Source organism: Microbulbifer sp. ABF4_143 (assembly GCF_056160225.1).
Window position 1 is genome coordinate 1 of sequence record NZ_JBSWWT010000022.1, and the last position, 56,953, is coordinate 56,953.

Genomic DNA, 56,953 nt, shown 5'->3' on the forward strand with positions numbered 1-56,953 from the left:
GGGAAAAAAGATTTTGGTTTGGTGGGGGTGTCCCTGGTTTGGTTGGTTTTTGCAGGCATGGTCGGCGGGGGGGACCTGTCCGACAAGCCTCCAGGGATGGATTCACGGCGTGTCCTGCAAAAGGCCACCGATAGCAGCCCCCCCCTGGGCAGGTGTCACGGCCCGGGCGCTCCCGGGGCGAACACAAGGTTCTCTCCGACCGCTCCAGGCATTCAGGACGCCTTCGCCCCTACAGCCAATTCGTGCACCGCTGTTACAATGCGCGCCCTGTTTGCAGTTGTCCCGGGATTCCGATGAACTCCACCGAACGCCGCGCCCTCGCGGGCCTGGCTTCCCTGTATGTATTCCGCATGCTCGGCCTGTTTATGGTGCTGCCGGTGCTGTCCGTGTACGGTGCCGACTACCGCGGCAGCACGCCGGCGCTGCTGGGGCTGGCGCTCGGCGCCTACGGCCTCAGCCAGGCGCTGCTGCAGATTCCGCTGGGCATGCTGTCGGACCGCTGGGGCCGCAAGCCGGTGATCTTTGTGGGGCTCGCGGTCTTCGCCCTCGGCAGCTTGGTGGCGGCGCTGACGGATTCCGTCTACGGGCTGATCGTTGGCCGCGTGCTGCAGGGCTGCGGCGCCATCGCCGCGGCCACCATGGCGCTGGTGGCGGATCTGACCCGCAGCGAGCATCGCGGTATCGCGATGGCCGTTATCGGCGGCGCCATAGGCGCGGCCTTTATGCTGGCGGTGATACTGGGGCCGCTGCTGGCCGGTATCGGCGGCCTGGCGGCCATCTTCTGGCTGACGATGGCGCTGGCGCTGTTGGGGATGCTGCTGTTGTGGCGGCTGGTGCCGGCGCCGCGGGGGGCGCGCAGCGCCGGGGTCTATCGCGGCGGTTTCCGCGGCCTGCTGCGCAGCGGCGAGATCTGGCAGCTGGTCAGCGGCGTCTTCTTTTCCCACCTGCTGCTGACGGCGCTGTTCGTCGCGCTGCCGCTGGCGGTGGTGGACAGGTTGGGGCTGCCCGGCGCGGAACACTGGAAGCTGTACGGGCCCCTGATGCTGGGGGCATTTCTGGTCATGCTGCCGCTGATGCGCCTGGCCGAACGCAGCGGGCGGGTGCCGCTGGCGATGGGGCTGGCGATTCTCGGGCTGGCCGCCGGCAGTGTCGCGCTGTTGCCGGCCGGCGACGGCTTTGCGCTGGTGGCGTTGCTGGCGATCTTCTTCGTCGCCTTCAACCTGCTGGAGGCGCTGCTGCCGGCGCAGCTGACCCGCTCGGCGCCGGCGGAGGCCCGCGGCGCGGCCTCCGGCCTCTACGCGACGTTGCAGTTCCTCGGCGCCTTTGTCGGCGGCAGCCTCGGCGGTTACCTGTTCGGTCTCGGCGGCGCCGCTGCCGTGGCCGCACTGGGGCTTGTGGTGCTCGCGGTGTGGGCGCTGCTCTGGTGGCTGACGCGGGCGGACGGGCCGCTGGGAGCTAAAGGGTAGCGCTTACTAACCGGCGGCGTCTGTTGTATGCTGCTGGATAAAAATACACTGGTCGCCGGCGCTGCCGCGACCGTACATTGAAACAGTTAACTCATTGCCCCGGCAGGCCGGGGCGAAAGAAGGAGAGGGCCATGGCCAGGGGTATCAACAAAGTCATTCTGATCGGCAATCTGGGCGCAGACCCGGAGACCCGCTATATGCCCAGCGGCGGCGCTGTGACCAACGTGAATCTGGCGACTTCCGAGACCTGGAAGGACAAGCAGACCGGTCAGCAGCAGGAGCGCACCGAGTGGCACCGCGTGGTGTTCTTCAACCGCCTGGCGGAGATCGCCGGCGAGTACCTGCGCAAGGGCTCCAAGGTCTACATCGAGGGCTCCCTGCGCACCCGCAAGTGGCAGGACAAGAACACCGGCCAGGACCGCTACACCACCGAAATCGTCGCCAGCGAGATGCAGATGCTCGACGGCCGCGGCGACCAGGGCGGTTTCAATCAGGGGGGCGGTTACGACCAGCAGGGTGGCGGCTTCCCGCAGAATCAGGGCGGCGGCTACCCGCAGGGTGGTGGTCAGCCGGATTCCTTCGCCCAGGGCCGAAGTGCGCCCTCGCCGATGGCGCCGTCCACCAACCAGCCGAAGCCTTCCAGCCAGGCGCCCGCCGGCGGTTTCGACAACAGCTTCGACGACGACATTCCCTTCTAAGACGCGGCGTATCCTGTGCCAGAGCTTCACACCGGCTACCGGCCGGATTCCGTCGCGATCATCGCTGCCGGCAACGAAATCGACGGCGCGCTGCAGAAACGCCTGCAGCGCGTCGGCTTTCGCGTGCAGTTGCTGGCGGCGGGCGAACTGGAGCAGCTGCGCCCCCATTCGATCGTCATCAACGCCTCGGCCTGCGCCGGCCGGCAGGCCATGCCCAGGGCGCTGAAGGTGTGCGAGGCGCTGGCGCAGAAAGAGTGCAGCTACCTGATTCACCTCTCCTCCTACCAGGTGTTCCCCGGCGCGGCGCGCAAGCGCTACGACGAGGATGACACCCCGCAGCCGGCTTCGGAAACCGGGCGCCTGTGGCTGGCCTGCGAGCAGGCCCTGGCCGCGCACGACAAGCTGACCATTCTGCGCTTCGGCTGGATGGTGGATCGCAACGACGACGCCCTGCTCGGGCGCATTCTGCGCGGTCTGGTGGCGCGTCAGCACATTGCGCTGGACGAGCAGAGTCGCGGCAGCCCGGCCACGGTGATGGATATGGCCAGGGTCACGGTGGCCGTGGCCCAGCAACTGGCCAGCGGCGCGCCGCCATCCGGCGTCTATCACTATGGCGCCGCCGACAGCTGCACCGCAATGGAGTTTGCCCGCGAGGTGGTGGAGCGGGCGCAGTCCTTCTACGACGAGGAGTTTTCCCCGCAGCTGGATGCGCTGCCGTCCGAAGGGGAGGGCCACAGCGTGGTGCTTGCCTGCGGCAAGCTGCGCGACGTATTCGGTATACAGCAGCGCAGCTGGCGTCAGGGGCTGACACGGCAGGTGGAGCTGTGGCTGGAGCGGTTGGAGGCTGAAAAGGCCTGATCTCGATACCGGGTCGGATCCGTAGGGCGAACACGAGGTTCGCCCCTACATGTCGACTGTGGTCGCTTGTGGTTTAGACCTTGTCGAACACCAGGCAGGCGTTGGTGCCGCCGAAGCCGAAGCTGTTGGACATGGCGCGCTTGATTTCCTGTTCGCGCACCTCGGTCACCAGATCCATACCCTCGGCGGCCGGGTCGCGGTTCTCCACATTGGCGGAGGCGGCGATAAAGCCGTTCTGCATCATCAGCAGGCAGTAGATGGCCTCCTGTACGCCGGCGGCGCCGAGGGAGTGGCCGGTCAGGGACTTGGTGGAGGCGAAGGCCGGCACCTCGTCGCCGAATACGCTGCGCATGGCCTTCAGTTCCGCCACGTCGCCCACCGGGGTGGAGGTGCCGTGGGTGTTGATATAGTCCACCCGGCCCTCGAGCCCCCTGCCGTCCATACCCGCCAGCGCCTGCTGCATGCAGCGGGTGGCGCCCTCGCCGCTGGGGGCCACCATGTCGTAGCCGTCGGAGGTGGCGCCATAGCCCACCAGCTCCGCGTAGATGGTCGCACCGCGGGCCTTGGCGTGCTCCATTTCCTCCAGCACCAGGCAGCCGCCGCCGCCGGCGATCACGAAGCCGTCGCGGTCTGCGTCGTAGGGGCGCGAGGCGCGGCTGGGCTTGTCGTTGTACTTGGTGGACAGGGCGCCCATGGCGTCGAACAGGTGGGTCAGGCTCCAGGCCAGCTCCTCGCCGCCGCCGGCGAAGACGATGTCCTGCTTACCCATCTGGATCAGTTCGGCGCCGTTGCCGATACAGTGCGCGCTGGTGGCGCAGGCGGAGGAGATGCTGTAGTTGACGCCCTTGATCTTGAAGGGCGTGGCCAGGCAGGCGGAAACGGTGCTGCCCATCACCTGCGGCACCCGGTAGGCGCCGACGCGGCGCACACCCTTTTCCTTCAGAGTCTGCGCGGCTTCGATGATCTCGCGGGTGCTGGTGCCGCCGGAGCCCATCACTATGCCGGTGCGCGGGTTGGAGATATCGCTCTCCTCCAGGCCGGACATGGCGATAGCCTCCTTCATTGCAATGTACGCGTAGGCGGCGGAGTCGCCCATAAAGCGCAGCACCTTGCGGTCGATATGCTCCTTGAAGTCGATATCCACCGGGCAGGCCACCTGGCTGCGCAGGCCCAGCTCCCGGTATTCCTCCATGTAGCGGATACCGCTGCGGCCCGCCTTCAGAGAGGCGGTCACTTCCTCGGTGTTGGTGCCGATGCAGGATGTAATACCCATTCCGGTAATGGCAACCCGGCGCATAGTCATCTCCAGTAAAGCTTTTCGACAGTGTACTTAGTTATTTTTTTGTCTGCAGTGGTTCGCAGCGGACTTAAAAGTTGTCGGTGCGGGTGAACAGGCCCACGCGCAGATCCTTGGCGGTGTAGATCTCGCGGCCGTCCACGGAAACGCTGCCGTCGCCGATACCCATCACCAGCTTGCGCTCCACCAGGCGGCTCATCTGGATATGGTAGGTGACCTTCTTGGCAGTCGGAAGGATCTGGCCGGTGAACTTCACCTCGCCGCAACCGAGGGCGCGGCCGCGGCCGGGGTTGCCCTTCCAGGCGAGGAAGTAGCCGAGCAGCTGCCACATGGCGTCCAGGCCCAGGCAGCCGGGCATGACCGGGTCGCCGGGGAAGTGGCACTCGAAAAACCAGAGGTCCGGGTGAATATCCAGCTCGGCGATCAGCTCACCCTTGCCGTGGGCGCCGCCGTCCTTGGAAATATGGGTGATGCGGTCGAGCATCAACATATTGGGTGCCGGCAGTTGGGCATTGCCGGGGCCGAACATCTCACCGCGCGAGCAGGCCAGGAGCTCTTCTTTGCTGTAGCTGCTTTTTTGAACGAAATTACTCATTTTTTCCCCGTCGTTGGGTGTTTGCGCCATAGAGACTGGGCGCTTTTGCAAGAGCGGGCATTCTAAGGTCTGAGCATAGCTTGTCCAGTCGGTCATGGTCCTATTTGTGACCGCTGCCGGTCCAGCTGCCACGAATCTGCAATATATTCGCCGCAGCCTTTGAGGCCCGATGACGGGATTGCGCTGTAATGGCCTGTATGTGAACCCTGTCACCAAATTGTGATAAGTTGCCCTTCCTGCGCAGGGGAGCGCAATTGAAAGTATGTATTGGGGACAAGAATGCTCAAAAAATGTCTTTTCCCGGTGGCCGGTTACGGCACCCGGTTCCTGCCGGCCACCAAGGCCATGCCCAAGGAGATGCTGCCGCTGGTGAACAAACCGCTGGTGCAGTACGGTGTGGAGGAGGCTATCGAGGCCGGCCTGACCGAAATCGGCTTCGTGACCGGCCGCGGCAAGCGCGCCATCGAGGACCACTTCGATACCAACTTCGAGCTGGAGCACCAGATCGCCGGCACCAGCAAGGAAAAATACCTGGAGTGCGTGCGCAAGGTCATCGACAGCGCCAGCTTCTCCTATACCCGCCAGGGCGAGATGCGCGGCCTCGGCGACGCGATATTGCAGGGGCAGCGCCTGGTGGGCGACGAGCCCTTCGCCGTGGTGCTGGCGGACGACCTGTGCCTGAACGAGGAGCTGGGTGTGCTGGGGCAGATGGTGCAGCTGTACAAGCAGTTCCGCTGCAGCATCGTTGCGGTCGAGGAGGTGCCGAAGGACCAGATCCACAAGTTCGGCGTTATCGCCGGCAACGAGATCAAGCCGGGCCTGTACCAGGTCACCGACATGGTGGAGAAGCCGGCCGCCGAGGAGGCGCCGAGCAATATGGCCATCATCGGCCGCTATATCCTGACCCCGGATATCTTCGATCTGATCCGCGAGACGCCGCCGGGCAAGAACGGCGAAGTGCAGATCACCGACGCCCTGTTGGCCCAGGCCCAGCGCGGCTGTGTGCTGGCCTATGCGTTCAAGGGGCGCCGCTTCGACTGCGGATCCGTGGACGGCTTTATCGAGGCCACCAACCACGTCTACGAACACGTCTACCTGCCCGAGCAGGCCGAGCTGGAGAAGAAGTAAGTGACCGAGCTGACCTGTTTCAAGGCCTATGACCTGCGCGGCCGCGTCCCCGACGAGCTGAACACCGATATCGCCTACCGCGTCGGCCGCGCCTTCGCCCAGTTCCTCGGCGCCCGGCGCGTCGTGGTCGGCCACGATATTCGCCTGACCAGCGGCGAGCTGACCGATGCGCTGGCCGAGGGGCTGCGCGACGCCGGCGCCGATGTGTTCCATATCGGTCAGTGCGGCACCGAGGAGGTCTACTTCGCCACCTTCCACGGCCTGTTTTCAGGGGAAAAGGCCGACGGCGGCATCTGCGTGACCGCGAGTCACAACCCGATGGATTACAACGGCATGAAGTTCGTGCGCGCCGGCAGCCGCCCGATCAGCGGCGATACCGGCCTGCTGGATATCAAGCGCTTGGCGGAGGAGGGCGATTTCACCCCCGTGAACAAGCGCGGCGACCTGGCCCGCTACGAGCACCGCGCGGATTTCGTGCAGCACCTGCTCGGCTATGTGGACGTCTCCGAGCTGAAGCCGCTGAAGCTGGTCGTCAACGCCGGCAACGGCGGCGCCGGCAGCGTCGTGGACGCGCTGGCGCCCCATCTGCCGTTCGAATTCGTGCGCGTACACCACGAGCCGGACGGCAATTTCCCCAACGGCATCCCCAACCCGATACTGCCGGGAAACCGCGAATCCACTGCGCGCGCCGTTAAAGAGAGCGGCGCCGACTTCGGCATCGCCTGGGACGGGGACTTCGACCGCTGCTTTTTCTTCGATGAGAACGGCGATTTTATCGAGGGCTACTACGTGGTCGGCCTGCTGGCAGAGGCTTTCCTCGTGAAACACCCGGGCGCGAAAGTGGTGCACGACCCGCGCCTGGTGTGGAACACCCAGGATATCGTCCGCGCGGCCGGCGGCGAGCCGGTACAGAGCAAGACCGGTCACGCGTTTATCAAGGAGCGTATGCGCAAGGAGGACGCCATCTACGGTGGCGAGATGAGTGCGCACCACTACTTCCGCGATTTCGCCTACTGCGACAGCGGCATGATTCCGTGGCTGCTGGTCGCGGAGCTGGTCAGCCGCAGCGGCAAGCCGCTGTCACAGCTGGTGGGCGAGCGCATGGCCGCCTTCCCCTGTTCCGGCGAGATCAACTCCAAGGTCGAGGATCCGGCGGCGCTGCTGAAGGCGGCCGAGGATAAGTACGGTCCCGACGCCGACAGTGTCGAGCATGTCGACGGCCTCAGCGTCGCCTTCGCCGACTGGCGCTTCAACCTGCGCATGTCCAACACCGAGCCGGTGGTGCGCCTGAACGTCGAATCCCGCGGGGATGCGGCGCTGATGCAGGAGAAGACCGAGGAATTGTTGCAGTTGATTCGCGGTTAACTATGGCTGCGAGGCCGAATGTGGGGGCGAACCTTGTGTTCGCCCTTTTTCGTTCAGTGCTTCGTAGACAATTTGGTGGCGGCCCCGCTACCGGTGGCTGTTTGCCAGACACGCTGTGAATACGTCCATGTACGCTCTAATCGGCATCCATGCCTCATAAGGTCTGGCAAACAGCCACCGGCATCAGGACCTTCGCATTACGATCATTCTAATTAGAAATGTCGCCTGTCAGAACTTTGCGTACAACGCTCCGTAGTCCGAATTGCAGGCTAAGTGCTGGGTGTACCATTTCGAAACCGTCGGCGACAGGGATGTCGCCGACGGAGCGTACAGGGATGTATTCACAGCGGTTTCGAAATGGTACACCCAGTGCTTTGCCGCCACGGTGCTGGAACAGAGCACCCAGGGGGCGCAAATTACCAAGAACAAAAAGGGCGAACACAAGGTTCGCCCCTACGATTTAAGCCCCTGGGTAGGCGTTAAACCGTCCGTTCCACCGCAAAAGTTGCCAGCTGCTGCAGCGCCGCCTTCTGTTCCCCCTCCGGCAGAAATGCCAGATGATTCTTCGCGTCATCCACCGCCGCCCGTGCCCTGTCCATGGTGTAGTCGAGTGCGCCGCAGGCCTCGATGGCCTCGACAATTTCGCTCAGCTTGTCCGCGCTGCGCCGCTCGATCGCCGCGCGCACCAGCGCCGCCTGGGCGGCGGTGCCGTTGGCCATGGTGTAGATCAGCGGCAGGGTCGGCTTGCCCTCGGCCAGGTCGTCGCCGACATTCTTGCCCAGTTCCTCGGGGTCGCCGCGGTAGTCCAGCGCGTCGTCCACCAGCTGGAAGGCCAGGCCGAGGCTGCGGCCGTAGAGCTTGAGGGAGTGGCGCTCTTCGCCCGAGCAGCCGGCCAGCACCGCCGCCGTCTCGCAGGCGGCCTCGAACAGGGCGCCGGTCTTCTTGTGGATCACGGTGAAATAATTGTCCTCGCTCACCTGTGGATCGCCGGCATTGACCAGCTGCTGCACCTCGCCCTCGGCGATGGTGTTGGTGGTGTCGGAGAGGATGGCCATGATGTCCATATTCCCGAGCGCCACCATCATCTGGAAGGCGCGGGAGTAGAGGAAGTCCCCGACCAGTACCGCCGGGGCATTGCCCCACTTGGCGTTGGCGGTCAGGCGGCCGCGGCGCCTGTCCGAGGTGTCCACCACGTCGTCGTGCAGCAGCGTGGCGGTGTGGATGAACTCGATGACCGTCGCCAGGTCGATATGATCGCTGCCCCTGTAGCCGGCGGCGCGGGCGCACAGCAGTACCAGCAGCGGCCGCAGGCGCTTGCCGCCGGCCTCGACCAGGTAGTGGCCGATGTTTTCCACCAGGGGAACGTCCGAGTGCAGTTGGTCGAGGATACGCTGGTTGACCGCGGCGAAATCGTCGGCGGCGACCCGGTGAAAAGGCAGCATGCTTGGGTTCCTTATACTACTTGAGACGGCCGCTGCGGAGGCATCCGCGCGGCGAAGGGCCGCTATTGTATCAACCGGTTGAATTGATTAGAATCTGCGCCCCGTTTCCGCCGACCCCGGGTCGCGGGCGGCAGACGTTTAACAACACGGCGCAAGCTCCCAAAATGCGGAGCAGTGACTACCGGGTCTTAGCCGGTGTCCTCCCGCTGCTTCGTGTCGTCCATTTCGGAGCATAGAGATATGTACGCTGTAATTGAAAGCGGTGGCAAGCAGCACCGCGTAGAAGAGGGCGAAGTGCTTCGCCTGGAGAAGCTGGAAGTCGCCACCGGCGAGTCCATCGATTTCGACAAAGTGCTGATGGTCGTCGACGGCGACAAGATCAACATCGGCGCCCCGGTAGTAGACGGCGCTAAGGTGACTGCGGAAGTGGTCAGCCACGGCCGCGGTGAAAAGGTGAAGATCATCAAGTTCCGCCGCCGCAAGCACTCCATGAAGCGCCAGGGCCACCGTCAGTGGTACACCGAAGTTAAAATCACTGGCATCAAGGCATAAGCAGAGGAGTAACGACTCATGGCACACAAGAAAGCTGGCGGTAGTACGCGCAACGGTCGCGATTCCGAAAGTAAACGCCTGGGCGTGAAGCGCTTTGGCGGCCAGTCTGTAACCGCAGGCAACATCATCGTGCGTCAGCGCGGCACCAAGTTCCACGCCGGCGTTAACGTTGGCATGGGCAAGGACCACACCCTGTTCGCGACCGCGGACGGCGTTGTGAAGTTCGAGGTGAAGGGCCCCAACAACCGCAAGTTCGTTTCCATCGAAACTGCCTAAGCGGTTCTGAGCTCAAGCTTCGTAAAAGCCCCGCCCACAGCGGGGCTTTTTCGTTTCGCGACAGGTGGAACAGTTTTGCGCAGGTTACACTGCGGCATAGGAAAATAACCGCGCTGGCGGTGGAGTGAGCATGAAATTTGTCGATGAGGCCCCCATTCACGTGCAGGCCGGCAAGGGCGGTAACGGCTGCCTGAGTTTCCGCCGCGAGAAGTTTGTCGAGAAGGGCGGCCCGGACGGTGGCGATGGCGGCGATGGCGGTTCCGTCTATCTGGAGGCGGACGATTCCCTGAACACGCTCGTGGACTACCGCTACCAGACCCGCTACGCCGCCCAGAGCGGCGAGCCGGGCCGCGGCCGCAGCTGCACCGGCGCCAAGGGCGAGGACCTGGTGCTGAAGGTGCCGGTGGGCACCACCGTGATCGACGTGGATACCGGCGAGACCCTCGGCGATATGACCGTCGCGGGCGAGCGGTTGCTGGTGGCCCAGGGCGGTTTCCACGGCCTCGGCAACACCCGCTTCAAGTCCAGCACCAACCGCGCGCCGCGCCAGACCACCAACGGCACCCCCGGCGAGGAGCGCAACCTGAAGCTGGAGCTGAAGGTGCTGGCCGACGTGGGTATGCTCGGTCTGCCCAATGCCGGCAAGTCCACCTTTATCCGCGCCGTGTCCGCGGCCAAGCCCAAGGTGGCCAACTACCCCTTTACCACCCTGGTGCCGAGTCTCGGCGTGGTGCAGGTGCAGAGGCACCGCAGCTTCGTGATCGCCGATATTCCCGGCCTGATCGAGGGCGCCGCCGAGGGGGCCGGCCTGGGTATCCGCTTCCTCAAGCACCTGACCCGCTGCCGGGTGCTGCTGCACCTGGTGGACCTGGCGCCCTTCGACGGCTCGGACCCGGTGGAAAACGCCCGCGCTATAGAGCGCGAGCTGGCGAGCTTCAGTCCGACCCTGGCCGGGCGCGAGCGCTGGCTGGTACTGAACAAGACCGACCTGGTGCCGGCGGCGGAGCTGGATCAGCGCTGCGACGCGATCGTCGACGCGCTGGGCTGGCAGGGGCCGGTATTCCGCGTCGCCGCGATACGCGGCGAGGGTACCGGCGCGCTCTGCGGGCGCCTGATGGACTACCTGGAGGCGCGCAGGGAGGCCGAGGCGGAGGATCCGGCGCTGGCCGAGGCGGAGCTGGAGGCTCAGCGCCAGATGCAACGCGAGGCGCGCGAGCGCATCGACGAGCTGCGCGAGGCGCAGCGCGCCAAGCGCCGCGCCGCCAAGGCGGGTGATGAAGACGATTGGGACGACGATGACCACGATGTCGATATAGAATACCGACACTGATTGGTTTTTCTCCTCTCCTCGCTCGCCGGGGGAGGGGGTGGGGAGGGGAAATGGATTCCGCATCGTCTCGCCAGCGGCTCGCCTCGGGCAGGCGCTGGGTTATCAAGATCGGCAGCGCGCTGCTGACCGACGGCGGTCGGGGGGTAAACCGGGCCGCCATTTTCAATTGGGTGGAGCAGATTGCCGCCCTGCGCAGCCGCGGTATCGAGGTGATCCTGGTCTCCTCCGGTGCCGTGGCCGCCGGTATGGACCGCCTCGGCTGGCGCCGCCGCCCGGAGTCCATCCACCAGCTGCAGGCGGCCGCCGCCATAGGCCAGAGCCATCTGCTGCAGATCTATGAGCACGCCTTCGGCCAGTTCGACTGCCGCACCGCGCAGATACTGCTGGACCACGACGACCTCTCCAACCGCACCCGCTATCTGAACGCGCGCAGCACCCTGCGCACCCTGCTCTCCCTCGGCGCGATTCCCATCGTCAACGAAAACGACACAGTCGTCACCGATGAGATCCGTTTCGGCGACAACGACACATTGGCGGCGCTGGTGGCCAACCTGGTGGAGGCGGATGTGCTGCTGATTCTGACCGACGCGGACGGTCTCTTTACCCAGGATCCCCGCGACAATCCCGGGGCCGAGCTGATCGGCGAGGCCTCGGCGGCGGACCCGAAGCTGCTGGCCATGGCCGGCGGCTCCCGCAGCGGCCTCGGCCGCGGCGGCATGACCACCAAGGTGCGCGCGGCACAGCTGGCGGCGCGCTCCGGCGCCTGCACCGTGATCGCCGGCGGCGCGCGCGAGGGCGTGATCGAGCGGGTCTACGCCGGTGAACCCCTGGGCACGCTGCTGTTGCCGGAGGCGGATCCGCTCACCGCGCGCAAGCGCTGGCTGGCCGGCCAGCTGCAGGTGCGCGGCGCCCTGACCCTGGACGGCGGCGCCGAGGCGGCGCTGCGCACCGGTGGCAAGAGCCTGCTGGCGGTCGGTGTCACCGCCGTCGAAGGGCGCTTCCGCCGCGGCGAACTGGTCTCCTGCCGCAATGGCGCCGGCGAGGAGATAGCCCGCGGTCTGGCCAATTACGACAGCGGCGAAACCGCGAAGATACTCGGCCAGCCGTCGGAGAAGTTCGTCGAACTGCTCGGCTATCGCGACGACGACGAGCTGATCCACCGCGACAACCTGATACTGCTGTAGCTATCCGGCGGCGGCAAAAAAGGCGCTGGATTGCACCTTCCCGCACACGCTCGCGCGCGGCAGGGGTTAATCTGTCGGCTCGACAGTCAGCCGCAGGGGGCGTGCCGTGGACGAAATCCAGCAAACCGAGCAGCAGATCTTCGAGCTGATACAAAAGCTCAACGAACTGCGTAAGACGCACCGCGGTGAAGCGGTGCCGAACTACACCTTTTCCACCCTCGATGGCGAGGTCTCGCTGTCTGACCTGTTCGCCGGGCGCGAACGGCTGCTGCTGATTCACAATATGGGGCAGGGCTGCCGCTATTGCACCCTGTGGGCGGACGGTTTCAATGGGCTTCTGCCGCACCTGGAGTCGGCCATGTCGGTGGTGCTGGTATCGAAAGACGCGCCGGAAGTGCAGCGCAACTTCGCCAACAGTCGCGGCTGGCGTTTCCGCCTGGCCTCACACGGCGGTGGCGACTATATCCGCGAGCAGACGGTTGCGTCCGGCCAGGGCAATATGCCCGGTGCTGTCGTCTACGAGTGCGATGGCGGCGCCATCTACCGCAAGAACAGCTGTGTGTTCGGTCCGGGAGATATCTACTGCGCTCTGTGGAGTCTGCTCGGGTTGGCGGGTATGGGGGAGGCGGACTGGACGCCGCAGTTCAACTACTGGCGGCGCCCGCAAAAGCTGGATGACGGCGGTGCAAGTCTGCTCGAATAGGCGCGCCGCCAACGAAAAAGCCCCGCTGTTGCGGGGCTTTTGGATCGCTTGGCGCGGCGGAGATTAAGCTGCCAGAGCCTTGATCTGTGCGTTCAGGCGGCTCTTGTGACGGGCGGCCTTATTCTTGTGAATAATGCCCTTGTCCGCCATGCGGTCGATAACCGGCACCGCTTCCGCGTAGGCTGTCTTGGCTTTTTCCGCGTCACCTGCATCGATGGCCGCAACTACCTTCTTGATGTAGGTGCGCACCATGGAGCGCAGGCTGGCGTTGTGCTTGCGGCGCTTGTCGTTCTGGCGCGCGCGTTTCTTCGCTTGAGGTGAGTTGGCCACCGGTTGCTCCTGTCTGGAATCTCAATAAATCTGTAACTAACAGGCCCTGGGGCCCGATCGGGACGCGACATTATCGCCACGGCTGGTTGTTTGTCAACCGCTGGCAGCGCCGGGCCCCGCCTCGGTTTGCGGGCCCTGGCCCGCTTCTTCTGATCTGGCTTCGGGGTGGCCTTACTACCGGCGGCTTCCCGCAAGACACGCTGTGAATACGTCCCTGTACGCTCTCCACGGCCATCCATGGCCGTGAAAGGTCTGGCGGGAAGCCGCCGGTAGTAAGGCCTCGGCACCGGTGCCGTCCTGCTAAAACCGTCAGGCGGGCAGCTCGAAAGTGAAGATGACGCCACTGCCGTCCTCCCGATTCGCCGCGGTCAGTCGGCCGCGGTGGAAGTCCGCGATCAGCCTGGCGATATGCAGGCCCAGGCCCAGGTGGCCGGCCTTGCCGCCGTCGTCGCGCACCGATACCAGTGAGTCGAACAGTTTGCGGCCATAGCCCTCCGGCAGCGGCGGCCCGTCGTTCTCGACCGACAGGCGGTAGCCGTCCTTGCCCCGCTGCACCGCCAGGGTGATGGTGCTGCCCTCGGGGGCGAAGCTGCAGGCGTTGTCCACCAGCTTGTCCAGCAGCTGCGCCAGCAGCTCCGGCGCGCCCCGGGCCGGCAGCCGCCCCGGGGGCTTGCTGAGTGCGAACTGGTGTCCGCCGTGGGCATCGCCGTAGCACTGCACCAGCACTTCGAGCAGATCCGCCAGGTCGAAGTCCTCGAACTCCGCCTGGCGGATGCCGGCCTCCAGGTTGCTGGCGGCGGAGAGGCTGTTCAGTATGCCCGACAGGCGCGCGCTGCCGTCCATGGCGCGCTCGGCGTAGCGGCGGCTGTCGCCGTCCAGGTCGCCCGCGGCCAGGTTGTCCAGCGACGAGCGCACCACCGCCAGCGGCGTGCGCAGCTCGTGGGACAGTTTGCTCGCCAGCGTGCGCAGGTAGTGATGGTACTGGTCCAGCTCCGTCAATAGGCTGGCGAAGGCGTGGTTCAGGGCGCCCAGTTCGTCGCCTATGCGCGAGCGGGGGAAGTCGCCGCGCAGCTTGCCGTTCGCGTCCACGGCGTTGCGCGCGGCCCGGTGCAGGCGGCGGATGCGCCAGGACAGCCAACTGGCGTAGCCGAGCAGCAGCAACAGCGCGGCGCCGGCGGCGGCGCAGCTCACCAGCCACAGGCGGTGTGCGGCGGACTCGGTCAGGGACTGCAGGGCGGCGCCGGATTGCAGCGCCACCACGCGCCCGAGCAGCGGCCGCTCGACGATATCGTCGGCGCGGGTGATCACCGGCACACTGGCGGCGCCGATACGGCTGTCCCAGGGGCCGCGGAACCACTGCTGTGTACTGCCGCGGGTCGCGGGCGCTGCCAGGGATTCCGGCAGGGCGCCATCCGGCAGGGCCGGCAGCGCCTCGCGGGCGAGCAGGCGGCGGTAGATCCAGCCGCGCAGCCAGGACTGGCCGCCGTCCCCGGCGGGCGCCGTTTCCATTTGCCCGCTGCTGGCGAGCAGGAAGCCCTCGCTGTCCACCACCGCCAGGCGCAGCTGCGGCCGCGCAAAGTGGTCCAGTTCCGCCTGCAGTCCGGTGAGGGGCCGCACCAGCCTGCCGGGGAGGCCGTCGGCGGGCAGGGTGCTTGCGCTGCGCTCGGGCGGGGCGCCGTCGCTGCGGCTGCGGTCGCTGACACCGATGGCCAGCGCGCCCCCGGTCAGCCGGTAGGGCAGCGCCAGTTCCAGTTGATAGCCGCGCGCCGACGAGGTCCAGCGGCCGCGCAGGCGCAGCTCGCGCTCATAGGTGCCGCGCCTGGGGTTGTGCCACAGGGCGCGGGCCGCGCCCTGGCTGGCGACGGGCAGCAGATAGCGGCGTTCGGCGGTGAACAATTCCACCGCGTCGCCGCTGGCCAGCAGGCCGGTGCGCGGATCCTGGTAGGCGGGGGTGCCGTCGGCCACGGTCAGCAGCAGGTAGATGTGCTCGTCGAACTGGCCCAGGGTGAGCTGGGCCAGCGGGGCGCCGTGCGCGTCCTCGAGTTCGCGCGCGGGCAGGCCCAACTGGCGCCAATCGTCACCGTAGCCGTCCAGTATCGGCGCCTGGGGCAGCGGGTTGAGATACAGCTGGGCGCCGCTCGGGCGCCCCAGGCGCGCCGGATCCGGTGCGATCAGCTCGGGTGCACTGGCGAGCCGCGCCGCCACGGCGCTGGCGGTGGCTTCGAGGGCCTGCATCTGCCCCTGCGCCAGCGCGTCGTCCACCTGGCGCAGATACTGGCAACCGGCCCAGGGCAGGGCCAGGGAGACCAGGCTGACGAGCAGGAGTTGGCGGCGCAGCTTCACGGCTTGTCACCGTCTGTAGTCGGCGCAATGTTGGCGGGCGCCGGCGGCGGACTCAGACCTGCCACCGGTAGCCCATGCCGTAGGCGGTGGCTATGGCGTCGAATTCGCTGTCCAGGGCCTGGAACTTGCGCCGGATACGCTTTACATGGGAGGTGATGGTGTTGTCGTCCAGCACCACGCGCGCCGCCTCCATCAGCTGGCTGCGGGACTTCACGTGGCCGGGCCTCTTGGCCAGCGCGTGCACTATCCAGAATTCGGTCACCGTCAGGTCCACCCGCTCGCCGCCCCAGTGGCAGTGCAGGCGCGAGATATCCAGCTCCAGCTTGCCCTGGGTCAGGGTTTCCCCCGCGTCGCTCTGATCGCGCAGCACGCTGACGCGGCGCAGCAGCGCGTTGATGCGCGCCTGCATATGGGGCAGGGAGATGTCTTTGGTCAGATAGTCGTCGGCGCCGAGGCGCAGGCCGGAGATGATGTCCAGTTCCGAGTCGCGCGCGGTCAGGAACAGGATCGGCAGGCTCGGCGCCATGGCGCGCAGCTCGCGGCACAGTTCGAAGCCGCCCTCGATCTCCGCGCCCAGGCCCACGTCGATGACCGCCAGATCCGGCAGCCGCTGGCGAAAGGCCTCCAGGGCCTCGGGGCGGGAGCCGTACAGCTCCACCCGGTAGCCGCTGCGGCGCAGGGCGTCGCGGTAGTTTTCGGCAATGGCGCGCTCGTCTTCGACGATGGCGATGGTGGCACTCATGGCGGTTTCCGGTTGATTTTTATGCTGGCTCGGAATCATGCACGAACTCATTCCATAAAATCAAAAAAGCGGGCGCCGGGCGCCCGCAAGTACAACAGGGTTTGCGCTGAGGGAGTTGGGCGGGCGGTCGCGGCGGATTTGCAGTCCGCGCGCGACATCTCTCGCGGTTCAGAAGTGGCCGGCCATGGACTCGGGCAGGTTGAAGAGGATATCCACCCGGCGCTCCATCGCGTAGGCGTCCGCGTCGCCGCGCGGGGCCTGGGAGTAGGTCGCGCCGAGGGCGCGGCGGCTGATGCGGGAGGCCTCCACACCGTAGGCTTCCAGGGCGCGCTGTACGGACAGGGCGCGCTGGTCGGACAGCACGTTGTTGTAGCCGTCGCTGCCGCGGGGATCCGCGCGTCCCTCCAGTCGTACCTGCAGGTGGGGGTGGCGGTTGAGGAAATCCGCCAGGGCGCTCAACTGGCGCAGCTGGCCCTCCTGCAGCTGGTCGTCGCCGGTGGTAAACAGCAGTTGAAATTGCAGTGAGTCCAGCGCCAGCTCTTGCGCGTCGTTGGCCGACAGGCGCGCCGCGTCCAGTTGTTGTGCCAGGTTGCTGAGTTCCGCGCGGCTGTCTGTCAGTTGTGTCGCCAGCATGTCTGCCTCTTCTGCTTGTTTGATCTGCTCGCCGAGCCAGGCACCGCCGAGCGCGCCGGCGATAAACCCGACCGGGCCGCCCACTGCGGCGCCCGCGACGGCGGCGCCGGTGAAAACGGTGGCCTGCTTGGCCGGTGTCAGTTTCGATCCCTTGAACTCGCGATTCTGTTCTGCTGCCTGGGCGCCGGTAGCGATCACAGAGCCCAGGGTGACTGCCATCAATACTTTTTTCATTTTCTTCTCCTTGCGGTTTTATCGAGTCTCGTTGCTGGGGCCAACTTTTGTTTCCGGCCCGGTCGAGACTTATTAAAAAACCGCAAGGAGGCGCTGGCGTGGCACCCGAGTGGCGAACTCGAGCGCAATTGTGGCGAAATATGGCGGCCTCGCCGTATCCACCCGTCTCCCGGGAGCGCTAGCGGTGGCGGCGGTAGCGCCTGTCGCGGGGTGCGTCTATGCGCACGCGCACACGCTGGGGGCGGGGCCCGAGCGCTACCGCGACATACAGCACAATTGCCAGCGCCAGAGCGATAATCAATGCGTTGATGGTCATCCGTATCTCCTTACGCCGCCAGTCTCCCTCGGGGCGCGCCACTAGCTCAACTTGAGTATAGGCTGGCGCGCCAAAGGTCGTAGGGCCTATTTGGCATTTCGGCGTTTTCCCGCGTCCGGTGTAGACTTGCCGGCCACAGAATCTCTACCGCGTTTGATGCAGGAGTCGCCGTTTTGCCGCAGCCGTCCGCCAGCCAGGAAAATCCGAGCGAAAAGTCCGGCGCATCCGGGCTGTTGCGCGGCAGCTCCATCGTCGGTGGCGCCACCATGCTGTCCCGGATCATGGGGCTGGCCCGGGACATGGTTTTAGCCCGTTTTGCCGGTGCCGGCGATGCCGCGGACGCCTTTTTTGTGGCTTTCAAAATTCCGAACTTCTTCCGCCGCCTGTTTTCCGAGGGCGCCTTCTCCCAGGCCTTCGTGCCGGTGCTGGCGGAGTACCGGCAGAAGGGCGGTATCGCCGCGGCACGGGCGCTGAACGATCGCGTCGCCGGGGCGCTGGGCGGCACCCTGCTGCTGGTGACTCTGTTCGGGGTGCTCTGCGCGCCGCTGGTGGCGGGAATTTTCGCATTCGGCTGGTGGTGGGACGGCAGCGAGCGGGAGAAGTTCTATCTGGCGGCGGATATGCTGCGTATCACCTTCCCCTATCTGATGTTGATCTCGTTGACCGGATTCGCCGGCGCCATTCTGAACAGCTTCGACCGCTTCGCGGTGCCGGCGCTGACGCCGGTGCTGCTGAATCTGGTGCTGATCGCGGCGGCGACGCTGGCCGCCGGCTGGTTCGAGCCGCAGATCATGGCGCTGGCCTGGGGGGTCTTCGCCGCCGGCGTGGTGCAGCTGCTGTTCCAGCTGCCCTTCCTGATGCGCCACGGGCTGCTGCCGCGGCCGCGCTGGGACTGGCGCTACCCGGGGGTGCGCAAGATTTTGCGCCTGATGGCGCCGGCCATCTTCGGCGTGTCTGTGACCCAGATCAGCCTGGTACTGGATACGGTGCTGGCCTCCTTCCTGCCCACCGGCAGCGTGTCCTGGCTGTACTTTTCCGACCGCCTGACCGAGCTGCCGCTGGGGGTCTTCGGTGTAGCGGTGGCCACGGTGATTCTGCCGAACCTGTCGCGCCAGCACGCCGGCGGCGATCCGCGCCGCTTTCGCCACACGCTGGACTGGGCGCTGCGCAGCGTGACGCTGATCTCGCTGCCGGCGGCGGTGGCGCTGCTGGTGCTGGCGGAGCCGCTGCTGACGACCCTGTTCCAGTACGGGCGCATGCAGCCGCGGGATATGGAGATGGCCGCCTGGTCGCTGCGCGCCTACTCGCTGGGATTGCTGGCCTTTATGCTGATCAAGGTGCTGGCGCCGGGCTATTTCGCCCGCCAGGACACCTATACACCGGTGCGCTTCGGCCTGATCGCGATTGCCGCGAAGATGGTCCTGAGTCTGGCGTTCGTGATTCCGCTGAACCACTACTTCAAACTCGGCCATATGGGCCTGGCGCTGGCCACCGCCTGCCAGGCGGCGATCAACGCCTGGCTGCTGTACCAGGGGCTGCGCCGCGACGATGTCTACCGCCCGGAGGCGGGCTGGGGGGCTTATCTGTTGCGGCTGCTGGTGGCAAACCTGGCGATGGTCGGGGTGCTGCTGCTGGCGCTGTACTACTGGTCGGACTGGAGCGACTGGTCCTGGCTGGAGCGCGCCTGGCGCATGGGGGTGCTGGTCGCCGGCGGCGGGGCCAGCTATGTGCTGGTGTTGCTGGCCTCGGGCCTCAGGCCGCGCCACTTCCGCGCCACCAGTTGATCCGCGCTGCGGCAGGCCTTTGCGCGCGCCGGCCACTGACCGCCAACCACTTATCCGCTATACTGCGCCGCTCGATTTTAAAAGGATGGGAAGACCGCCTTGGCCCTAGAGCGGGAAGAGAGACGCGAACTGATTCGCGGGTTGCACAACCTGCGCCCCCGCCACCGCGACTGTGTGGCCACAATCGGTTCTTTCGACGGCGTGCATCGCGGCCACCAGGCCATCATCGCGCAGCTCGGGCAGCGCGCGCGCGAGCTGGGTGTGCCGTCGGTGGCGATTATCTTCGAGCCCCAGCCCCACGAGTTTTTCTCCGGCGAGCGGGCGCCGGCGCGGCTGATGCGTTTCAAGGAGAAGGTACTGGCCCTGTTCGAGGCCGGCGTGGACCGGGTACTGTGCCTGCAGTTCAACGAGCGGCTGCGCGGTCTCAGTGCCGAGGCCTTTATCCGGCGCGTGCTGGTCGAGGGGCTGGCCATCCGCCATCTGGTGGTCGGGGACGACTTCCGCTTCGGCTGCGACCGCAGCGGCGACTTCCGCCTGCTGCAGCGGGTGGGGGCCGGCGTTGGATTCACCGTCGAGGACACGGCGACGGTGGAGATCCGCGGCGCGCGGGTCAGCAGTACGCGTATCCGCGAGGCGCTGCAGGCCGCGGACTTTGAGCTGGCCGAGACGCTGCTGGGCAAGCCCTACCGCATCACCGGGCGCGTGGCGCCGGGCAGGGCGCTGGGGCGCCAGCTGGGCGCGCCGACCGCCAATGTGCGTCTGCACCGCTACCGCTCGCCGCTGGTGGGCGTCTATACCGTGCGCACTACCGCGACCGATGGCTCGGAACTGGCCACCGGCCGCCGGGAGATCGACGGCGTGGCCAATGTCGGTTTCCGCCCGACCGTGGAGGGGGAGGGCGCGCAGCCGCTGCTGGAGGTGAACCTGTTCGACTTCAACGGCGACCTCTACGGCCGCGAACTGGCGGTGGAGTTCTGCCACAAGCTGCGCGACGAAGAGAAGTTCGCGTCGCTGGAGATCCTCAAGGCGCGCATCGCCCAGGATATCGAGGACGCCAAGGCCTGGTTCGCACGGCACCCGTAGGGTTGAACACGAGCTCCGCCCCGACAAAATTCACAATCGTCTATATCTAAGCAGACACCCAATGACCGATTACAAAGCGACTCTGAATCTGCCCGAGACCGATTTCCCGATGCGCGGCAACCTGCCGCAGCGGGAGCCGGCGATTCTGCAGAAATGGCAGGAGGGCAAGCTCTACGAAAAGATCCGCGCGGCGCGCGCCGGACGCGAGCAGTTTATCCTGCACGACGGCCCGCCCTACGCCAACGGCGATATCCATATCGGTCACTCGGTCAACAAGATCCTGAAGGACATCATCGTCAAGTCGAAGACTCTGAGCGGCTTCGACGCCCCCTATGTGCCCGGCTGGGACTGTCACGGCCTGCCCATCGAACACCGGGTGGAGAAGAAGATCGGCAAGGCCGGCAGCAAGGTGGACCACAAGACCTTCCGCCAGAAGTGCCGCGAATACGCCGCCAAGCAGGTGGAGGGACAGAAGAAGGACTTTATTCGCCTCGGTGTCTTCGGCGAATGGGACAACCCTTACCGCACCATGGACTACCAGTTCGAGGGCGACATCATCCGCGCCCTCGGCCGCATCGTGAAAAACGGCCACCTAGCGCGCGGCTTCAAGCCGGTCTACTGGAGCGTGGTCGGCGCCTCGGCGCTGGCGGAAGCGGAAGTGGAGTACCAGGACAAGACCTCCTACTCCATCGACGTCTGCTACCCGGTGACCGAGGAGACGGCGCTGGCGATCGCCGACGCCGCCGGCGGCCACGCCGGCGACGGCCCCCTGTCCGTGGTCATCTGGACCACGACGCCCTGGACACTGCCCTCTTCCCAGGCGGTTTCGGTCAATGCCGAGCTGGAATACGTGGTACTGCAGGCGGGCGACAGGCGCCTGCTGGTGGCCGAAGACCTGAAGGATGCAGTGCTGGCGCGCGCCGGCCTGGAGGGCACCCTTGTCGGCCGCATCCGCGGCGCGGCCCTGGAGCACCTGAAGGTCAATCACCCCTTCTACGACAAAGAGCTGCCGATCGTGCTCGGCGAGCATGTCACCACCGACGCCGGTACCGGCTGCGTGCACACGGCCCCGGACCACGGCCCGGACGACTTCCTGGTGGGCAAGCGCTACGGTATCGACACCCTCAACTATGTGGACGAGAACGGCGTCTACCGCGATACGGTGCCGCTGTTTGCCGGCGAGCACGTGTACAAGGTGGACGAAAAAATTGTCGCGTTGCTGAAAGAGAAGGGCGTGCTGCTGTGCGAGGACAAGCTGGTGCACAGCTACCCGCACTGCTGGCGTACCAAGACGCCGCTGATCTACCGCGCGACGCCGCAGTGGTTCGTCAGCATGCAGCAGAACGACTTGCTGGATCACGCGCAGAAGGCCGCCGACCAGGTGCAGTGGATTCCCGGTTGGGGCAAGGCGCGTATCGACGCGATGCTGGATGCCAGCCCGGACTGGTGTATCTCCCGCCAGCGCACCTGGGGCGTACCCATCGCGCTGTTCGTGCACAAGGAGACCCACGAGATCCACCCGGACACCCCGGCGCTGATGGACAAGGTGGCCGAGCGCGTCGACGCCGAGGGTATGGATGTCTGGTTCGACCTGGATCCGGTCGAGCTGCTCGGCGAAGAGGCCGACCAGTACCAGAAGGTTACCGACACTTTGGATGTCTGGTTCGATTCCGGCGTGACCCACTACGCGGTGCTGGAGCGCCGCGACGGCCTGCGCTTCCCGGCGGACCTCTATCTCGAGGGTTCCGACCAGCACCGCGGCTGGTTCCAGTCGTCCCTGAAGACGTCCATCGCGATCAACGACTGCGCCCCCTACAGGCAGGTACTGACCCACGGCTTCACCGTGGACGCCCAGGGGCGCAAGATGTCCAAGTCCATCGGCAACACCGTCGCGCCCCAGGATGTGATCAACAAGCTGGGCGCCGACGTGCTGCGCCTCTGGGTCGCCGCTACCGATTTCAGCGGCGAGATGGCGGTGTCCGACGAGATATTGAAGCGCACCGCGGATTCCTACCGCCGCCTGCGCAACACCGCGCGCTTCTTCCTGTCCAACCTGGCCGGCTTCGACCCGGCGCGGGACCTGCTGCCGGAAGAGGCGCTGCTGGCCCTGGACCGCTGGGCGCTGGACAGGGCCGCGCGCCTGCAGGACGAAATCGTCGCCGCCTATGACAGCTACCAGTTCCACCAGATTTACCAGAAACTGCACAACTTCTGCGTGGTGGACATGGGCGGTTTCTACCTGGATATCATCAAGGACCGCCAGTACACCACACAGAAAGACAGCGTCGCGCGCCGCTCGGCACAGACGGCGCTGTACCATATAGTGCAGGCCTTCGCGCGCTGGATAGCGCCGATACTGAGCTTTACCGCCGAGGAACTGTGGCAGTTTATTCCGGGCGACAAGGCCGAGAGCGTTTTCCTGGAGGAGTGGTACCCGCTGCCGAAACTGCCGGCGGAGTTCGGCAAGGGCGCCGACTACTGGGCTGCCATCGCCAAGGTGAAAGCCGCGGTGAACAAGGTGCTCGAAGAGCAGCGCGCGGCCGGCAATATCGGCGGCTCACTGCAGGCCGCAGTGACCCTGTACGCGGACGACGACCTGCGTGAGAAACTGCTCGAGCTGGAGGACGAGCTGCGCTTCGTGCTGATCTGCTCCTCCACCTCGGTACAGCCGCTCAGCGACGCGGCCGGTGCCGAGGTGACCGAGCTGCCCGGACTCAAGGTCACAGTGCGCAAGGTGGACCACCCCAAATGCGCGCGCTGCTGGCACTACCGGGCGGACGTCGGTGCGAATCCCGAGCACCCGGAAATCTGTTCCCGTTGCGTGGACAATGTGGCCGGCAGCGGCGAGGAGCGCCACTATGCCTGATGGGGCTGATGGCATCCGGGCCCTGGGGCACCCCTGGCGCTGGTACTGGCTGGCGCTGGCGGTAGTGGGCCTGGATATCGCCACCAAGGTGTGGGCGGTGGATATGTTCATGCAGCGCCCGGCGCTGCAGATAATTCCCGGGCTGCTGCAGTTCACTTACGCGGAAAATTACGGTGCGGCCTTCAGCTTTCTCGCCGACGCGGGCGGCTGGCAGCGCTGGTTTTTCGGCGTTGTCGCGCTGGGTTTCAGCGTCATGGTCATCGTCTGGCTGTGGCGCCTGCCGGCCAGAAAGCGCTGGGAGCCATTCGCGCTGGCGCTGATCCTCGGCGGTGCCATCGGCAACCTGTGGGACCGGATGTCGCTCGGCTATGTACGGGACTTTATCTCCGTCTACTACGGCAGCTGGCATTTTCCGGTATTCAACGTCGCCGATATCGCGATCAGTATCGGTGCCGTCATGCTGGTGATCGAATTACTGTTCTTCGCCGAGAAAAACGGCGGCGACACAGAGAAGAGCGCGGAAGTTTAAATCGATGAGCAATACCGAAATCGGCGAACACAGCCGGGTGACCCTGCATTTCAGTCTGAAGCTGGATGACGGCACCGAGGTGGACTCCACCTTCAAGGGCGATCCGGCCACCTTCAGTGTCGGTGACGGCAGCCTGCTGCCGGGCTTCGAGAAAGCGCTGTTCGGCCTCAAGGCCGGCGACGAGGCGGAGATCGAAATTCCCCCGGAGCTCGGCTTCGGCCAGCGCAACCCGGCCAATATCCAGAAGGTGCGCCGCGACAGCTTCTCCCCGGATATGGAGCTGGAGCCGGGCCTGGTGGTCTCCTTCGACAACGGCAGCGGCGAGCTGCCCGGTGTGATCCGCGAGGTGGGCGAGGACGAGGTCACCGTCGACTTCAACCACCCGCTCGCCGGGCAGACGCTGAACTTTCATGTCAAGATCATCGAGGTCGACTCGATCCAGTAGGGCTGCAGGTGTGTGAATGCCTGGGCCGGATTGGACCAAGTGAAGCGAGCCCATCAACAGCAGTGAAATGACTATGCAAATCCGACTCGCCAACCCCCGCGGCTTCTGCGCCGGCGTCGACCGCGCCATCGACATCGTCAACCGCGCCCTGGACGTCTTCGGCGCGCCCATCTATGTGCGCCACGAAGTGGTCCACAACAAATTCGTCGTGGACTCCCTGCGCGAGCGCGGCGCCGTGTTCGTGGACGAGCTCAGCGAAGTGCCGGACGACGTGATCGTGATCTTCAGCGCTCACGGCGTTTCCAAGGCGGTGCAGAGAGAGGCCGCCGAGCGCGGTCTGAAAGTCTTCGATGCCACCTGCCCGCTGGTCACCAAGGTGCACATGGAGGTGAGCAAGTTCAGCAACGACGGCGCCGAGTGCATATTGATCGGCCACGCCGGCCACCCGGAGGTGGAGGGCACCATGGGTCAGTACGACACCAGCGCCGGCGGTGCCATCTACTTAGTGGAAGACGAGGCGGACGTGGCCAGGTTACAGGTAAAGGACGAGAACAACCTCACCTATGTGACCCAGACCACATTGTCCATGGACGACACCGCCCGCGTCATCGATGCCCTGCGCGAGCGCTTCCCGAATATCCGCGGTCCGCGCAAGGACGACATCTGCTACGCGACCCAGAACCGCCAGGACGCGGTCAAACAGCTGGCCCTGGAGAGCGATCTGGTGCTGGTGGTGGGCAGCCCCAACAGCTCCAACTCCAACCGTCTGCGCGAACTGGCCGAGCGCTGCGGTGCCACCGCCAAGCTGATCGACGGCGCCGCCGACATAGATCCCGCCTGGCTCACCGGCAAAAAATCCATCGGCATCACCGCCGGCGCCTCGGCGCCGGAGGTGCTGGTGCAGGAGGTCATAGAGCGCCTGCAGCAACTGGGCGCGGAACCGCCGCAGGAGATGGCGGGGCAGGAGGAGAGTATCCGCTTCTCGTTGCCGAAAGAGTTGCGCTGATCGAATCTCTCTAAATATGCGGGCCATGGGCCCGCTTGTCGCCCCATCGCCGCCGTTTATCGGCCCTCGCCGAAACCCTCGATCCCTTCGCTTTATTTACCGCGCCAAATTGGTATATATGCATCAGTTTGGCGGGGTGCCTGATTATTGGCCCACCGCTTCATATGTCAGAGTGGCTCAATAATGAACAGAATCAGTCGCATGGTGGGTTTCACCCTTGTCGAGCTGATGGTGGTGCTGATGATCCTCGGCATTATCACGGCGATGGGGGTCCCCTCCTTCAACACCATGATCAAGAACAATCGCATGGTGACCATGACCAACGACGTCAACGGAACCTTGCAGTTTGCTCGTGCTGAAGCGGTGCGCCGCGGCGGCAATGTCCGTGTCAGCGCGATTGGCAACGATATTGGCAATGGGCTGCGGGTGTGGGTTGACGACGGGGACAACAACTATGAGGCGGGCGAAGAGCTGCGCGAGCTGCGTATTGATCTCGCGAGCCTGGTCCTTGGTGCGAGCGTAGGTGGTACCTCTACCACCAATCTCGATTTTACCTTTAATGCCCGGGGTGAAAGCAGTCTCGGCGGCACTCTGACTCTGGGCATGTGTGACGACCGCACTGGCAATTACGGTCGTCAGCTGGAATTGCTCGTTTCGGGTGCTGTGCGCCTGATCAAAGAAACCAGCTGTAAGGGCTAGGAGAAGATCGATGCAAACGCAACGCGGAGCCACCTTGATCGAAGTGCTTGTTTCGGTGCTGGTGCTGGCCGTGGGCCTGCTTGGGCTCGCCGCGACCCAGATGATGAGCCTGAAAAATGGTAGTGGCGCTCATCACCGCTATATGGCTGCGCTGGCCGCTCAGGAAATCGTCGAACGCATGCGGGCAAACCCGGCGGGCGTGGAGCAGGGCAGTTACGAGGGGACCGTAAAGGGCTCGGAGACATTGAAGAAAAAGTGCGATACCTCCTGTAGCGCCAGTGAAATTGCAGATCTCGATCTCTACGAATGGGATAGGCTGCTCTCCGCCAACCTGCCTTCGGCCAGCGCTACCATCGCCCGTGCCGGCGGCGAGGTTACGGTAACCATTGACTGGAAAGAGCAGCATACCGGGAAGAACTATGGTGGCTCCGGCGGCGGCCTGGAGGATGCCTCTTTTCAAATGATCGTGGAGTTTTAACCATGCAGTTATTTGCCCGGCAGCGCGGCCTGTCGCTGATTGAACTGATGATCGGCATACTGTTGAGTTCTTTGTTGCTGCTCGGGGTACTGCAGATTTTTCAGAGCAACAGCGACACCATGCGTATGCAGACGGCCTTTTCCCGCGTACAGGAAAGTGGCCGCTTTGCCATCGATCTTCTCAGCAAAGAAATTCGCGCGGCGGACTACTGGGGTTGCGCACCAGACGTGGACAGTATTGAAAATCGGCTGGATACGACCAACGCTTTTCTGAATTCCATCGGCGCTGACGGCGTGCAGGGGGTAGACAATGCTAAATCCACCGAGAAAGTCGGCGGTATGGATGTTGCGGACGGCACCGATATCCTGATTCTGGGCGGCACCGTGGATGCCTGTGGTGGCACCGGGCGCGTTGTGGACCCGACGCCGGCGACTGCGCTTCAGGTCAGCAGCAACTGCGCTATTAGGCCAGGCCAGGTTGTACTCGTATCCAACTGCCGGGTGGGGGATGTGGTGACAGTAACCGGTGTCAGCGGCAGCGGTCTAAAAACCCTCTCCCACGCTGCCGGAGAGGTGGATCCGAAGTGGATCAAAAACGCCAGCAGCGCACTGCAACAGAGTTACGGTGCGGACTCCAAGATACTGCGTCCTTATCAGCGCACCTACTTCATTGCTCAAAGCGCGGGCCCTGCCGGCACCAACTCGCTGTTCGTGAGCGACGAAAACGGTATCGTCCAGGAGCTGGTGCCGGGTATAGAGGATATGCAGGTGACCTACGGCCGAGACACCACCGGCAACGGGATGGTGGATACCTGGCAGGGTGCCAGCAACGACCTGGATGTGATGGCCGATGTGACGGCAATCAAGTTGCAACTGGTGGTTGCCAGTGAAGGCAATGCGAGCGTCGACACCCAGAAGATTACCCGGCTCGATGGTACAGAAACAACTTACACAGATGGCCGTCTGAGAAAGCTCTATGTGGCCACGGTAAAAGTACGCAATCGCGGGAGAATGTGATGACAGCGATGAACCGGCAACAGGGCGCCGTGCTGGTGGTCAGCCTCATTATTTTGTTGGTGCTGACGTTGATTGGTGTGTCCGGCGCGCGCGGCGTATTGATGAGCGAGCGGATGACATTTGCCTCTCGTGACGCCAAGATCGCGCTGGAAGTGGCCGAGTCCATGGCGCGTCAGGGGGAGGCCACTATCGACGCTCTCACCGACACCTCGGGATTTGGTACGAGCGGCTGGCTGCGCACCGCGGGCGACGGTCCGGATGATTTGTTTGCGGCAGATACCTGGACGGATACCAATTCGACCAAGAGAAAAGTGTCCATGAAGGGGCCGGATGGCAAGACCAATCTGGAGGGGCGCATGTATATCGAGCTGGCCGGCCTGGCCTCAGACGACGCCAATGCCTCGGACGTGGACCTGAGTGCAGGTAACACGCAGCAGGAATTTAAGGATATACAGGTTTTTAAAATCGTCACCCGCGGCGTGGGTATCGGCGGCACAGAGCGTATCGTAGTGACCCTCTACGGCAAGGCACTCTAAGAGAGCGAATAATGGAACTGAACAACAAAACTAAAATGCGTTTTCCGCTGCGCTCCTTCGGCGCGGCCATTTTATTGACTCTCGCCACCTGCGCTTCCGCGGCGCCGGGTACTCTGTCCGATGTGCCCCTGTATACCCGCGGTGCCGCAGAGCCGAATATTATGTTTGTGCTGGACTCTTCCGGTTCCATGCAGGGGGAAATTTGGCCCCCTAGTGAATATGATGAGAATATAAGCATTGCATGTGCCAATCCCCTTCCCAGTTCATATAGATATCAGAATAGGTGGGGTAACTGGAGGACGGGCTACTATACAGTAGAGTTTCGGGTTAGGAAATCCGATGGTCGTGTTGAGTTCAGGCTGAACGACGATGGCAAGGGGTGGCGGATCTGGGATTCCACGAACGATTGCTTTGATAACGGCAAGAACTATCGGGCATGGTTTTACGCATACGAAACTTCCAGCGGCTATTATGAGACAGGTAGTGACCCGGATTGGGGGGATTATCGTGATGAATCGGCCAGCGGGCATCTACTGAACTGGTATTTCTCCGAAAAGAACGATGCCGGCGCCTACGTGGCGGCAAAGTTTTTGAATTCTAACGGTGTGGCGGCACGCTCAAAAGTTCCCGTTACCCGGACTGATGTAATGAAGACTTCCGCAGCTGAGCTGGTGGGCGGTTTGGAGGATGTGCGCATCGGCTTGATGCAGTTTAATGGCGGTAAGGGTGGTCGCGCGCTGTTGGGGCTTACCAGTATCGACGACAAAAACCGCAGCGACATTCTGAATGTTATCGCCGGTATCAGCGCCGATGGGAGTACGCCTCTCGGGGAGACCTTCGAGGATGTGGGGCGCTATTTTATCAGCGGTTACGAAACCCAGAAGCTCTCCTATGAAGACAGCAGCGGTACAATCAAAAGTGTGGCGGGCAATACTATTTTTGCCAGCGAACCGGACTGGGACGGTGTGAGTCCGGCGGTGCCCAAACCGGACAATACGGCTGATGGCGCCGCCATCCAGTACTATTGCCAGAAGAGCTTTATGGTGGCGCTGACCGATGGCCAGCCCACCAGTGACGCAAGTGTCAGCAGTATCCTGAAAAGCTTCGATCACTCCTGTGCCGGCCCCAAAGGATGTACCAGCGGCGACGATGAATCAATGGACGATGTGGTCAAGGCGCTTTATGACCTGGACCTGCGCCCGGACCTGAAAGAGCCCGACGGTACGCCCGTTAAGCACAATATCACCAGCTATCTGATCGGCTTTGCCAACCAAGGGCTGTCGGATAGCGATGTGATGGTCAATGCCGGTGCCCTCGGGGGCGGTGGTGTCTATTCCGCTGACGACGCCGCCTCTCTGAAGGTGACCTTCAACCGCATTATCAACAAGGTGCGCGCGGCCGTTGGCACTTCCGGTTCCGTCGCGTTTAACTCCACTTCACTGGAGGCGGGCTCGGCGCTGTTTGCGGCCAAGTTCGACAGCGGCGACTGGAGTGGTGAACTGGCTGCTTTGGAGCTGGATGCCGATGGTAAAATCGCTGCTACCCCTTCATGGAAGGCGAGCAGCATACTCGACAGTGTTTCCGACCACAGCCAGCGCGTTATGCTGACCTATAAGCCGGGCACCGGCGGCGTTCCCTTTACGGAGAGCGGCCTCGATATCTCCGGCAGTGACACTGAAACCGAGAAAGATTTGAATATCAATACCTCATCCGGGATCGCGGAGACAGACAACAGGGCCGCCGATCGGATTGCCTATCTGCGTGGTGACCGCACCAAAGAGGGTACGGCTGTAAACGAGTTCCGCCAGCGCAGCACGCGCCTCGGCGATATAGTCAACTCGACACCGGTATATGTGGGCAAGCCGAACGCGAAGTGGTCCAGCGCGAATTTCCCTGAAGCGAAAAGCTATGAAGCTTTTAAGTCGGCCAAGAGCGGGCGCACTCCCGTCGTTTACGTCGGTGCCAACGATGGCTTCCTGCACGGCTTTAACGCCAGCTTAACCGGCGCCGATAAAGGCAAGGAACTGATTGCCTATTCGCCGGCCGTACTGACGAGCACGGAGGACGAGTATGGCCTGCACGCGCTGAGCTCGCAGAATTACCTGCATAAATATTATGTGGACGGAACGCCCACCGTTACCGATGTGTATATCAACAGCGCTTGGAAGTCGGTGCTGGTAGGCGGTCTCGGCGGCGGCGGCAAGGGCTACTTTGCCCTGGACGTCACCGACCCCGCGTTGTTTAAAGAGTCAAACGCCGCCAAGCTGGTGTTGTGGGAGTTCACCGACGCGGACAACGAAAATCTGGGTTACACCTTCAGCCGTCCTCAGATGGGGCGCATGTCCAACGGCGAATGGGTGGCCATATTCGGCAATGGCTACAACAGTAAAACCGGAGATGCGGGGCTCTTTATCGTATATCTCGATGGCGATGACGGCCTGGGTAACAATCATATCTATCTGTCCACTAAAGCCGGAAGCGCCAGCGACAAAAACGGGCTCTCCACACCGGCGATAGTCGATGCGGATCTGGATGGCACCATTGACCGTATCTACGCCGGAGACCTGAAAGGGAATATGTGGGTCTTCGACGTTAGCACGACCGGGAAGTGGGATGTTGTCAAGGATACGAGTGCGAAGCCAAAGCCGCTGTTTACCGCCGCGGGTGAACCCATCACCGGCGCGCCCCTGGTAGCCAGGAATACCGCCCACTCTGAGGGTGCAGATCCCAACCTGCTGGTTACATTCGGCACTGGCCAGTACCTGACTGACGCGGATACAGCCAGCACCGCGGCGGGCGGCTTCTACGCGGTGTGGGATAACGGCACCTACGGCCTGAGCAAGACGGACCTGGAAGTGCGCACCATCGCCGAAAAGGCGGTGGAACAGAAAGACAAGAGCACCCGTACCCGTCGAATCCTGGGTGGCGATGAGCTGGACTGGAGCAAGAAACACGGCTGGTATATCCCGCTCAAGCCGGGTGTCAGCCCGGATGGCGGCGAGCGGGTCATCACCCGACCGGATCTGCTGCGCAACGTGCTCTTTTTCAATACCGTAATTCCCACCGGGCAGGTGTGCTCGGCGGGTGGCCGCGGCTGGTTGATGTCAGTGGATATACGCACCGGCTTGGCGCCCGAGAAGTTCGGGGTGTTTGATGGCAATGGTGACGGTGTTATCGATCTCGGTGACCAGGGCCTGGTGGGGCGGCCGATTTACGATGGGGCACCGAACAAGTCGGGCTTTATCGGTGGCGGTTTACAGGTGACTTCTACCACCGATGGCAGCGTATCCAGTGAGAAAATATTTGTTGGCAGCGGTGCGCGTGAGGGGCGCCTGTCCTGGGAAGAGATAACCCCCAATTGATAGAGATTGAAGTGCGTCCGACGGCCATTGGTGTCGGGCGCCCCGAAAAACTGGTTGGAAAACGATGAAAAAACAGTATGGCTTTACGTTGATCGAACTGATGATCGTGGTCGCGATCGTCGCGATTCTCGCTGGAGTGGCCTGGCCTTCGTACCGGGAACATGTGCGCAGTGCCAACCGCGCCGATGCCCAGGGGGCACTGATGGGGCTGGCGCAGGCGATGGAACAGCACTTTACCGAGAATGGCACCTACGCGAATTCACACACCGGTAAAGTTCCGGATATTTTTCCGGATGAGGCACCACTCGACGGTGGTAACAAGACTTACGACTTGAGAATCGAAGACGCCGATGGCGACTCCTATATCCTGCGGGCGATTCCTAAAAATGGCCAAGCTGGTGACGGAATGCTGGAGCTTCGGTCCAGCGGCATTCGCGCCTGGGATAGGAATAACAGCAACTCTTTTTCTGCCGACGAGCTGTGTTGGAAGAAGAGCTGCAGTTGATCAGCTGGCGGCCCCGCAAGTCAGGTTTTTCCCGCTGCCGTCTTCCACGATACCGTCGCCGTCCCTGTCTTTTCCGAAGTAGGGGCGGCCGATGGTATTCAGCACTATGATCCAACCGTATTCCGCCTCACCGCTTTCCGGGCAATAGGCGAAGTTACCGGCCTGTGAGGGAGTGGTGCCATTCGGACGGAACCTCAGGTATTTTTTGTTGAGGGTGTTCCAACTGAGGGAGGCACGCCCTGCAGGCAGAGTTAGAACTCTTTCAATTCGCTCGCTTTCTTCGCGCTTGCCATTGCCATTAGTATCGGCAAACAGTAATGCGCCAGCCGACCAGTCGTTTCCGCAAGTCTTGCCGTCGCCACTCGGGCACAGTGAGTAATTTCGCCCCTCGCTATAGGCCTTGGCGCGCATCAGTATCAGTATCTCAAAGAGTTCGCGCCCTTTGGCTTCGCTGCGATAGCGCTTGGCGAAGTCGCTCATCGGTGGCGCCGCAACTGCGACTACGACAGCCAGAATGGCGACAGCGACCATCAGTTCGACCAGTGTAAATCCCGAATATTTTTTCACCGTGCAAACTCCTCTTCCCTGAGTTTGCTCCAGCATACGGATTGCGCTGCAAAAGCCAATCACAGGCCATTACAGTACGCCCGTTCAGTTTTTGCTCAGCTTTCCAGCCCCAGCTTCTTCAACCGGTAACGCAGCGAGCGAAAGCTGATCCCCAGCTTCTGCGCCGCCGCGGTCCTGTTCCAGCGGGTGTCGGTCAGTGCCTTCTCGATGGCTTCCCTCTCGATGGCCTGCAGGAACTCGTCCAGGGAGGTGTACTGGCTCGGGTCGAATTGTCCGGGGTAGTTCTGTGCCGGCGGCGGCTCGCTGACGGCTTGGGGGGGCGGTTGCGCGACCTGCGCTATTTGCACGACTTCCCGGTCGAGCAGCAGGTCCTCGGCGCGGATCAGCTTCTGGTCGCTCAGGGTAAAGGCCCGCTCCAGGGTGTTTTCCAGCTGCCGCACATTGCCGGGGAAGGGGTAGCTCTTCAGCGCGTCCAGCGCCTCTGCGGAGAGCTGCGGCGGCGCCACGCCGGCGTTGGCGGCGATGCGGCGCATGATGACATCCGCCAGCAGCGGTATATCCTCGGCGCGCTCGCGCAGTGGCGGTACGGCGATTTCGATCACGTTGATGCGGTAGTAGAGGTCGCTGCGGAAGCGTCCCTCGGCCACTTCCCTCGCCAGGTCCTTGTGGGTCGCACTCAGTATGCGCACGTCTATGGGCACTTCCCGGCTGGCGCCGACCGGACGCACGCATTTCTCCTGGATCGCGCGCAACAGCTTGACCTGCATATCCAGCGGCAGGTCCGCCACCTCGTCCAGGAACAGGGTGCCGCCCTCGGCGGTTTGCAGCAGGCCGGGCTTGTCCCTGTGGGCGCCGGTGAAGCTGCCTTTCTTGTGGCCGAAAAACTCGCTCTCCATCAGCTCCGCGGGGATGGCGCCGCAGTTGATCGGCACGAAGGGTTTATCCGCGCGGGCGCCCTGGGCGTGGATGGAGCGGGCCGCCAGTTCCTTGCCGGAACCGGATTCGCCGCTGATGTAAACGGGCGCATCGCTGCGCGCGACCTTGGCGATCTGCCGGCGCAGGTCGCGCATCTTATCGGCCTCGCCGAGCAGCAGCTGCTCGGCGCTTTGCGGGTGCGCTTCACCGCGTTTCTGGTTCAGGCGCAGGGCCAGCTGCACCAGGCTTCGCAGTCTCTCCAGGTCTACGGGTTTACTGACAAAGTCGAAGGCCCCCAGCTTCAGAGCGTTGATAGCTGTATCCATATTGCCGTGGGCGGTGATGACCGCCACCGGCAGTTCCCCCTGCCGCTGTTGCTGGATATGTTCCACAAGCTGCAGTCCGTCGCCGTCGGGCAGGCGCATGTCGGTGAGGCAGAAGTCGTAGCGCTTTTCGGCCAGCAGCCGGCGCGCATCCCGCAGGTTACTGGCGGTGTGACACTGGACGTTCATTCGCCGCAGGGTCAGGGTCAAGAGTTCGCAGATATCCGGTTCGTCGTCGACGACCAGGGCCAGTGGTTGCATCTGTTTTCGGTCTTTTATTGTTGGTTCTTGTATTTGCCAAGTGGCGGATTATCGCAGAGTTTGCCGGCGGATTTACACCGGCCTTTCAGGGAAAATGTTTCCCTGTATGCTCAGAAAATCCGGTTGGCGTGGGCGAATTCTATCCGGAAGCAACTTCTGTTGCGCGCGTCGCGGCAGTGGTAGAGATTGGCCTGGATGGCCTCGCAGAGTTCGCGCGCGATATACAGCCCCAAGCCGCTGCCGCCCTGGCCGGTAGTGAAGAAGGGTTCGAACACCTTGTCGCGGTGTTCCGGCGGAACGCCGCGGCCACTGTCGATCACGTCCAGCACGGCGCAGTCGTGCTCCCGGTGGAGGTAGACGGCGATTTCCACTTCGCGCCGGCCGGTGGCGATATGGGAGTGGTGCAGGGCGTTGTTGCACAGGTTGGTGACCACCTGAGCCAGCTGCTGCGGATCGAAGCGGGCACTGACAGGCTGTTCCGGCAGCTCCAGTTGGATGCAGGCATCGTTCGGGGCTCCGGCGCGGAAGTCCTGCAGAAACAGTTCCAGCCAATCGCCCAGATCGAGCAGCTGTGGCGCCGCCGCGCGGCGGCGCGACAGCTGCATCACGTTCTCGACGATCTCGTTGACCCGCCGGCTGTGGCGGCAGATGATCTCGGTCAGGTGCCGGTCCTCGTCGCTGAGGTTCGGGGATTCCGACAGCAGCTGCGCCGCGTGGCTGATGGCACCGAGCGGGTTGCGCACCTCGTGGGCGATGGAGCCGGTCAGGTGCCCGAGGGAGGCGAGTTTGAGTTTCTGCGCGGCCTGGGTGAGTTTGCTGTTGTCCTCCACGAACACCAGCGTGCTGTCGCCGTGCTCGCGGCGCAGGTTGGCAAAGCTGAGGCGCAGCTCGCTGCCGTTGTCCGCCTGCACCAGGGCGCTGTGGCGCGTGTCGTCGCGGCGCCACTCGCGCACTATACGGCGCAGCTCTCCCTGGCGTGGGCCGTCCGGCTGCAGCTGTTCACCCAGCAGCTGGCGCGCGGCGCGGTTGATCAGCTCGGGCTTGTTGGCCGCGTCCATCACCAGCACGCCGGTGCGCATGCGCTCGATAATCTGCTGTGCCAGCCGCTGCAGGTGCGCCGCGTGGCGGCTCTGCTGGTCCGCGCGCAGTGTGGCGCTGCGGATGCGCGCGGACAGGTACTGCAGGGCGCTGACGGTGGTGAACAGCAGTATGCCCAGGCCGCCGGCGGCGACGATATCCTGGGTGCCGGCGCGGCCGGCCAGCAGGTTGTACAGCTGCAGACCGATGACGCCGATGCTGGCGATGGCGGCGAAGAAGGCACCCATGCGGCGGTCGAGCAGCATCGAGCCCACCGAGCAGTTGATCAGGAGCAGGTAGCCGAGCCCGGAATTGAGGCCGCCGCTGGCCTGGATAAGCACCAGAAAGGCGAGGATGTCGCAGCCGAGAATCAGCCCCACCTGTCCGGGGCTGGTGTGGTAGGCGCTGTGGCGCAGGTGCAGCAGCCAGCCGAAATTGAGCGCCGCGTAGGCGATGACGGTATTCAGGTAGAGCGCCGGCGCACTGTTGCCCACGGCACCGCGGCCGATATCGGAAGTGAAAATCCCCAGCAGCACCAGCGCGATGGCGACCCGGTAAAAGGCATAGACCCGCAGCAGTTCGTGGTGCTGCAGGTGGCTTCCGCCGGTGGTGGGCGCTGCGCTGCTCAAGGTATGGATTCCGGGATTGTTCGCTGTACTTCTGCTGTTGTCTCCCGGGTCACGGTACAATAGCCGTCTGTCTGTCCCGAGGTATAGAGATGTCTACTTTGCAGCTAGTGCTGGCACAAATCAATTCCCTGGTGGGGGACATTCCCGGCAACACCGCCCAGGTGGTCGAGGTGGCCCGCAAGGCGCACCGCGAGCTGGGGGCCGAGCTGGTGCTGTTTCCGGAGCTGACCCTGAGCGGCTATCCGCCGGAGGATCTGCTGCTGCGCCCGAGTATGCAGCGGCGCGTGGATGCGGCGCTGGCGCAGCTGCTGGCGGCGGAGCTACCCTGTGCGGTACTGATCGGCTACCCGCGGGTGGTGGCCGGCAAGGTGTTCAATATGGCGGGCCTGATCGTCGACGGCAAACTGGTGGCCGAGTACGCCAAGCAGAAGCTGCCCAACTACCAGGTCTTCGACGAGATGCGCTATTTCGTGCCCGGCGACCAGCCCTGCGTGGTGGATATCAAGGGCATACCGACCGCCATCACCATCTGCGAGGATATCTGGCACCCGGAGCCGGTGGCCCAGGCGGCCGCCGCCGGCGCCAGGCTGATGCTGAATATCAACGCCTCGCCCTTCCACCGCGGCAAGGCGCAGCAGCGCCTGGAGCTGCTGGCCAGCCAGGCCCGCGCCGGCGACATGCCGATCGTCTATGTGAACTGGTACGGCGGCCAGGACGAACTGGTGTTCGACGGCGGCTCCTTCGCCGTGGATGCCCAGGGCAAGCTGTGTGCGCGCGCGCCGGAGTTCGTCGAGAAGCTGCTGCCGGTCACCGTGTCGCAGAAGAACGGCAGGGTGACGCTGAAGTCCGGCGATATCACGCCGGCGCTGGAAGATCTGGCGTCCGTCTACCAGGCGCTGGTGCTGGGCGTGCGCGACTATGTCAACAAGAACGGCTTCAACGGCGTGGTGCTCGGCCTGTCCGGCGGCATCGACTCGGCTCTGACCCTGGCCATCGCTGTGGATGCCCTGGGCGCCGAGCGGGTGGAAGCGGTGATGATGCCCTTCCGCTATACGTCCGATCTGAGCAAGAACGACGCCGCCGATCAGGCCAGGCGCCTCGGTATCCACTACCGTGTGATCAGCATTGAACCGATCTTCGACGCCTTTATGGGCGCGCTGGCCGAGGAGTTTGCCGGCAGCGAGCGGGACACCACCGAGGAGAACCTGCAGGCCCGCGCCCGCGGCGTGCTGCTGATGGCCATTTCCAACAAGAAGGGCGCCATGGTGCTGACCACCGGCAACAAGAGCGAGCTGGCGGTGGGCTATGCGACCCTCTACGGCGATATGGTGGGGGGCTACAACGCGCTCAAGGACGTGCCCAAGGTGCTGGTGTTCGAGCTGGCCCGCTACCGCAACAGCATTTCCGAGGTGATCCCGGAGACGGTGATCACCCGTCCGCCCAGCGCCGAGCTGGCGCCGGGTCAGGTGGATTCCGACAGTCTGCCCCCCTACGAAATCCTCGATCAGATACTGCACTTCTATGTCGATCGCGACTGCAGCGCCGAGGAGATTATCGCCCGCGGCTTCGAGCGGGAGACGGTGGAGCGGGTGGTGCGCCTGGTGGACCGCAACGAGTACAAGCGCCGCCAGGCGGCGGTGGGGGTGCGCATCTCCGAGCGCGGCTTCGGCCGCGACCGGCGCTATCCGATCACCAATGGCTGGAAGGCCGGGGAATAGACCCGCTGCGGCAAGTCAAGCAAAAACGGCGCCTCGAGGCGCCGTTTTTGCTTGGATCCATTGCCGCTTACATCAGTTCCGGCGGCAGCGGCGTCTCGTCGCGGCGGTACTCGGCGTTGTACAGCTCGCGGCTGTCGAAGCCGCGCGGATCGGACTTCTCGAACAGGCCCAGGGTGATGCGATGGATGAAGCTGCGGCCGCTGGCGCCCTTGTAGTAGTTGTAATTGAAGCTGCCGTCGTTGCGGAAGGCGGGGTGATTCGGGTAGTTGGTGCGCAGCACCGCCAGTGCGTTGGCCTCCAGCTCCGGCATGTTCATCAGGTGGTAGCCCTGCACCATGGCCGCCAGCGCATCCGGTACCGCCGGTGTCTGCTGGAAGTTCTCCACCACGTAGCGGCCGCGGTTGGCGGCGGCCAGGTAGGCACCGCGCTTGAAGTAGTAGTTGGCCACATGGATCTCGTAGCGGGCCAGCAGGTTGCGCAGGTGGATCATGCGCTTCTGCGCGTCCGGCGCATAGCGGCTCTCCGGGTAGCGGGCCATCAGCTGGGCGAAGTAGGCGAAGGATTCGCGCGCGGAGCCCGGGTCGCGGCTGGTCATATCGGTGGGCAGGAAGCGCTCGAACAGGCCGCTGCCCTCGGTGAAGGACGCCAGGCCCTTCATATAGTAGGCGTAGTCCACATTGCGGTGCTGCGGGTGCAGGCGGATAAAGCGGTCCGCCGAGGCGATGGCCGCGTCGTTTTCATAGTTGCGGTAATAGGCGTAGATCAGCTCCAGCTGCGCCTGCTCCGCATAGCTGCCGAACGGGAAGTTGTCTTCCAGCGCGCGCAGGTTCTTGATCGCCAGGTCCCACTGGCCGGATCTGAGCTGGCGCTGGGCCGCCTCGTAGAAGGCCTGCTCGGTGCGGCTGCCGGAGGGCAGCCCCTCCTCGGATTCGTCGGTGCTGGCGCAGGCGACCAGAATCGTGGACAGTAAGGCCAACCACAGCGCTTTCCAGGCCTGCATAGTCCCTCGCTCTATCATTATTACTCTCTACCTTATTGCTCTCTGCCTGTTTAAACTGGCCGCCATTGTAGGTACCGGGCGGGCCGGACATTTAACCACAGTCGCGGGGCTGCCCAAAGCATTTGAAATTGATTAATGAGTGACCATCTCGAGATCGATATCCAGGTCCCGGCCCAGCTGGCCGGTCACAGATTGGACCAGGCCGCGGCGGAATTAATTCCCGATTATTCCCGCGCGCGCCTGCAATCCTGGATAAAAGGCGGCCAATTGACCGTCGACGGCAACCCGGCCAGGCCGAAGGACAAGCTGTTCGGCGGTGAACAGCTGCGCCTGCGCGCGGAGCTGGAGCCCCAGGGGGAGTGGCGCCCCCAGGCCCTGGACCTGGCCATCGTCTACGAGGACGACAGCCTGCTGGTCATCGACAAGCCGGCCGGGCTGGTGGTGCACCCGGCCGCCGGCAACCCGGACGGCACACTGCTGAACGGCCTGCTGCACCACTGCCCGGCGCTCGAGAAGATTCCCCGCGCCGGCATAGTGCACCGGCTGGACAAGGACACCAGCGGCCTGATGGTGGTGGCCAAGACGCTGCCGGCGCAGACGAATCTGGTACAGCAGCTGAAAGCGCGCAGCGTCAGCCGCCAGTACGACGCCCTGGCCCAGGGCCGGATCACCGCCGGCGGCACCGTCGACGCGCCTATCGGGCGCCACCGCCAGAACCGCCTGAAGATGGCGGTGCTGGACTTTGGGGGTAAGGAAGCGATCACGCACTACCGGGTCTGCGAGCGTTTCCGCGCCCACACACTGCTGCGCTGCAAGCTGGAGACCGGGCGCACCCACCAGATCCGCGTGCATATGGCCCATATCCGCCACCCGCTGGTGGGCGACCCGCTGTACGGCGGCCGCACCAGGCTGCCGCCGGAAGCGGCTGCGCAGTTGGTCGAGGCGCTACAGCAGTTCCCGCGCCAGGCACTGCACGCGGCCGAACTGGCGCTGGAGCACCCGGCCAGCGGCGAGCGGATGCACTGGCGCGCGCCCATGCCCGCGGATATGCTGCGGCTGCTCGAACTGCTACGTGTGGATGCGCGTGCGTAGCCAGGGCCGAAGGTGCCGCAAACGCCGATGTGAAGGCCCTGATACCGGTGGCAGTTTTCGGGACTGTCGGCCGGAGGGACCCGGCCGACAAGCCTACAGGGATGTATTCACGGCGTGTCCCGAAAACTGCCACCGGTAGCAGGGCCGCCACTGAGCCGGCTACGGAGCTCCAAACTTAAGGTGCCTCCCAGAACAAGGGCGAACACGAGGTTTGCCCCTACGAAACCTGGTTAAGGTAAATAGATAGATGTCCAGCGAACACTACCTGTTCCCAGACTGGCCGGCCCCCGCCAATGTGCACGCCGCCACCAGCCTGCGCAGCGGCGGCCGCAGCGAAGGTCCCTATGCCACGTTCAATCTCGGCGCCCACGTCGGCGACGACCCGCAGGCGGTCGCGGCCAACCGGCGCCAGCTGCGCGAGGAGCTGCGGCTGCCCGCGGAGCCCCAGTGGCTGGAGCAGATTCACAGCGACAGAATCGTCGAGGCGCGTGCCGACGCAATGGTGCGCACCGCCGACGCCAGTTTCGCCACCGCCCCCGGTGCCGTCTGCGCCGTGCTCACCGCGGACTGCCTGCCGGTGCTCTTCTGCGACAGGGCCGGCACCCGCGTGGCGGCGGCCCACGCCGGCTGGCGCGGTCTGGCCGGCGGCATTCTGCGCGCGAGCGTCGCGGCACTCGGCTGCGATCCCGGGGAGCTGCTGGTGTGGCTGGGCCCGGCCATAGGTCCGCGGGCTTTCGAGACCGGGGTCGATGTGCTGGAAGCCTTTTTTGACAATGCACAGAGCGGTGCGCACGCGGAGGAGATCGCCCAGTGTTTCCGCCCGCACACGGAAAAGCCGCTGCACTTTCTCGCCGACATCTATGGGCTGGCGCGCGCGGAGCTGCGCCAGTTGGGCGTCAATGCAATATTCGGCGGCGACCGCTGCACCCTTTCCGAAGCGGAGCATTTTTATTCCTACCGCCGCGACAAAACCACCGGCCGCATGGCGTCGCTGATCTGGCTGCAGCAATAATCTGCGGCGCGAAACAGCCCACGGTTGATCCGGATCATTGAAAACCCCTCTCCCGCCCCTATTGTATCTCCCAACACTACACTGAATGAGTGGCGCTAAATCGGCGCCATTTCTGCCACTGGTTTTCCGAGGAGGAGAGGCTCCGTCCATGCGAATAGACAGAATGACAAACCCGCTGCAGGCGGCTATTGCCGATGCGCAATCCCTGGCGGTTGGGCGCGACCACAACCAGATCTACCCCGAGCACCTGCTGCTCGCGCTGCTGAACCAGAACAACGGCAGTGTACCGGCGTTTCTCTCCCAGGCGGGTTTCAATCTCAACGGCCTGCGCAACGACCTGGCCAAAAGGCTGGACGAACTGCCCACCATCAGCGCGCCCACCGGCGACGTCGGCATGTCGCAGGAGCTGGCGCGGCTGTTCAATCTGGCGGACAAGAAAGCGCAGCAAAACGGCGATAGCTTTATCGCCAGCGAAACCGTACTGCTGGCCGCCTTCGACCCCGCCGCCGGTGAGGTTTCCAAAATCCTAAACGCCAACGGCGACCTGAAACAGCTGCAGGCGGCCATCGAAAAAGTGCGTGGCGGTGAGAAGGTGGACGACCCCTCGGCGGAGGATGCGCGCCAGGCGCTGGACAAGTACACCCTCGATCTGACCGAGCGCGCCATGGCCGGCAAGCTGGACCCGGTGATCGGCCGCGACGACGAAATCCGGCGCACGATCCAGGTCTTGCAGCGGCGCACCAAGAACAATCCGGTGCTGATCGGCGAACCCGGCGTGGGCAAGACCGCCATCGTCGAGGGATTGGCACAGCGCATCGTCAACGGTGAGGTGCCGGAGGGGCTGAAAGACAAGCGCCTGCTGTCACTGGACCTGGGCGCGCTGCTGGCCGGGGCCAAATTCCGCGGCGAATTCGAGGAGCGCCTGAAAGCGGTATTGAGCGAGCTGTCGAAACAGGAGGGGCGCATCATCCTGTTTATCGACGAGCTGCACACCATGGTCGGCGCCGGCAAGGCCGAGGGTGCGATGGACGCCGGCAATATGCTCAAGCCGGCCCTGGCGCGCGGTGAGCTGCACTGTGTCGGCGCCACCACGCTGGACGAATACCGCAAATATATCGAGAAGGACGCCGCACTGGAGCGTCGCTTCCAGAAGGTGTTGATCGACGAGCCCACCGAAGAGGACACCATCGCGATACTGCGCGGCCTGAAGGAGCGCTACGAGGTGCACCACGGCGTCGATATCACCGACTCGGCAATTATCGCCGCGACCAAACTGTCGCAGCGCTATATCACCGACCGCCAGCTGCCGGATAAGGCCATCGATCTGATCGACGAGGCCGCCAGCCGCATCCGCATGGAAATCGACTCCAAGCCGGAGGAGATGGACAGGCTCGACCGGCGTCTGATCCAGCTGAAAATAGAGCGCGAGGCGGTCAAGAAAGACAAGGACGACGAGGCGGCGCAAAAGCGCCTGGCCAAGCTCGAGGAGGAAATCCACAAGCTGGAAAAAGAGTACTCCGATCTGGAGGAAGTGTGGAAGGCGGAGAAGGCGCAGCTGGCCGGCAGCCACGACATCAAGAACAAGCTGGAGCAGGCCAAGCTGGATATGGAGGCCGCGCGCCGCGCCGGCGACCTGGAGCGGATGTCGGAACTGCAGTACGGCCTGATTCCGCAGCTGGAAGGACAGCTCAAGTCCGCCGCCAGCGCCGAGCCCGGCGAGGAGCCGCGCCTGCTGCGCAACCGTGTCACCGACGAGGAGGTGGCGGAGGTGGTGTCCCGCTGGACTGGCATACCGGTTTCGAAAATGCTCGAGGGCGAGCGGGAAAAACTGCTGCGTATGGAGGATGCTCTGCACCAGCGCGTGATCGGGCAGGGCGAGGCGGTGGACGCGGTGGCCAATGCGGTGCGCCGTTCCCGCGCCGGCCTCTCCGATCCCAACCGCCCCAACGGCTCCTTCCTGTTCCTCGGCCCCACCGGCGTCGGCAAGACGGAGCTGTGCAAGGCGCTGGCGCAGTTCCTGTTCGACACCGAGGACGCGATGGTGCGCATCGATATGTCCGAATTTATGGAGAAACACTCGGTCGCGCGCCTGATAGGCGCACCGCCCGGCTATGTCGGCTACGAGGAGGGCGGCTATCTGACCGAGGCGGTGCGCCGCAAGCCCTACTCGGTGGTGCTGCTGGATGAGGTGGAAAAGGCGCACCCGGATGTGTTCAACATTCTGTTGCAGGTCCTGGACGACGGCCGCCTGACCGACGGCCAGGGGCGCACCGTCGATTTCCGCAACACCGTTGTGGTGATGACCTCGAACCTGGGCTCGGACCTGATCCAGAAATACGCCAGCACCCGCGACAGCGACGACCTGGACAGCGAAATCAACTACCGCCAGATGAAAAAGGCGGTGATGGAGGTGGTCGGCGATCACTTCCGCCCGGAATTTATCAACCGCATCGACGAGGTGGTGGTGTTCCACTCACTGAACAAGGCGGAGGTGCGCAAAATCGCCGAGATCCAGCTCGACCACCTGCGCCGCCGCCTGCGCGAGCGCGACCTGCAGCTGGAGGTGGCGGAGCCGCTGCTGGACAAGCTGGCGGAAGTCGGCTTCGATCCGGTATACGGCGCGCGCCCGCTGAAGCGCGCGATACAGATGTGGCTGGAAAATCCGCTGGCGCAGGATGTGCTGGCGGGCAAATTCTCTCCCGGCGATACGATTCACGCCGAACTGGAGGGCGACAAGGCGGTGTTCCGCTGAGTTTCCCAACAACTCGTCCCGGTGGGAGCGGCCATGGGCCGCTCCCACCGTCTCCTCCTCAAAGCCTTTCCGATAAAAAAACGCGCCGGCCCGAGTGCAATCGCGTGGCAGTCTGCAGGCGCGAATAGCCATTTGTTCATACACTGAAACTTGTTGTTCGGCAAAGGGACACGGCGGCGCACGCCTGCAAAAAGGCGGACCGCGGTGATTAGTCATCGGAATGACGGGTCGGGGCAGAATTCTGAATAGACGCATGCTGTTGATGCTCGCCGGCTGTCTGCTGCTGTTCGGCGGCATTTTCGCTTTCAAGTGGTTCGGCAACCGGATGATGAACCGGGCCTTCGACACCATGCCGCTGCCCGCGACGACGGTGACCTCGGCCACCGCCGAGATGCAGACCTGGCAGGAGAGACTGTCCGCGGTGGGCACGCTGCGTGCGGTCAATGGTGTCGAGGTCACGACCGAAGCCCAGGGGGTTGTCAGCGCCATCCATTTCAAATCCGGGCAGGCGGTCAAAAAGGGTGAGCTGTTGGTGGAGATTGCCGCGGAACCCGAGAAGGCGCAGCTGAAGGTGCTCGAGGCGGAGCTGCGGCTCGCGCGGCGCAACCACGAGCGCATCAAGGCGCTGCACGCCAGGGGAGTGACCACCGAGGCGGACCTGGACAATACCCGCAGTGCGCTGGAGCAGGTGTTGGCCAATCTGCAGGTGCAGCGCGCCACCGTGGACAGGCGCCGCATCAGCGCGCCCTTCGACGGCGTGCTGGGTATTCGCCGCATCGACCTGGGGCAGAACGTGAGTCCCGGAGAGGCGGTGGTGTCGCTGCAGCAGCTGGACCCCATCTACGTGGATTTTTCCCTGCCGGAGCGGCATCTCTCAATGGTCGCGCTGGATCTGCCGCTGGTCCTGGTGACCGATGCCTTCCCGGAAAAGGAATACGCCGGGCGCGTCACCGCGATAGATCCGCGGGTGGACAGTCGCAGCCGCAACTTCCTGGTGCAGGGCACCCTGAAGAATGGCAGGGGGCAGTTGCGCCCGGGCATGTACGCCCAAGTGGCGCTGCAAATCGATGCGCACCGCCGCGTGCTCGTCATACCGCGCACGGCCCTGGTGTTCGCGCCCTTCGGCAACGCGGTGTTCGTGCTGCAGAAAAGTGAGCGCGGCGACGGCTATATCGCCAGCAAGCGTTTCGTCAAAACCGGCGAGGAGCGCGGCGATCTGGTGGAAATTGTCCAGGGCCTGCGCGCCGGCGAACTGGTGGCGAGCAGCGGCCTGCTCAAACTGCGCAATGAGGGCGCCGTGATCATCAACAATGAAAACAAGCCGCCCGCAAACGCGGATCCGCAGCCGGACAACAGCTAGCGGGGGCCGGCTGTGAATTTCACCGAGATTTTTATTCGCAAGCCGGTACTGGCCACAGTGGTCAGCCTGTTTATCTTTCTGCTCGGGCTGCGCGCCGCCAGCGAGCTGAACGTGCGCCAGTACCCGGAGCTGGAAAACGCGGTCATCACCGTCACCACCGTTTATGTGGGCGCCGACTCGGACCTGGTGCAGGGGTTTATCACCACGCCCCTGGAGCAGGAAATCGCCACCGCCGACGGCATCGATTATATGGTGTCCACCAGCGTGCAGGGGGTATCCACGATACAGGCCTATGTGCGCTTCGACTACGACCCCAACGAAGTGCTCACCCAGGTGGTGGCCAAGGTCAACCGGCTGCGCAGCGAGTTGCCGGAGGAGTCTGAGGATTCCAGTGTCGATATGTCCGTCGGACAGACCACGGCGGCCATGTATCTGTCCTTCTCGTCGAACATTCTCGATAACAACCAGATTACCGACTACCTGACCCGGGTGGTGCAGCCGAAGCTGTCCACCATTCCCGGCGTGCAGCGCGCGCGCCTGCTCGGCAACCGCACCTTCGCGATGCGCGTGTGGTTGAAGCCGGAGGCGATGGCCGCGCAGGAGGTGACCCCGGCCGATGTCAGCGACGCGCTGCGGCGCAACAATGTGCTGTCCGCCGTGGGTGCCACCAAGGGCACGCGGGTGGCGATGGAGATACGCGCCGATACCGATATCGCCGCGCCCGAGGCGTTCCGCGATCTGGTGGTGCGCGCCGACGGCGACCGCCTGGTGCGCCTCGGCGATGTGGCGGAGGTGGAACTGGGTTCGGAGTCCTACGCGACCTCGGTGACCTTCAACGGCCGCTCGGCCACTTTTATCGCGATCGAGGTGGCGCCCGACGCCAACTCCCTGGACGTGATCCGGGCGGTGCGGGAAAAGCTCGAGGGGGAGGTCTTCCCGCAGCTGCCCCGGGGCATGCTCGGCGAAATTCCCTACGACAGCACCGAGTATATCCAGGACTCCATCGAGGAGGTGGTGAAGACCATCGTCGAGGCGGTTCTGATCGTGATACTGGTGATCTACCTGTTCCTCGGCTCACTGCGCAGTGTGCTGATTCCGGCCATCGCCGTGCCGCTGTCGCTGGTCGGGGCCCTGTTCCTGATGTTGCTGATGGGCTTTTCCATCAACCTGCTGACACTGCTCAGTATGGTGCTGGCCATCGGCATAGTGGTGGACGACGCGATCATCGTGCTGGAAAACGTCCACCGCCATATCGAAGACGGCATGGCGCCGAAGGAGGCCGCCATTGTCGGCGCGCGCGAACTGGCCTGGCCGGTGGTGGCGATGACCACGACGCTGATCGCGGTGTACCTGCCGATCGGTTTTCTCGGCGGCCTGACCGGCACCCTGTTCGTGGAGTTCGCCTTCTCCCTCGCCGGTGCCGTGCTGCTGTCCGGCGTGGTCGCGCTGACCCTGTCGCCGATGATGGCGTCGAAGATATTGCGCGCCCACGACGGCGGCGGCACGCGGCTGGAAAACTGGCTCGAGCGGCAGTTCGAGCGGCTGCAGCAGAGTTACCGGCGCAGGCTGCACGGCGCCCTCGAAGACCGCCTGGTGATCCTTGTTTTCGGCGCCATAGTGCTGGCCAGCTGTTACTTTCTGTTCGTGACCTCACCGAGTGAACTGGAGCCGGCGGAGGACCGCGGGTTTATCCTGACCATCTCCTCCGCCGATGCCTATGCGACGCTGGACTACCTGGAGCAGTACACGGGGCAGCTGAACGATATCGCCGAGCGCCACACGGAGGTGGAAAATATTTTCCTGCTCAACGGCGTCGGCGGTGCCGGCAACGCCACCAACAGCGCCGTCGCCGGCTTCGTGCTCGACTCCTGGAACGAGCGCGACAGAGATACGGCACAGATGCAGGCGATCATCAGCGAGGAGGTGGCGCAGATCGCCGGGCTCAAGGTCGCGGTGGTGGTGCCGCCGAGCCTGCCGACCGCCGGCGGGCGCCTGCCGGTGGAATTCGTGATCGGCGCCACCGAACCGATGCAGAGCCTCGCCGGTATCGCCGACGAGATAATGGCGCGGGCCTTCGAAAGCCGGAAATTTATTTTCGTCGACTCCGACCTGAAGATTGACAAGCCCAAGGTCGTGGTCGAGATAGACCGCGACAAGGCGGCGTCCATCGGGGTGAGCATGCAGGACATCAGCCGCGAACTGGGCGCGATGCTGTCCGGCGCTTTCACCAACCGCTTTTCTCTCGACAACCGCAGCTACAAGGTGATTCCGCAGGTGGTGCGGGTCGAGCGCCTGGTGGCCGACCAACTGAAGCAGTACTACATCCGCGCCGGCGGCGGCGAGATGGTGCCGATATCCACATTGGTCAATCTGCGCGAGACGGTGGAACCCCAGCAGCTGAGGCGTTTCCAACAGCTCAACGCGGTGACCATCTCCGGCGTGCCGCGACCGGGGGTGACACTGGGGGAGGCGCTCGGCGTGTTGGAGCGGGCCGCCGCGGAAATACTGCCGCAGGGCTACTCGGTCGACTACGCGGGCCAGTCGCGCCAGTACAAGTCCGAGGGCTCGGAGCTGGTGGTCACCTTCTTCTTCGCGCTGATTGTGATCTACCTGGTGCTGGCGGCGCAGTTCGAATCCTGGCGCGATCCGCTGATCATGCTGGTGACGGTGCCGATGAGCGTGTGCGGCGCGATGATTTTTGTCAGCCTTGGTTTTACCACGCTGAATATCTACACCCAGGTGGGCCTGGTGACGCTGATCGGGGTTATCTCCAAGCACGGCATCTTGATCGTGGAGTTCGCCAACAAGCTGCAGCAGCAGGGCCGGGACAAGCGCACCGCCATCGAAGAGGCCGCGGCCATCCGCCTGCGCCCGGTGCTGATGACCACCGCCTCGCTGGTGCTGGCGATGGTGCCGCTGCTGATCGCCGCCGGGCCCGGCGGCGGTGCGCGCTTCGCAATGGGGCTGGTGGTGGCCTCCGGCATGACCATAGGCACACTGTTTACACTGTTCGTGGTGCCGGCGATGTACCTGTACCTGGGGCGGGACTACAGCAGTTAGATGTTGGCTTCCGCCCCCGCATTACTGCGCCGGTATTCACTGGGGCTGATGCCCTCGTGCTTCTTGAAAAACTTCGCGAATACCGAGCGCTCGGCGTAGTGCAGGCGGGTGGCGATGCTCTCCACCGAGTCGCTGGTCGAGAGGAGCAGTCGCTTGGTCAGCGCCAGGGTGGCGCCGTCCTTGATCTGCTGGAAGGTGACTCCCTGCTCGCGCAGGCGCCGTTGCATCGTGCGCTCGCTGAGGCCGAACTCGGCCGCGGCGCGGGCGATGGTGACCTCCTCCCGCAGCAGGCGCCGCTCCAGCCACTGGCGCAGGCTGGCGGCCAGGTTGCAATCGGACAGAGTGCTGTGCAGCACCGCCTTCAGGGTGTTGCGGCTCTGGCCGCGCAGCAGGCGGTGGTAGGCGGGAATGGGCGCGTCCAGGGTCTGCGGGCCCAGGACTATGGCGTCCTCGGCGCTGGCGAAGTGCAGCGGGCACTGGAAGATGCGCCGGTGGATGGCGTCGTCTGCCGGCGCCGGCTGGCGCAGGCGCAGGGCGCGGATCTCGGCCCGCGACGGGGTCAGGGTGCGCAGCAGCTCGGCGCAGCGGGAGGTCAGCATCTCCGCCACAAAGGCATTGACCGGCGCGCTGTACAGGGCCCGGCGCCAGTCGAAGCTGAGCACCTCGTCGCCGGCCTCGGGGCGGGTCTGCAGGCGCAGTAGCGGCGCCAGGGTCTGCGACAGCATCAGTTCCGCCGGGCGCAGCAGATCCCGCGGACGGCCGAGCAGCGGCTGCGCCTCGATAATCGTTTCCTCGACCCGCTGGATCATCGGAAAGCGGCTGAAGCCTAGCCCCGGTGACGGGATCGGGGAGAGCGCCAGCAGCGCTTCGATCAGGGCGTTGAACTCCCGGTAGTCGAGGCGCTCGTCCTCGCCCGGGCACCAGCTGAACTCGAACGGCAGGCGCCGGATCAGCGCATCGCTGCAGATACCGAGCCTGGCCGCCGTCTCGACGAAAAAGGGCGCAAAGATCTTCGGGATGCCGGCTGCACCGGTCGACTTATTATTCTCTCGCATGGCTCTTGTGCCATCCAGGTGGCGAAATAATCACCATAGCAAAGGCCCCACGGCGGCGGAAGCCATTTTGCTTTTGCCGACTGCCCGGTCTGACAGCCTGTCGCCTCGGCGCCCCCTTTGGCGCCATAGGTCCTAGGCGCCGCGGTGCGCCTGGGGCAAATTTTGCCCAGCCGCGGGTGACGGGCCGCGGCGCAAAACCATCGCACAACAAGGTCTTATAACAATAAAGACGAGCGCCTCGAGTTTGCTGTCCGGGCAAAAATAAAAAGGACAAAGCCATGACACTCTTCAATCGCCTGGGCGTCAGCCTGCTGCTGGCGCTGGCGGGTCTGTTTACCCACGCCACCGCACTGGCGGAAAACTGCTATATCCTGGTCCACGGCCACGGGGTCGAGGGGCATATCAAACAGCGCTTCGACAGCCAGGGCCGGCTGCGCCAGCCGGCGCTGGACTACTGGAGCGACGCCTATTTCGAGGAGTATCGGGGGAGCGACTTCATCGCCCAGCTGCGCGTCAACGGCGGCCACTACGGCGTAGTGGGGTACGACTCTACCGATGAGAGCGGGCTGCCCTACTGGCACGACCGCACCGCCGGCGAGATCGCCCGCCAGATAGCTGCCATCCGCAGCGGCGCCGGCGACGGTTTCCAGCACGCCGACCAGTGCGCTGCGGACGATACCTTCTGGGTGGTGGCCCACAGCCAGGGGGCCACGCAGATGCTGTATATCGCCGGCAACGCGGTGCCCGGCTCCCCCTATTACAACCGCGCCTACACACAGCTCGACAGCAATACGCAAACCCGCACCCGCGAGGAGTGCACCTCATCCTGGTGGGGCGGGAAGCGCTGTGAGACGGTGACCGAGACAGTCAATGTCGCCGGCCTGGACGAGGGCAACGCGGTCTACGTGGATTTCGAGGCGGCCATCGGCGGTGTCGCCGCGATCATCACCACCGGCGGCGCCATTACCGGCACCGAAGGGGCCGACCGTGTCTGCAACGGCAACTGGCTCGACAGCGCCATCAACGACGCTTTCCTCGGCAAGACCTGTGCCGGTGTACGCTATCTGCAGACCAACGACGTCTACGCGGTGCGCAACTATGTCGGCACCAATCTCGCCGCGCCTGTCTACACCATCGGTGGCTATGCGGCCTTCCCTGGCCTCGAGGGGGCCTCCTCGGCGATGCTGAACGGCGAGGACGACGGCTATATCAATCTGGCCTCGCAGATGAATTGCGCCGGTTCCGCCAAGCGCAATCTCTACGCCGACCTGCACGAGTACAAAACCTTCCTGGGGGTCGCCTACGGCAGCCCGATATTCAGCTGCGACAACGGCCACAAGGGCACGGCGCGCTCCTACAACCTGGCCAGCCTGTACACGGACCACGATGCGCAGCGCAACGGCGGCCTGTTGGCGCCGGACTATACGGGTATCCCCGACGGCCTCGGCTGTGGTGCGGGTAAAAACTCGGCCGGGCGCATCGCCGCCTGCACCCAGTGATGGTTGCGGCGGGGTAAGCGGATGTCCGCAATTGCGCGGCGACGACACTGGCGCCGGCTGCTGCTGCCCGGCGGCGCCCTGCTGCTGGGACTCGGCGGCTGGCAGCTGCTGGCCGGTGGCGAGGAGGCGGTGGCCGTCGCGCCGTCGGCGGGCCCCGCGCCCGCACCGCGCGCAGGTCCGCCTCCGGTCAGTCCTGAGCCGGGGGGCGCCGACGGCGCGGCGCGGGAGGCGCCGCGGGTCTGGCGGCAGCTGCAGTCGCTGCCGGTGAAGACGGAACTGCACCGGTCGCTGCTGTCGGACCTGGCCCGGCACCACCGCTACCCGCCGCAAAACCGCGCCATCGGGGATACGGCTCAGGACCCGATCAGCCAGACCCACAGCCCCGACAGGCGCACCACCCGCGCCGACGACGGCACAGCGCTGACGCTGTGGACGGAGCGGAAATTCTACCTGCGCGGCGACACGGTGCGGGTCTTTGCTTTGCAGGCGGGGCCGGACGGGGGGCGGCTGCCGGCGGATTTCAGGGCGCTGCTGGTCTATGACGACCGGCGTATCGTCGCCGAGCTGGCACTGCACGACCGGGACGGTGACCGCATCTACGAAGCCGCCCTCGAGGCCGGCGCGCACGGCGGTGAAACGCTGCCGGCGGGCATCTACAAGGTGGTGGTGGATTCGGATATCGCCGGCCTGCGCGACGCCGTGGCCTTTACCCTGTCGGAGGATACCGGCCGCTACACGGGCGCGCTGCGCGATTCGGTCAGTGCCGGGGGCAATCTGCTGGTCGAGGCGCAGGTGGAGGTGACTCGGGCGGCGCGCTATTACTTCCGCGCCTCACTGTACAACGACCCGGATTCACCCATAGGCACCACCCAGTACGCCGCCGAACTGGCGCCGGGCCGCCACTGGATACCGCTGGAGTTTTACGGGCTGATGATCCGCGACGCGGGCCAGGACGGCCCCTATCTGGTGAAGCAGTTGAGTCTGGCGCGGGTGGCGGTGCCCATGGCCCGCGCCGGCGTCTTCGAGGCGGATTACTACACCGGGCGCTACCGGCTGGAGCAGTTTACCGGCGAGCCCTATCGGGAATTGGGCGGGGAATAGCCGGGATCCCGAATCAGCAGTTGTCGCGGATCCGCTGCTGCGCCTGGGCGATGCGCTGTTGGCGCTCTTCTTCCGGCAGGACCCGCATCTTGCCGTCGGGGCCCACCTCGCGCACGCGGGCGTGGCTCTGCAGTTCCTGCAGGTTGCTCCGCGCCATGTTGCAGCGCTGGGCGCGCACCGCCATCTGTGCCTGGGTCAGCGCCTTCTCCTGCTCCGCCTCTTGCTGCTGCGCGGGCTCGGCCGCAACCGCGCGCTCGGTTGAAGTGGCTTGCTCCGCCGCCTGCGCTGCGTCCAGGGCGCGCTGCTTGGCATCCAGGGCGCGCTGCTCCGCCTGCCACTGTTTGTAGCGCTCGGACCTGGGCTTCTTGACCACCTCGACTTCTTCTTTCTGCGGCGGCTGCGAGCCGAAATGCACTACGCCGTTTTCATCCACCCACTTGTAGATGCCGTCGGCCTGGGCGGAGATGGCAAGGCTCGAAATCAGGATCGCCAGAGCGATGCGCATGGGGTGCCCCTTTTTTCTTCTGTTCGTGTCAGTGTGCATTGTAACGGTCTGTGGCTATTTTCCTGCAACCGTTTTAACACTTTCGCCGATCCCCGCCGGCCTTTCTATTGACAGCCAAGGCTCAGTTTGCAGAATCGAATATTCGCTCGGCGAGTAGATGTCACCGCACACCCGCGGATCCAATTCTACCCTCCGGCGGGCCACCCGCCCGCCATACTCCGCCGAGAGGGCCCTCCCCATCCCCGGAGGCCTGCATGCCCGGCGCCGACCCAGTGGGGGTCGTTCCGGGATTGGCGCACTGCCGCAGCCGATGAAGTTATCCTAAAAATCGGCATGCAAATGCGCTACAGGCTGATATTTGTCACTATTTTCTTTTATAATTGCCGCCTGACCTTTCCGTCAGATGGCGGTTTTCCCGTTCTTGCGTGATGAATATCCTACCAAACAGGAATTTTGAGGGGGCTTCAGTGGAATTACTCTCCGGCGGCGATATGTTGGTTCGCGCGCTGCAGGATGAAGGGGTGGATCTGATCTTCGGATACCCCGGCGGTTCGGCATTGCACATCTACGATGCGATCTTTCGCCAGAAGCGCATCAAGCACATTCTGGTGCGCCACGAGCAGGGCGCGACCCACGCGGCGGACGGTTATGCCCGCGCCACCGGCAAGGTGGGCGTGGTGTTGGTGACATCCGGTCCGGGTGCGACCAACGCGATCACCGGTATCGCCACCGCCTATATGGATTCGATCCCGATGGTGGTCATCTCCGGCCAGGTGCCGAGCGACAAGATCGGCGAGGACGCCTTCCAGGAGACCGATATGGTCGGTTGCTCGCGACCGATCGTTAAGCACAGCTTCCTGGTGAAAAATGCCGAGGAGATTCCCGAGGTCGTCAAGAAGGCCTTCTATATCGCCAGCACCGGCCGCCCGGGCCCGGTGGTGATCGACGTGCCCAAGGATGTCACCAATCCGACGGACCGCTTCCCCTACCGCTACCCGGAAAAGCTGCGCATGCGCTCCTACACGCCGGCGGGCAAGGGCCACAGCGGCCAGATCCGCAAGGCGGTGGCGCTGCTGCTGTCCGCCAAGCGCCCGGTGATTTACGCTGGCGGCGGCGTGGTGCAGGGGGAGGGCGCCGAATTGCTGACCGAAATTGCGCGACGGCTGAACTACCCGGTGACCAATACCCTGATGGGGCTCGGCGCCTTTCCCGGCAGCGACAAGCGCTTCCTCGGCATGCTCGGCATGCACGGCACCTTCGAGGCCAACACCGCCATGCACCACGCGGATGTGATCCTGGCGGTGGGGGCGCGCTTCGACGACCGGGTGACGAATACACCGAGCAAGTTCTGTCCCGGGGCCAAGATCATCCATATCGATGTGGATCCCGCCTCCATCTCCAAGACCATCGTCGCCGATATCCCTATTGTCGGCACTGTGCAGGCGGTGCTGGGCGAGATGCTGGAAATGCTGAAGTCTTCCGACGAGCAGCCGGATCAGTCGGCGATCGTCGACTGGTGGCGGCAGATCGACGACTGGCGCGAGCGGCACGGCCTCTACACGGCGCCGCGCTACCGCACCGACGGCGCCCTGATCATGCCGCAGGAAGTGATTCGCGCCGTCTACGACATCACCGAGGGCGACGCCTTCGTGACCTCGGACGTGGGCCAGCACCAGATGTTCGCGGCCCAGTACTACCTGTTCGACAAGCCGCGCCGCTGGATCAACTCCGGCGGCCTCGGCACCATGGGCTTCGGTCTGCCGGCGGCGCTGGGGGTGAAGATTGCGCACCCGGACAAGGAGGTGGTCTGCGTGACCGGCGAGGGCAGTATCCAGATGTGCATCCAGGAGCTGTCCACCGCTACGCAATATCACCTGCCGGTAAAAATCCTGTGCCTGAACAACCAGGCCCTGGGCATGGTGAAACAGTGGCAGGAGATGCAGTACGAGGGGCGCCTGTCCAACAGCGTCTACGAGGAGTCCCTGCCGGATTTCGTCAAGCTGGCCGAGGCCTATGGCCATCTGGGGGTAAAGATAGAGCGCCGCGAGGAGCTGCACGACAAGCTGCACGAGGCCTTCGCGATCAGGGACCGCACCGTGTTTATCGATGTCTATGTGGATCCGTCCGAGCATGTGTATCCGATGCAGGTGATGCCGAATGGCTCCATGCGGGATATGTGGCTGAGCAAGACGGAGCGGACCTAGGGAAGTAATACGATGCGCAGAATAATTTCAGTTCTGATGGAAAACGAACCCGGCGCTCTCTCCCGCGTGGTGGGCCTTTTCTCCCAGCGCGGTTACAACATCGAGAGCCTGACGGTGGCGCCCACCGAAGACGAGACCCTTTCGCGCCTGACCCTGGTCACCATCGGCGACGACCACAAGATAGAGCAGGTTACCAAAAACCTGAACAAGCTGATCGATGTGGTGAAGCTGGTGGACCTGACTGAGGGCTCGCACATAGAGCGCGAGCTGCTGCTGGTCAAGGTGCGCGCCAGCGGCGCGCAGCGCGACGAGATCAAGCGCAGCGTGGATATTTTTCGCGGCCAGATAGTGGACGTCACCAGCAATATGTACACGGTGCAGGTGGCGGGCACCGGTGAAAAACTGGACGCTTTTTTACAGGCCCTCGGCGAGCACACGATCATGGAGGTGGTGCGCTCCGGGGTGTCGGGTATTGCCCGCGGTGAAAAAGTTTTGAGTGTTTGAATGGATATTGATTTGAATCGGTATGAAATAGGAAGCGAGTGATGCAAGTTTACTACGATAAAGATTGTGACCTGTCTTTGATCCAGGGCAAGACGGTAGCCATCATCGGCTACGGCTCCCAGGGCCACGCCCACGCCAACAACCTGAAAGACTCCGGTGTGCGCAATGTGGTCGTCGGCCTGCGCAAGGGTTCCGGCTCCTGGGCCAAGGCAGAGAAGGCGGGCCTGCGCGTGGCGGAAATCGCCGACGCGGTGAAAGATGCCGACGTGGTGATGATTCTGGCCCCGGACGAGCACCAGGCGGCCCTCTATCGCGAGCAGGTGGCCCCCAACCTGAAGTCCGGCGCCGCCCTGGCCTTCGCCCACGGTTTCAATGTGCACTTCGGCCTGATCGAACCGCCGGCGGACGTGGATGTGATCATGATCGCGCCCAAGGGTCCGGGCCACACGGTGCGCTCCACCTATCTGGAGGGCGGCGGCGTGCCGACCCTGATCGCCGTCTACCAGGACGCCTCCGGCAAGGCGAAGGAGCTGGCGCTGTCCTACGCCTCCGCCAATGGCGGCGGCCGCTCCGGCATCATCGAGACCAATTTCCGCGAGGAGACGGAAACCGATCTGTTCGGTGAACAGGCGGTACTCTGTGGCGGCGTTTCCGCGCTGGTGACCGCCGGCTTCGAAACCCTGGTGGAAGCGGGCTACGCACCGGAAATGGCCTACTTCGAGTGTCTGCACGAACTGAAACTGATCGTCGACCTGATGTACCAGGGTGGTATCGCCGATATGCGCTATTCTGTTTCCAATACCGCAGAGTACGGCGACTACGTCACGGGTCCGCGTATCGTCACTGACGAAACCAAGGCGGAAATGCGGCGGGTGCTGAAGGATATCCAGACCGGCAAGTTCGCCAAGGACTTTATGCTGGAATCCCTGGCCGGCCAGCCGCGCCTGAAAGCGGAGCGCCGCATCGGCGCCGAACACCAGATCGAGCAGGTCGGCGCCAAGCTGCGCGGTATGATGCCCTGGATCAAGGCCAACAAGATTATCGACAAGACCGAAGGTAACGGCTGAGCGCTAGTAGGTTGTTGAATACAGGCGGCGGGGGCGACCCCGCCGCCTTTTTTTGTCCTGTGCGCACGCCCCCCAATGGCGTTACACTCGCCGGCTGCACAATGCATCAACGGAGAACACATGAGCGACAAAGGGGACGAGAAAAAATCTGCGACCTCGGCCGTCGAGCCGCAGGCGCCCGCTGAAGAGATCCGCCTGCCGGTGGATGAGCATATCGAAGAGGAGGTGTCGGCCAGCGGCAAAAGAGTGCGCGCCCGCGGCGTCTACCTGCTGCCAAACCTGATCACCACCGGTGCCCTGTTCAGCGGCTTCTACGCGATCATCGCCGGCATGGGGGGCAATTTTGAAGCGGCCGCGATAGCGATTTTCGTCGCTATGATCCTCGACGGCCTCGATGGGCGGGTTGCGCGACTGACCGACACCCAGAGTGCCTTCGGCGTGCAGTACGACTCCCTGTCGGACATGGTGTCCTTTGGTCTGGCGCCGGCGCTGGTGGTGTTCAGCTGGGGGTTGGACAATCTGGGCAAATTCGGCTGGGCCGCGGCCTTCCTGTACGCGGCCTGCGCCGCGCTGCGTCTGGCGCGTTTCAATACCCAGGTGGGTACTGTCGATAAAGGCGTGTTTATCGGCCTGGCCAGTCCCACCGCGGCCGCGATAGTGGCCAGTATGGTGTGGGCGGGGCACGATGCCGACGTGGGTGTGGGGCTGGCCGTATTGGCGGCGCTCGTGACGATGACCGCGGGGCTGCTGATGGTGTCCAATTTCCGCTACGCGAGTTTCAAGAAGCTCGACTTCAAGGGGCGGGTGCCCTTCGTGATGATGCTGGCGGTCATACTGGGTTTCAGCCTGGTGACCATAGACCCGCCCCGGGTTCTGCTCGCCATCGCGGTCATCTATACCGCATCCGGCCCGGCGCTGTGGTTCTGGCGCCGCTTCCGGCCCGCCCATCCGGTGGGCGCCGAGTCCACCGGGGGCGAGGCGGAGCAGGGCAGCGACGATAAAAACTGACCGTTCAGCCATTTGGTATTCGGCCTCAGTGACACTAGAGTTAAAGAGCGGGAGCGCGGGCTTGGGCCGCCGCTGGCAGGCGGTCCGGTTACCCCAAAAGTGGTGGAATCTGCCACAAGTTCAAAAAAGGGCTTGCGGAGCCCGGTCGGAGGCCGTATAGTTCGCGCCCTCGCTGCTTGAGACGCAGTGAGGAGGCGGCTCCAAGTGATTGATTTTCTTAAGAAAATTTAATTCAAAAAGGGGTTGCCAAGGTCGGAGAGGTCGCTATAATGCGCGCCACTTCGAGGGTCGCCGGAAGCGGTGATCCGGAGGTTCCGGGAGGGCTTTAGAGTCCGCTTCGGAAGCCTCAAAAAAGTCTGCAAAAAGCGCTTGCTTCAGCAGATTGGATGTGTAGAATACGCGTCCCACAGTTAAGGCCAGGCGCCTAACTGAGTTGTTTAAAA

At 64.1% G+C, this 56,953-nt stretch carries 48 protein-coding genes; 34 read left to right on the forward strand and 14 right to left on the reverse strand.

Annotation, left to right across the window (positions count from 1 at the left end):
* Window positions 1-293 precede the first annotated feature (293 nt).
* The 3 genes from ACXAF3_RS15265 to ACXAF3_RS15275 all read left to right on the forward strand — a co-directional run bounded on the left by ACXAF3_RS15265 (window position 294) and on the right by ACXAF3_RS15275 (window position 3,022).
* Window positions 294-1,466, forward strand: a complete 1,173-nt coding sequence (locus ACXAF3_RS15265; RefSeq protein WP_475113176.1) for an MFS transporter — start codon at window positions 294-296, stop codon at window positions 1,464-1,466.
* Window positions 1,467-1,597: 131 nt separating this feature from the next.
* Window positions 1,598-2,164 carry a single-stranded DNA-binding protein gene (ssb, locus tag ACXAF3_RS15270; RefSeq protein WP_475113177.1) on the forward strand — a complete coding sequence of 189 codons (567 nt, stop codon included), beginning with the start codon at window positions 1,598-1,600 and terminating at the stop codon, window positions 2,162-2,164.
* A 15-nt stretch (window positions 2,165-2,179) separates the two neighbouring features.
* A complete protein-coding gene (locus ACXAF3_RS15275; protein ID WP_475113178.1) occupies window positions 2,180-3,022 on the forward strand; it encodes a sugar nucleotide-binding protein in 843 nt (280 codons plus the stop codon).
* 73 nt (window positions 3,023-3,095) lie between these two features.
* Here ACXAF3_RS15275 and fabB read toward each other — a convergent pair whose 3' ends face one another.
* Complete coding sequence (gene fabB, locus ACXAF3_RS15280) at window positions 3,096-4,319, reverse strand: beta-ketoacyl-ACP synthase I (protein ID WP_475113179.1); 1,224 nt, start codon at window positions 4,317-4,319, stop codon at window positions 3,096-3,098.
* A gap of 70 nt (window positions 4,320-4,389) precedes the next feature.
* A complete protein-coding gene (gene fabA, locus ACXAF3_RS15285; protein ID WP_475113180.1) occupies window positions 4,390-4,914 on the reverse strand; it encodes a 3-hydroxyacyl-[acyl-carrier-protein] dehydratase FabA in 525 nt (174 codons plus the stop codon).
* 279 nt (window positions 4,915-5,193) lie between these two features.
* Between fabA and galU the strand changes: the two genes are divergently transcribed.
* Complete coding sequence (galU, locus tag ACXAF3_RS15290) at window positions 5,194-6,042, forward strand: UTP--glucose-1-phosphate uridylyltransferase GalU (RefSeq protein ID WP_475113181.1); 849 nt, start codon at window positions 5,194-5,196, stop codon at window positions 6,040-6,042.
* Window positions 6,043-7,407 carry a phosphohexomutase domain-containing protein gene (locus ACXAF3_RS15295; RefSeq protein WP_475113182.1) on the forward strand — a complete coding sequence of 455 codons (1,365 nt, stop codon included), beginning with the start codon at window positions 6,043-6,045 and terminating at the stop codon, window positions 7,405-7,407. It begins immediately after the preceding gene.
* A 479-nt stretch (window positions 7,408-7,886) separates the two neighbouring features.
* Here the strand turns inward: ACXAF3_RS15295 and ACXAF3_RS15300 are convergent, their stop codons facing one another.
* Window positions 7,887-8,849, reverse strand: a complete 963-nt coding sequence (locus ACXAF3_RS15300) for a polyprenyl synthetase family protein (protein ID WP_475113183.1) — start codon at window positions 8,847-8,849, stop codon at window positions 7,887-7,889.
* A gap of 240 nt (window positions 8,850-9,089) precedes the next feature.
* Between ACXAF3_RS15300 and rplU the strand changes: the two genes are divergently transcribed.
* The 5 genes from rplU (at window position 9,090) to ACXAF3_RS15325 (ending at window position 12,894) form a co-directional block, all read left to right on the forward strand.
* Window positions 9,090-9,401 carry a 50S ribosomal protein L21 gene (gene rplU / locus ACXAF3_RS15305; RefSeq protein WP_193166356.1) on the forward strand — a complete coding sequence of 104 codons (312 nt, stop codon included), beginning with the start codon at window positions 9,090-9,092 and terminating at the stop codon, window positions 9,399-9,401.
* 18 nt (window positions 9,402-9,419) lie between these two features.
* Window positions 9,420-9,677 (forward strand): 50S ribosomal protein L27, encoded by a 258-nt coding sequence (rpmA, locus tag ACXAF3_RS15310; protein WP_475113184.1) that lies wholly within the window; start codon window positions 9,420-9,422, stop codon window positions 9,675-9,677.
* A gap of 130 nt (window positions 9,678-9,807) precedes the next feature.
* A complete protein-coding gene (gene cgtA, locus ACXAF3_RS15315) occupies window positions 9,808-11,007 on the forward strand; it encodes an Obg family GTPase CgtA (protein WP_475113185.1) in 1,200 nt (399 codons plus the stop codon).
* Between the two features lie 50 nt (window positions 11,008-11,057).
* Window positions 11,058-12,191, forward strand: coding sequence for a glutamate 5-kinase (gene proB, locus ACXAF3_RS15320; RefSeq protein ID WP_475113186.1), 1,134 nt, complete (start codon window positions 11,058-11,060; stop codon window positions 12,189-12,191).
* A gap of 106 nt (window positions 12,192-12,297) precedes the next feature.
* Window positions 12,298-12,894 carry a DUF899 family protein gene (locus tag ACXAF3_RS15325; RefSeq protein WP_475113187.1) on the forward strand — a complete coding sequence of 199 codons (597 nt, stop codon included), beginning with the start codon at window positions 12,298-12,300 and terminating at the stop codon, window positions 12,892-12,894.
* A gap of 63 nt (window positions 12,895-12,957) precedes the next feature.
* Here the strand turns inward: ACXAF3_RS15325 and rpsT are convergent, their stop codons facing one another.
* The 5 genes from rpsT to ACXAF3_RS15350 form a co-directional block, all read right to left on the reverse strand.
* Window positions 12,958-13,224 carry a 30S ribosomal protein S20 gene (gene rpsT, locus ACXAF3_RS15330; RefSeq protein ID WP_475113188.1) on the reverse strand — a complete coding sequence of 89 codons (267 nt, stop codon included), beginning with the start codon at window positions 13,222-13,224 and terminating at the stop codon, window positions 12,958-12,960.
* A gap of 309 nt (window positions 13,225-13,533) precedes the next feature.
* Complete coding sequence (locus tag ACXAF3_RS15335) at window positions 13,534-15,567, reverse strand: ATP-binding protein (protein ID WP_475113189.1); 2,034 nt, start codon at window positions 15,565-15,567, stop codon at window positions 13,534-13,536.
* 52 nt (window positions 15,568-15,619) lie between these two features.
* The gene (gene pdsR, locus ACXAF3_RS15340) at window positions 15,620-16,309 is read right to left on the reverse strand and encodes a proteobacterial dedicated sortase system response regulator (protein ID WP_475113190.1); all 690 of its coding nucleotides are present in this window, start codon (window positions 16,307-16,309) and stop codon (window positions 15,620-15,622) included.
* Between the two features lie 168 nt (window positions 16,310-16,477).
* A complete protein-coding gene (locus tag ACXAF3_RS15345) occupies window positions 16,478-17,176 on the reverse strand; it encodes an OmpA family protein (protein ID WP_475113191.1) in 699 nt (232 codons plus the stop codon).
* A 178-nt stretch (window positions 17,177-17,354) separates the two neighbouring features.
* Window positions 17,355-17,492, reverse strand: a complete 138-nt coding sequence (locus ACXAF3_RS15350; protein ID WP_475113192.1) for a hypothetical protein — start codon at window positions 17,490-17,492, stop codon at window positions 17,355-17,357.
* A gap of 173 nt (window positions 17,493-17,665) precedes the next feature.
* On the opposite strand from ACXAF3_RS15350, the gene murJ reads away from it, so the two are divergent.
* The 12 genes from murJ (at window position 17,666) to ACXAF3_RS15410 (ending at window position 31,801) form a co-directional block, all read left to right on the forward strand.
* Window positions 17,666-19,276: a murein biosynthesis integral membrane protein MurJ gene (murJ, locus tag ACXAF3_RS15355; protein WP_475113193.1), complete on the forward strand. Its 1,611-nt coding sequence runs from the start codon at window positions 17,666-17,668 to the stop codon at window positions 19,274-19,276.
* A 99-nt stretch (window positions 19,277-19,375) separates the two neighbouring features.
* Window positions 19,376-20,359 (forward strand): bifunctional riboflavin kinase/FAD synthetase, encoded by a 984-nt coding sequence (gene ribF, locus ACXAF3_RS15360; protein WP_475113194.1) that lies wholly within the window; start codon window positions 19,376-19,378, stop codon window positions 20,357-20,359.
* A gap of 61 nt (window positions 20,360-20,420) precedes the next feature.
* Window positions 20,421-23,225 carry an isoleucine--tRNA ligase gene (gene ileS, locus ACXAF3_RS15365; RefSeq protein ID WP_475113195.1) on the forward strand — a complete coding sequence of 935 codons (2,805 nt, stop codon included), beginning with the start codon at window positions 20,421-20,423 and terminating at the stop codon, window positions 23,223-23,225.
* Window positions 23,218-23,754, forward strand: coding sequence for a signal peptidase II (lspA, locus tag ACXAF3_RS15370; protein ID WP_475113196.1), 537 nt, complete (start codon window positions 23,218-23,220; stop codon window positions 23,752-23,754). The genes ileS and lspA overlap by 8 nt, the downstream gene beginning before the upstream one ends.
* Window positions 23,755-23,758: 4 nt before the next feature.
* Complete coding sequence (fkpB, locus tag ACXAF3_RS15375; protein WP_475113197.1) at window positions 23,759-24,199, forward strand: FKBP-type peptidyl-prolyl cis-trans isomerase; 441 nt, start codon at window positions 23,759-23,761, stop codon at window positions 24,197-24,199.
* A gap of 73 nt (window positions 24,200-24,272) precedes the next feature.
* A complete protein-coding gene (ispH, locus tag ACXAF3_RS15380) occupies window positions 24,273-25,205 on the forward strand; it encodes a 4-hydroxy-3-methylbut-2-enyl diphosphate reductase (RefSeq protein WP_475113198.1) in 933 nt (310 codons plus the stop codon).
* Between the two features lie 183 nt (window positions 25,206-25,388).
* Window positions 25,389-25,904, forward strand: a complete 516-nt coding sequence (locus ACXAF3_RS15385; RefSeq protein WP_475113199.1) for a GspH/FimT family pseudopilin — start codon at window positions 25,389-25,391, stop codon at window positions 25,902-25,904.
* A gap of 10 nt (window positions 25,905-25,914) precedes the next feature.
* Window positions 25,915-26,382, forward strand: a complete 468-nt coding sequence (gene pilV / locus ACXAF3_RS15390) for a type IV pilus modification protein PilV (RefSeq protein WP_475113200.1) — start codon at window positions 25,915-25,917, stop codon at window positions 26,380-26,382.
* A gap of 2 nt (window positions 26,383-26,384) precedes the next feature.
* Complete coding sequence (locus ACXAF3_RS15395; protein ID WP_475113201.1) at window positions 26,385-27,398, forward strand: PilW family protein; 1,014 nt, start codon at window positions 26,385-26,387, stop codon at window positions 27,396-27,398.
* The gene (locus ACXAF3_RS15400) at window positions 27,398-27,934 is read left to right on the forward strand and encodes a pilus assembly PilX family protein (RefSeq protein ID WP_475113202.1); all 537 of its coding nucleotides are present in this window, start codon (window positions 27,398-27,400) and stop codon (window positions 27,932-27,934) included. The genes ACXAF3_RS15395 and ACXAF3_RS15400 overlap by 1 nt, the downstream gene beginning before the upstream one ends.
* Before the next feature lie 11 nt (window positions 27,935-27,945).
* Window positions 27,946-31,296 carry a pilus assembly protein gene (locus ACXAF3_RS15405; protein WP_475113203.1) on the forward strand — a complete coding sequence of 1,117 codons (3,351 nt, stop codon included), beginning with the start codon at window positions 27,946-27,948 and terminating at the stop codon, window positions 31,294-31,296.
* Window positions 31,297-31,360: 64 nt separating this feature from the next.
* Window positions 31,361-31,801, forward strand: coding sequence for a type IV pilin protein (locus tag ACXAF3_RS15410; protein WP_475113204.1), 441 nt, complete (start codon window positions 31,361-31,363; stop codon window positions 31,799-31,801).
* Here the strand turns inward: ACXAF3_RS15410 and ACXAF3_RS15415 are convergent, their stop codons facing one another.
* From ACXAF3_RS15415 to ACXAF3_RS15425, 3 genes are all read right to left on the reverse strand, one after another.
* On the reverse strand, window positions 31,802-32,404 hold the full coding sequence (locus ACXAF3_RS15415; RefSeq protein ID WP_475113205.1) for a GspH/FimT family protein: 603 nt from the start codon (window positions 32,402-32,404) through the stop codon (window positions 31,802-31,804).
* Between the two features lie 59 nt (window positions 32,405-32,463).
* Window positions 32,464-33,867: a sigma-54-dependent transcriptional regulator gene (locus ACXAF3_RS15420; protein WP_475113206.1), complete on the reverse strand. Its 1,404-nt coding sequence runs from the start codon at window positions 33,865-33,867 to the stop codon at window positions 32,464-32,466.
* A 110-nt stretch (window positions 33,868-33,977) separates the two neighbouring features.
* A complete protein-coding gene (locus tag ACXAF3_RS15425) occupies window positions 33,978-35,573 on the reverse strand; it encodes a two-component system sensor histidine kinase NtrB (protein WP_475113207.1) in 1,596 nt (531 codons plus the stop codon).
* An 89-nt stretch (window positions 35,574-35,662) separates the two neighbouring features.
* On the opposite strand from ACXAF3_RS15425, the gene ACXAF3_RS15430 reads away from it, so the two are divergent.
* Window positions 35,663-37,291, forward strand: a complete 1,629-nt coding sequence (locus tag ACXAF3_RS15430; protein WP_475113208.1) for an NAD+ synthase — start codon at window positions 35,663-35,665, stop codon at window positions 37,289-37,291.
* Window positions 37,292-37,358: 67 nt separating this feature from the next.
* On the opposite strand, the gene ACXAF3_RS15435 is transcribed toward ACXAF3_RS15430, so the two are convergent.
* Window positions 37,359-38,291 carry an outer membrane protein assembly factor BamD gene (locus tag ACXAF3_RS15435; protein ID WP_475113209.1) on the reverse strand — a complete coding sequence of 311 codons (933 nt, stop codon included), beginning with the start codon at window positions 38,289-38,291 and terminating at the stop codon, window positions 37,359-37,361.
* A 135-nt stretch (window positions 38,292-38,426) separates the two neighbouring features.
* Here ACXAF3_RS15435 and rluD point away from each other — a divergent pair, with 135 nt between their 5' ends.
* The 5 genes from rluD (at window position 38,427) to ACXAF3_RS15460 (ending at window position 47,567) form a co-directional block, all read left to right on the forward strand.
* Window positions 38,427-39,383, forward strand: coding sequence for a 23S rRNA pseudouridine(1911/1915/1917) synthase RluD (gene rluD / locus ACXAF3_RS15440; RefSeq protein ID WP_475113210.1), 957 nt, complete (start codon window positions 38,427-38,429; stop codon window positions 39,381-39,383).
* Window positions 39,384-39,630: 247 nt separating this feature from the next.
* Entirely contained in the window at window positions 39,631-40,395 is a 765-nt protein-coding gene (pgeF, locus tag ACXAF3_RS15445; protein WP_475113211.1) for a peptidoglycan editing factor PgeF, read from the forward strand.
* Between the two features lie 148 nt (window positions 40,396-40,543).
* Window positions 40,544-43,147 (forward strand): ATP-dependent chaperone ClpB, encoded by a 2,604-nt coding sequence (clpB, locus tag ACXAF3_RS15450; RefSeq protein ID WP_475113212.1) that lies wholly within the window; start codon window positions 40,544-40,546, stop codon window positions 43,145-43,147.
* Window positions 43,148-43,400: 253 nt separating this feature from the next.
* Window positions 43,401-44,507 carry an efflux RND transporter periplasmic adaptor subunit gene (locus ACXAF3_RS15455; protein WP_475113213.1) on the forward strand — a complete coding sequence of 369 codons (1,107 nt, stop codon included), beginning with the start codon at window positions 43,401-43,403 and terminating at the stop codon, window positions 44,505-44,507.
* Window positions 44,508-44,519: 12 nt separating this feature from the next.
* Complete coding sequence (locus ACXAF3_RS15460) at window positions 44,520-47,567, forward strand: efflux RND transporter permease subunit (protein WP_475113214.1); 3,048 nt, start codon at window positions 44,520-44,522, stop codon at window positions 47,565-47,567.
* On the opposite strand, the gene ACXAF3_RS15465 is transcribed toward ACXAF3_RS15460, so the two are convergent.
* Window positions 47,564-48,622 carry an AraC family transcriptional regulator gene (locus ACXAF3_RS15465; RefSeq protein ID WP_475113215.1) on the reverse strand — a complete coding sequence of 353 codons (1,059 nt, stop codon included), beginning with the start codon at window positions 48,620-48,622 and terminating at the stop codon, window positions 47,564-47,566. The two genes, ACXAF3_RS15460 and ACXAF3_RS15465, sit on opposite strands and share 4 nt — an antisense overlap.
* Window positions 48,623-48,900: 278 nt before the next feature.
* Between ACXAF3_RS15465 and ACXAF3_RS15470 the strand changes: the two genes are divergently transcribed.
* Window positions 48,901-50,121, forward strand: a complete 1,221-nt coding sequence (locus tag ACXAF3_RS15470) for a hypothetical protein (protein WP_475113216.1) — start codon at window positions 48,901-48,903, stop codon at window positions 50,119-50,121.
* A gap of 21 nt (window positions 50,122-50,142) precedes the next feature.
* A complete protein-coding gene (locus tag ACXAF3_RS15475; protein WP_475113217.1) occupies window positions 50,143-51,222 on the forward strand; it encodes a DUF4785 family immunoglobulin-like domain-containing protein in 1,080 nt (359 codons plus the stop codon).
* A 13-nt stretch (window positions 51,223-51,235) separates the two neighbouring features.
* Here ACXAF3_RS15475 and ACXAF3_RS15480 read toward each other — a convergent pair whose 3' ends face one another.
* A complete protein-coding gene (locus ACXAF3_RS15480) occupies window positions 51,236-51,727 on the reverse strand; it encodes a DUF4124 domain-containing protein (RefSeq protein WP_475113218.1) in 492 nt (163 codons plus the stop codon).
* A gap of 467 nt (window positions 51,728-52,194) precedes the next feature.
* On the opposite strand from ACXAF3_RS15480, the gene ACXAF3_RS15485 reads away from it, so the two are divergent.
* The 4 genes from ACXAF3_RS15485 to pssA all read left to right on the forward strand — a co-directional run bounded on the left by ACXAF3_RS15485 (window position 52,195) and on the right by pssA (window position 56,510).
* The gene (locus ACXAF3_RS15485; RefSeq protein WP_475113219.1) at window positions 52,195-53,931 is read left to right on the forward strand and encodes an acetolactate synthase 3 large subunit; all 1,737 of its coding nucleotides are present in this window, start codon (window positions 52,195-52,197) and stop codon (window positions 53,929-53,931) included.
* 12 nt (window positions 53,932-53,943) lie between these two features.
* Entirely contained in the window at window positions 53,944-54,435 is a 492-nt protein-coding gene (gene ilvN / locus ACXAF3_RS15490; RefSeq protein WP_475113220.1) for an acetolactate synthase small subunit, read from the forward strand.
* Window positions 54,436-54,476: 41 nt separating this feature from the next.
* Window positions 54,477-55,502, forward strand: a complete 1,026-nt coding sequence (gene ilvC, locus ACXAF3_RS15495) for a ketol-acid reductoisomerase (RefSeq protein ID WP_475113221.1) — start codon at window positions 54,477-54,479, stop codon at window positions 55,500-55,502.
* Between the two features lie 120 nt (window positions 55,503-55,622).
* Window positions 55,623-56,510: a CDP-diacylglycerol--serine O-phosphatidyltransferase gene (gene pssA, locus ACXAF3_RS15500; protein WP_475113222.1), complete on the forward strand. Its 888-nt coding sequence runs from the start codon at window positions 55,623-55,625 to the stop codon at window positions 56,508-56,510.
* Window positions 56,511-56,953 lie beyond the last annotated feature (443 nt).

Excerpts from the sequence above, each read along its gene's own strand:
- ACXAF3_RS15480 (WP_475113218.1), bottom strand. The coding sequence starts at position 51,727 with ATGCGCATCGCTCTGGCGATCCTGATTTCGAGCCTTGCCATCTCCGCC.
- rpmA (WP_475113184.1), top strand. The coding sequence starts at position 9,420 with ATGGCACACAAGAAAGCTGGCGGTAGTACGCGCAACGGTCGCGATTCC.
- lspA (WP_475113196.1), top strand. The coding sequence starts at position 23,218 with ATGCCTGATGGGGCTGATGGCATCCGGGCCCTGGGGCACCCCTGGCGC.
- ACXAF3_RS15405 (WP_475113203.1), top strand. The coding sequence starts at position 27,946 with ATGGAACTGAACAACAAAACTAAAATGCGTTTTCCGCTGCGCTCCTTC.
- pilV (WP_475113200.1), top strand. The coding sequence starts at position 25,915 with ATGCAAACGCAACGCGGAGCCACCTTGATCGAAGTGCTTGTTTCGGTG.
- ispH (WP_475113198.1), top strand. The coding sequence starts at position 24,273 with ATGCAAATCCGACTCGCCAACCCCCGCGGCTTCTGCGCCGGCGTCGAC.
- proB (WP_475113186.1), top strand. The coding sequence starts at position 11,058 with ATGGATTCCGCATCGTCTCGCCAGCGGCTCGCCTCGGGCAGGCGCTGG.
- ACXAF3_RS15300 (WP_475113183.1), bottom strand. The coding sequence starts at position 8,849 with ATGCTGCCTTTTCACCGGGTCGCCGCCGACGATTTCGCCGCGGTCAAC.
- fabA (WP_475113180.1), bottom strand. The coding sequence starts at position 4,914 with ATGAGTAATTTCGTTCAAAAAAGCAGCTACAGCAAAGAAGAGCTCCTG.
- ACXAF3_RS15410 (WP_475113204.1), top strand. The coding sequence starts at position 31,361 with ATGAAAAAACAGTATGGCTTTACGTTGATCGAACTGATGATCGTGGTC.
- ACXAF3_RS15435 (WP_475113209.1), bottom strand. The coding sequence starts at position 38,291 with ATGCAGGCCTGGAAAGCGCTGTGGTTGGCCTTACTGTCCACGATTCTG.
- ACXAF3_RS15420 (WP_475113206.1), bottom strand. The coding sequence starts at position 33,867 with ATGCAACCACTGGCCCTGGTCGTCGACGACGAACCGGATATCTGCGAA.
- ACXAF3_RS15470 (WP_475113216.1), top strand. The coding sequence starts at position 48,901 with ATGACACTCTTCAATCGCCTGGGCGTCAGCCTGCTGCTGGCGCTGGCG.
- ACXAF3_RS15455 (WP_475113213.1), top strand. The coding sequence starts at position 43,401 with ATGCTGTTGATGCTCGCCGGCTGTCTGCTGCTGTTCGGCGGCATTTTC.
- ACXAF3_RS15400 (WP_475113202.1), top strand. The coding sequence starts at position 27,398 with ATGACAGCGATGAACCGGCAACAGGGCGCCGTGCTGGTGGTCAGCCTC.
- fabB (WP_475113179.1), bottom strand. The coding sequence starts at position 4,319 with ATGCGCCGGGTTGCCATTACCGGAATGGGTATTACATCCTGCATCGGC.
- ACXAF3_RS15415 (WP_475113205.1), bottom strand. The coding sequence starts at position 32,404 with ATGCTGGAGCAAACTCAGGGAAGAGGAGTTTGCACGGTGAAAAAATAT.
- galU (WP_475113181.1), top strand. The coding sequence starts at position 5,194 with ATGCTCAAAAAATGTCTTTTCCCGGTGGCCGGTTACGGCACCCGGTTC.
- fkpB (WP_475113197.1), top strand. The coding sequence starts at position 23,759 with ATGAGCAATACCGAAATCGGCGAACACAGCCGGGTGACCCTGCATTTC.
- ilvC (WP_475113221.1), top strand. The coding sequence starts at position 54,477 with ATGCAAGTTTACTACGATAAAGATTGTGACCTGTCTTTGATCCAGGGC.
- ACXAF3_RS15265 (WP_475113176.1), top strand. The coding sequence starts at position 294 with ATGAACTCCACCGAACGCCGCGCCCTCGCGGGCCTGGCTTCCCTGTAT.
- ACXAF3_RS15395 (WP_475113201.1), top strand. The coding sequence starts at position 26,385 with ATGCAGTTATTTGCCCGGCAGCGCGGCCTGTCGCTGATTGAACTGATG.
- cgtA (WP_475113185.1), top strand. The coding sequence starts at position 9,808 with ATGAAATTTGTCGATGAGGCCCCCATTCACGTGCAGGCCGGCAAGGGC.
- ACXAF3_RS15430 (WP_475113208.1), top strand. The coding sequence starts at position 35,663 with ATGTCTACTTTGCAGCTAGTGCTGGCACAAATCAATTCCCTGGTGGGG.
- ileS (WP_475113195.1), top strand. The coding sequence starts at position 20,421 with ATGACCGATTACAAAGCGACTCTGAATCTGCCCGAGACCGATTTCCCG.
- ACXAF3_RS15475 (WP_475113217.1), top strand. The coding sequence starts at position 50,143 with ATGTCCGCAATTGCGCGGCGACGACACTGGCGCCGGCTGCTGCTGCCC.
- rplU (WP_193166356.1), top strand. The coding sequence starts at position 9,090 with ATGTACGCTGTAATTGAAAGCGGTGGCAAGCAGCACCGCGTAGAAGAG.
- ssb (WP_475113177.1), top strand. The coding sequence starts at position 1,598 with ATGGCCAGGGGTATCAACAAAGTCATTCTGATCGGCAATCTGGGCGCA.
- clpB (WP_475113212.1), top strand. The coding sequence starts at position 40,544 with ATGCGAATAGACAGAATGACAAACCCGCTGCAGGCGGCTATTGCCGAT.
- ilvN (WP_475113220.1), top strand. The coding sequence starts at position 53,944 with ATGCGCAGAATAATTTCAGTTCTGATGGAAAACGAACCCGGCGCTCTC.
- ACXAF3_RS15385 (WP_475113199.1), top strand. The coding sequence starts at position 25,389 with ATGAACAGAATCAGTCGCATGGTGGGTTTCACCCTTGTCGAGCTGATG.
- ACXAF3_RS15350 (WP_475113192.1), bottom strand. The coding sequence starts at position 17,492 with ATGACCATCAACGCATTGATTATCGCTCTGGCGCTGGCAATTGTGCTG.
- pdsR (WP_475113190.1), bottom strand. The coding sequence starts at position 16,309 with ATGAGTGCCACCATCGCCATCGTCGAAGACGAGCGCGCCATTGCCGAA.
- ACXAF3_RS15465 (WP_475113215.1), bottom strand. The coding sequence starts at position 48,622 with ATGCGAGAGAATAATAAGTCGACCGGTGCAGCCGGCATCCCGAAGATC.
- ACXAF3_RS15345 (WP_475113191.1), bottom strand. The coding sequence starts at position 17,176 with ATGAAAAAAGTATTGATGGCAGTCACCCTGGGCTCTGTGATCGCTACC.
- pssA (WP_475113222.1), top strand. The coding sequence starts at position 55,623 with ATGAGCGACAAAGGGGACGAGAAAAAATCTGCGACCTCGGCCGTCGAG.
- rluD (WP_475113210.1), top strand. The coding sequence starts at position 38,427 with ATGAGTGACCATCTCGAGATCGATATCCAGGTCCCGGCCCAGCTGGCC.
- pgeF (WP_475113211.1), top strand. The coding sequence starts at position 39,631 with ATGTCCAGCGAACACTACCTGTTCCCAGACTGGCCGGCCCCCGCCAAT.